This is a genomic window from Bacillus sp. SG20033 (assembly GCF_044570195.1).
Classification (GTDB): Bacteria; Bacillota; Bacilli; order Bacillales; family Bacillaceae; genus Bacillus; species Bacillus subtilis.
Genome location: NZ_CP172606.1, coordinates 2812234 through 2869904, shown reverse-complemented (window position 1 = coordinate 2869904; position 57671 = coordinate 2812234). Strand labels below are relative to the sequence as shown.

Here is a 57671-nt window from a genome sequence, read left to right as displayed (position 1 = left end):
CCTCGAATGACGTATGACGAAGCAATGAACAAGTACGGTTCTGATAAACCGGATACGCGTTTTGACATGCTTTTGACAGATGTGTCTGACATTGTGAAGGATACGGAATTTAAAGTATTCTCATCAGCTGTAGCAAACGGCGGTGTGGTCAAAGCCATCAACGTAAAAGGCGGTGCCGGCGATTACTCCAGAAAAGACATCGATGCTCTTGGCGCTTTTGCTGCAAACTATGGGGCGAAAGGACTTGCCTGGGTGAAAGTTGAACCAGACGGAGTGAAAGGACCGATCGCTAAATTCTTTGATGAAGAAAAGCAGTCTAAGCTGATTGAAGCACTTGATGCTGCTGAAGGTGATTTGTTGCTGTTCGGAGCGGATCAATTTGAAGTTGTGGCCGCATCACTCGGCGCGCTGCGTTTAAAGCTTGGGAAAGAGCGTGGGCTGATTGACGAAAACCTGTTCAATTTCTTATGGGTCATTGACTGGCCGCTATTAGAGCATGATCCTGAGGAAGGCCGTTTCTACGCAGCGCACCATCCGTTCACAATGCCTGTCCGGGAAGACCTTGAGCTGATTGAAACAGCGCCTGAAGACATGAAAGCACAAGCTTATGACCTCGTCTTAAACGGCTATGAGCTTGGCGGCGGTTCAATCCGTATTTTCGAAAAGGATATTCAGGAAAAAATGTTTGCGCTTCTCGGCTTCTCACCAGAAGAAGCGGCTGAACAGTTCGGATTCCTGCTGGAAGCATTTGAATACGGCGCTCCTCCGCACGGCGGAATCGCACTTGGCTTAGACCGTCTCGTTATGCTTCTCGCAGGACGTACGAACCTGAGAGATACGATTGCATTCCCGAAAACGGCAAGTGCAAGCTGCCTGATGACAGAGGCGCCGGGAGAAGTAAGCGACGCTCAGCTTGACGAGCTTCATCTTTCTATCAAGAAAAAAGTTAAGAACTGAATGTGCAGTTCGATTCTTGAAAATCAAAATCGTCTGTGATATGATTTTGACAAGTTAAATAAAGTCCTGATGTGTTAGTTGTACACCTAGTTTTGACCGAACATTTTTTTGATTTGGGAGCCCGCATTTTTAAATGGCGTACATGCCTCTTTTCATTCGGTAAAGAGGACTTACAAGATTTAAAAGAGGGCACCCACCTGCTGAGAGCGGGTTCAAAACAAAGGAAAGCTGCAACGGCACTATTGGGACTTTATTTTTTGTGCGCAGAAAAAACGGCTGCTCATGGATCAGCCATTTTCATTTTATAGATGAAACCAGAATACGAATGTGGAGTGAGGTTCTTGTTACACCAGTTTTCACGCAATGAATTAGCTATCGGAAAAGAAGGCCTTGAAACGCTGAAAAACAGCACAGTTGCTGTGCTTGGGGTCGGCGGAGTCGGATCGTTCGCGGCAGAAGCGCTCGCGCGGTCAGGCGTCGGCCGCATTCTGCTTGTCGACAAAGATGATGTGGACATTACAAATGTAAACCGTCAGCTTCACGCGCTGCTTTCAACTGTCGGACAGCCGAAAGTTGATTTAATGAAGGCGCGGATCGCAGACATTAATCCGGAGTGTGAAGTGATCGCGTTAAAAATGTTCTATACGGAGGAAACGTATGAGCAGTTTTTTGACTATGATCTTGACTATGTCATTGATGCGTCAGACACCATCTGTTATAAAATTCATTTAATGAAGGAATGTCTGAAACGGGATATTCCGCTCATCTCCAGCATGGGTGCTGCAAATAAAACGGATCCGACACGCTTCCAAATCGCTGATATCTCAAAAACGCACACTGATCCAATTGCGAAGGTCGTCCGTACGAAATTACGCAAGGAGGGTATCAAAAAAGGCGTTCAAGTGATTTTCTCTGATGAAAGCCCGATTGTCATTCGGGAAGATGTCAGAAAAGAAGTGGGGAATGACGAAGCGAAAATCCGTAAAGCAAAAATGCCGCCTTCCTCTAATGCTTTTGTGCCGTCAGTTGCAGGTTTGATTATGGGCGGACATGTTGTCATGGATCTTTTGAAAGACATTGAAATCAAACGTGTGAAGGATAAATAATGCATAAAAACAGCCTTGATGATCAAGGCTGTTTTTGTTTTATTTTCTTTTCATTAATTTATCGTACACCTGCTTTAAGGCGGATTCGAATTTTCCTGTCTGTTTCGGCTTATAGTATTGCTTATTTTTCAGAGGATCAGGGAGGTATTGTTGTTCGACCCAACCGTTGTCGTAATTGTGCGGGTATTTATAGTCGATTCCTCTTCCTAATTCCTGAGCTCCTTTATAATGCGCGTCTTTTAAATGCTTCGGGACATCCCCAATTTTTCCGGCTCTGATATCTGCCAGGGCCTCATCGATTGCCAGAATGGCAGAGTTTGATTTCGGTGAGAGGCAAAGCTCAATAACTGCGTTGGCCAGCGGGATTCGCGCTTCAGGAAACCCGACTCGCTCAGCGGTCTGAATAGCGTTCAGCACTCTAGGGCCGGCTTGCGGGCTTGCTAAACCGATATCTTCATAGGCGATAACAAGCAATCGTCTTGCGATGCTCTCCAGATCACCGGCTTCAATTAATCTAGCCAAATAGTGAAGAGCAGCGTTGGCATCAGAGCCGCGGATCGATTTTTGAAAAGCGGACAGTACATCATAATGCGCGTCACCATCTTTATCGTGAGAAAAGCTTTTTTTCTGCAAGCATTCTTCCGCGGTTTCTAATGTAATGTGAATTTCACCGTCTGCTGACTCCTTCGTTGACAACACGGCAAGCTCAAGCGCATTTAAAGCGGAGCGGACATCTCCTCCGCATCCGTGGGCAAAATGCTCCATCGCCTGATCATCAATGGATACAGAATAGGTGCCAAGGCCCCGATGCTCATCATGGAGCGCACGTTCCAGTGCCTGTTTAATCAGATCAGGTGTTAACGGTTCAAGCTCAAAAATCTGGGTCCGGCTTCTGATCGCCGGATTAATGGCATGATACGGGTTAGCCGTCGTTGCTCCGATCAAAATGATCATTCCGTTTTCTAAATAGGGTAATAGAAAATCCTGTTTTCCTTTATCCAGCCTGTGGACTTCATCCAGAATCAAAATCACTTGGCCGGACATCTTGGCTTCCTGAGCTACGATTTCCATATCTTTTTTATTGTTAATGACAGCATTCAGCTTTCGAAAAGCAATACTTGTTGAACCGGCGATTGCTGTTGCGATTGATGTTTTTCCAATTCCGGGCGGCCCGTACAAAATCATGGATGACAAATGTTTTGCCTGGACCATTCTGCCAATAATTTTATCTTCAGCCACCAGATGCTGCTGGCCGATAATATCCTCTATTTTTGTCGGACGCATCCGATATGCCAATGGCTTCATCTATCATCTCTCCTTACTTAATTACAGGGTAACGGAAAACCGTACATTAGAAAAGGGTAAAGGCCCCTTTCCTTCTGCCTCAATGAAAATTCGCTGAAGGTATGTTATAATAACAGTTGGTCTATAAGATAATAAACGGACGAAACATATAGAAATTACCATTATAAATGTGGAAAATCATGAAATAACAGAGGTGTTCATGTTGAAAATATCAACTAAGGGAAGATACGGGCTCACCATTATGATCGAGCTTGCAAAAAAGCACGGTGAAGGCCCGACTTCATTAAAAAGCATCGCACAGACGAATAATTTGTCCGAGCATTATTTGGAGCAGCTGGTATCGCCGCTCAGAAATGCCGGTTTAGTGAAAAGCATCAGAGGCGCATATGGCGGATATGTATTAGGCAGTGAGCCGGATGCCATTACCGCGGGAGATATTATCCGTGTGCTTGAGGGGCCGATCAGCCCTGTTGAAGTGCTGGAAGATGAGGAGCCTGCCAAGCGTGAGCTCTGGATTCGCATCCGGGATGCTGTAAAAGAGGTTTTGGACAGTACAACATTAGAGGATCTTGCCAGCTATACAGACGGAGAGCAAGAAGCTTATATGTTCTATATTTAGATCAGAGGTGTAAACATAATGGAACGGATTTATTTAGATCATGCCGCAACGTCTCCGATGGATGAGCGCGTGCTGGAAAAAATGATACCGCACTTCTCCGGCAGTTTCGGTAATCCCTCCAGTATTCATTCATTTGGCAGAGAATCTCGAAAATGGGTGGATGAAGCAAGAGCGCAGATCGCAGCAGAAATCGGAGCGGCAGAGCAGGAGATCATTTTTACAAGCGGGGGAACGGAAGCTGATAACTTGGCGATCATGGGAACCGCACTTGCAAGAAAAGATCTTGGCAGACATATCATCACAACAAAAATTGAGCATCACGCCGTGCTTCACACATGTGAAAAACTTGAGGAAGACGGATTTGACATAACGTATCTGGACGTTGACCAAAATGGAAGAGTCAGTGCAAAACAGGTGAAAGAAGCACTGCGTGATGATACAATCCTTGTGACAGTGATGTATGGAAATAATGAAGTTGGAACAGTGCAGCCGATCGAAGAAATCGGTGAGCTGTTAAAGGAACACAAAGCTTATTTTCATACCGATGCTGTTCAGGCATTCGGGTTGCTGCCAATTGACGTGAAAAACAGCCATATTGACCTTCTGTCTGTTTCCGGGCACAAGCTCAACGGGCCAAAAGGGACAGGCTTTTTATATGCTAGTAAAGATGTGAAGCTTTCACCGCTTTTATTCGGAGGAGAGCAAGAAAGAAAACGCCGTGCCGGAACGGAAAATGTTCCAGGCATTGTCGGGCTGAAAGAAGCGATCAAGCTGTCAAGTGAAGAACGTAACGAAAAAAACGAGAAGTATCAATCGTTTAAAGCAATCTTTGCCGACACGCTTAGAGATGCAGGTGTAGCATTCGAGATCAACGGGGACAAAGAGCATAGTCTGCCGCATGTTCTGAATCTTTATTTCCCCGGTGTGTCAGTGGAAGCGCTGCTGGTCAATCTTGATATGGCGGGTGTCGCTGTCTCCAGCGGTTCAGCGTGTACGGCCGGTTCAGTCCTGCCGTCACATGTTCTGACTGCTATGTTCGGAGAAGAGAGTGACCGGCTGACGTCCTCTATTCGAATCAGCTTCGGCCTCGGCAATACGGCTGAGCAAGTGAAAACTGCTGCCAAACATGTGGCCGACGTTGTCAAACGGCTGACATAATAAGGCGGCGTAGTAATTGGAGTGAATGAAATGGAAAAACGGCCGGAGGATACAAGAGTCGTCGTCGGCATGTCCGGCGGAGTAGACTCATCTGTGGCGGCCCTGCTGTTAAAAGAACAGGGCTATGATGTAATCGGAATCTTTATGAAAAACTGGGATGATACGGACGAAAACGGTTTTTGCACGGCGACAGAGGATTATGAAGATGTGATCCGCGTCTGCAACCAAATCGGAATTCCGTATTATGCCGTAAACTTTGAAAAGCAATATTATGAGAAGGTATTTCAATACTTCCTTGATGAATATAAAGCAGGCAGAACACCAAACCCGGATGTACTGTGCAACAAAGAAATTAAATTCAAGGCCTTTTTAGAGCATGCATTGTCACTTGGCGCCGACTATTTAGCGACTGGCCACTATGCAAGAGTAGACAGAAGCGGCGGAAAAGTCAGAATGCTGCGCGGCATTGATGAAAACAAGGATCAAACGTACTTCTTGAATCAGCTGACAGAAGATACGCTGAGCAAAGTCATGTTCCCGATCGGTGAACTTCAAAAAAGCCGTGTGCGTGAAATCGCCAAAGAAGCAGAACTTGCAACAGCGACGAAAAAAGACAGTACAGGCATCTGCTTTATCGGCGAACGCAACTTCAAAACGTTTCTCAGCCAATATCTCCCTGCACAGCCGGGCGATATGATGACGATGGACGGCGAAGTAAAAGGCCGCCACGACGGGTTGATGTACTATACGATCGGACAGCGTCACGGCCTTGGCATCGGCGGAAGCGGCGAGCCGTGGTTTGCGGTAGGGAAAGATCTTGAAAAGAACATCCTCTACGTAGATCAAGGGTTCCATAACCCTCTTTTATATTCCGACAAAATCACAGCAACAAATATCAGCTGGGTACGTTCGGATATCATGAAGGGCGAAGAGATTTCCTGCACGGCTAAATTCCGTTACCGCCAAGAGGATCATAAAGTAACGGTGCGCATGACTGGCGAGGGTGAAGCGGAAGTCATCTTTGATGAACAAGTCCGCGCTGTAACGCCTGGACAAGCCGTTGTCTTCTATGACGGCGAAGAATGCCTTGGCGGCGGGACAATTGATGATGTGTACAAAGACGGAACAAAATTGTGGTACGTATAAAGATGAAAAACCTCAACACTGAGTTGGGGTTTTTTAATGAAAGGAAGATGATCGGTGGATTATAATCAACTCGGTATAGAGGCGATGCAGGAAGGCGATTACGAGAAAGCGGCAGAGGCATTTACAAAAGCGATTGAAGAAAATAAAGAAGACGCGATTCCGTATATCAATTTTGCCAACCTGCTTTCATCCGTAAACGAGCTGGAACGTGCGCTTGCGTTTTATGATAAAGCGCTTGAATTAGACAGTAGCGCAGCCACTGCTTATTATGGAGCAGGAAATGTCTATGTTGTAAAAGAAATGTACAAAGAAGCGAAAGACATGTTTGAAAAAGCGTTACGTGCGGGGATGGAAAACGGCGACCTGTTTTACATGCTCGGAACGGTACTTGTCAAGCTCGAACAGCCTAAGCTTGCACTGCCATATTTACAAAGAGCGGTCGAACTGAATGAAAACGATACGGAAGCGCGTTTTCAATTCGGGATGTGCTTAGCCAACGAGGGCATGCTGGACGAAGCGCTCAGCCAATTCGCAGCTGTGACAGAGCAAGACGCGGGGCATGCAGATGCATTTTATAATGCCGGTGTCGCTTATGCTTATAAAGAAAACCGAGAAAAAGCGCTTGAAATGCTGGACAAGGCAATCGATATCCAGCCAGATCATATGCTTGCGCTTCATGCTAAAAAACTGATTGATCCATCATAACAGGCACAGGAGGAGGGACAGCTCGTGCAGCAGCATCCGGATCAGCTTAAACTGGAGGAAGAGCCCTATTTAAAAGGGACAGTCAACACAGTCATCTATCATAATGACACCAATTTATATACGGTTCTGAAAGTGAAAGTCACAGAGACCTCCGAAGCCATTGAAGATAAAGCCGTATCCGTGACGGGCTACTTCCCTGCGCTTCAAGAAGAAGAGACCTACACGTTTTACGGAAAGATCGTAACCCATCCAAAATTCGGGCTCCAATTTCAGGCGGAGCATTTCAAAAAGGAGATTCCGACGACTAAGGAAGGCATCATTCAATATTTATCGAGTGATTTATTCGAGGGGATCGGAAAAAAAACAGCTGAAGAAATTGTGAAAAAGCTGGGCGACAGCGCCATTAATAAAATATTGGCTGACGCTTCAGTGCTTTATGATGTTCCCAGACTCTCAAAAAAGAAAGCCGACACGCTGGCTGGCGCATTGCAGCGGCATCAGGGACTGGAGCAAATCATGATTTCCTTGAATCAGTTTGGCTTTGGCCCGCAGCTTTCTATGAAAATCTATCAAGCCTATGAATCCGAGACGCTTGAAAAGATTCAGGAAAACCCTTATCAGCTTGTGAAGGATGTAGAAGGCATCGGGTTTGGGAAAGCGGATGAGCTGGGCAGCAGAATGGGTCTTTCAGGTAACCATCCTGAGCGGGTAAAAGCTGCTATTTTGTACACGCTTGAAACGACTTGTCTGTCAGAGGGGCACACGTACATAGAAACGGAACAGCTGATCATTGACACCCAATCTCTGTTAAATCAGTCAGCAAGGGAAGGACAGCGCATCACAGAAATGGATGCCGCTAACGCGATTATTGCCCTTGGAGAAAATAAAGACATTGTCATTGAAGATGGCCGCTGTTATTTTCCATCGCTGTTTTACGCAGAACAAAACGTTGCAAAGCGTGTGAAACATATCGCTAGCCAAACCGAATATGAGAACCAGTTTCCCGAATCAGAGTTTTTGCTCGCGTTGGGAGAACTGGAAGAACGGATGAACGTTCAGTATGCCCCCAGCCAGAAGGAAGCGATTCAAAAAGCCCTTTCCTCGCCGATGCTTCTTTTAACAGGCGGCCCGGGAACAGGAAAAACGACGGTAATCAGAGGGATTGTCGAGCTCTACGGAGAGCTTCACGGTGTGTCACTAGACCCGTCAGCTTATAAAAAGGATGAAGCTTTTCCGATTGTTTTAGCCGCTCCGACAGGGAGAGCAGCAAAACGGATGAGTGAATCCACGGGACTTCCTGCAGTCACGATACACAGGCTGCTTGGCTGGAACGGCGCTGAAGGCTTTACTCATACAGAGGATCAGCCGATCGAAGGGAAGCTGTTAATTATCGATGAAGCCAGTATGCTTGATATATGGCTGGCGAACCATTTGTTCAAGGCGATCCCTGATCATATACAAATCATCATTGTCGGAGACGAAGACCAGCTGCCTTCCGTCGGTCCGGGACAAGTGCTCAGAGACCTGCTGGCATCCCAGGTGATTCCGACTGTGAGACTGACAGACATCTATCGCCAGGCGGAGGGGTCATCAATCGTCGAGCTTGCCCACCAGATGAAAAATGGATTGCTGCCGAATAATTTGACTGCCCCGACAAAGGACCGTTCCTTTATTCGCTGCGGAGGCTCGCAAATTAAAGAAGTTGTTGAGAAGGTTGTCGCCAATGCATTGAAAAAAGGCTATACAGCAAAGGACATTCAGGTCCTCGCTCCGATGTACAGAGGAAAAGCCGGCATTAATGAATTGAATGTGATGCTGCAGGACATTTTAAATCCTCCTAAAGAAAAACGAAGAGAATTGAAGTTCGGGGATGTTGTCTACAGAACCGGAGATAAAATTTTGCAGCTTGTCAATCAGCCGGAAAACAATGTATTCAACGGAGATATTGGAGAAATCACGTCGATATTTTATGCAAAGGAAAATACAGAAAAAGAAGATATGGCCGTCGTTTCTTTTGACGGCAATGAAATGACATTTACGAAAAAAGATTTTAATCAATTTACCCATGCGTATTGCTGTTCTATTCATAAATCGCAGGGAAGTGAATTTCCGATTGTGGTTTTGCCTGTTGTGAAAGGCTATTATAGAATGCTCAGAAGAAACCTTCTTTATACCGCGATTACAAGAGCGAAGAAATTTCTCATTTTATGTGGGGAAGAGGAGGCGCTGGAGTGGGGCGTGAAAAATAATGATGCAACTGTCAGACAGACCTCCTTGAAAAACAGGCTATCCGTACAGGTTGAGGAAATGGATGCCGAGCTTGAGGCTTTGCAAAAAGAGCTCCCGTTCAGCGTACACGACGCCAACATTGGCATGGAAGGCATTACACCATTCGATTTTATGAAAGAAGAACAGCAATAAAATGCTCCCGTGCAAGCGGGAGTTTTTTTCATTTGCAGTGGAATTGATTTCATCGTATGAGTCTAAGGCGCAAAGCAAAACCTAAGCCTGTTCAACAAAAGGTGGTTGATCACACTTTGAGAACATGCCATGAAGTAGAAGGATTCCCAGTATACTCAGAACGAACTTCTAGTTATCTTGGGACAATTTCCGATATTTGTTTTTCTCTGAAAGGAGATTGTCTTGGGTTTATTCTTGCACAAAAACGCTTTTTGCATCATCATCATGCGCTATTACGGGCGTGTGATATCTCTTCCATTCTTGATGACCGCATATTGGCTTCGGTCAGTTCAGAACAGCTTTTGCCTCTTCCGAAATCATGCTTCACATACGAGCAGATGAAGATGAAGCTTGTGAAATCGCAAGAGGGCGATATATTGGGGATGCTGGAAGATGTATACTTTTGTTTGGACAGGGGCATAATCGTAGCATATGAACTCTCGGACGGTTTCTTTTCTGACCTGGCGGGAAGCAAGCGCCAGATCCAAAGAGCGGATTCGCTTGTCGAGGTGCGGAAAGACGAGATCGTTCTGAACGGATAGAGGTGTGAGGTATGCTTATATGCCCGAATTGCAAAAGTAAGGATATCGGCAAAATCGGCGTGAACCAATATTATTGTTGGGGCTGTTTTATTGAACTGACAGTGGCGAAAGGGAAGATTGCAACTCATCAGGTGGAAGAAGACGGAACGTTAAGCAGCTTGGATGATTTGTTTTCTGAGGATGAACGCAGCATCAATTTTTAATCATGAAAGGAGATGCGCAGGATGAATCGGACGATGACTTCTCTTTTGGCAATGGGAGCCGGAGCTCTCGTGTACCGAATGGCGACTCAATCTGACATGCTGAATAATCGAAGCATGAAGCGGATGAGAAGAAGAATTACGAAAATGTTTTAATGCAAAAAGGATACTCTCCAAAGAGTATCCTTTTCTATGTTTGCCGGACCTCGAGGCGTCTTGCTGCGAGTGAAAGGCTGTAGTTGACTGCGAAATACATAAGGGCCGCAAGTAAAAAGATCGGGAAAAAATAACTGCCGTCTGCGCTTTGGCCGTTAATAATTTGCGCGTTGTGAATCAGTTCAGGCAGGGCGATCACAACAGCGAGCGATGTATCTTTTAATAAAGAAATAAACTGGCTTACGATGGGCGGAACCATGCGGCGAAGCGCTTGCGGCATAACGATAAAGAACAGGGTCTGTGTATAGCTCAGCCCGGAGGAGCGCGCCGCTTCAATTTGTCCTTTGTCAATTGATTTCAGTCCGCTTCGGATAATTTCAGATAGCATAGCGGATTCAAAAATCGTTAGTGCTGTAATTGCAGCAGCTGTTATTTCAAGCTTAATACCAATTTCCGGAAGGGCAAAAAACGTAAAGAAAATAATTAACAGCAAGGGGAGGTTTCTGATCGTTTCAACGAGAACCGCAATCAATTGAGAAAGAACGGGAACTTTCGCATAACGCAGGGTGCCTGCGATTAAACCGAAGAAAAAGCTCAGAATGATGGAGATGAAAGCAACGTACAAGGTGACGAGAAAGCCATCCCATAAAAACGCTAAATGCTCCTGTGAATAAGCACCGATGAAATCCAATGTAACTCACTCCTTATCAATAGCTTTTTTCCAGCCGTTTTTCCAGATAGTTAACACCGATGCTAAGCGGAATCGTCAGCACTAAGTAAAAAAGCGCCACAAAAATATAAACATCAAATACAACGAGTGTGCTCGACGAAACTAAATCGGCTTGGTACATAAGATCCAATCCGGCCACAACCCCAAGAATCGAAGAGTTTTTGACTAAGTTTAAAAATTGATTGCCTAAAGGCGGAATGACGATTTTGATTGCCTGCGGCAAAATGATATGGAGCATGGCTTGGCTGTAGGTAAAGCCTGACGAGCGTGACGCTTCCATCTGCCCTTTTGAAACAGACTGGATGCCTGCTCTGATGGCTTCAGCGATAAACGCAGAGGTATAAATGGTGAGAGCAACCGTTCCCGCTTGAAAACCGTCAAGCCTCAGGCCTGCGTTTGGAAGTCCGAAATAGAAAACAAAGGTAATTAAAAGAAGAGGGATGTTGCGGATGAATTCTACATATGCGGTCCCTAGCCATTGCAGCGGCTTAAAGACTGTTATTCTCATAACCGCTACAGCGACGCCGAGGACAAAACTGCCGGCCAGCGCGATAACACTTGCGAGCAAGGTATGGTAAAAACCGTCCATATACATGCCGAAGTTATCGAAAAGAATTGACACATTCATCTGCCTATTCACTCCTTATCAAATTGGGATGAGCATCGCCTGCTCATCCCGGGATGGTTGTTATTCAGCTGGGTCTTCTTTGATCCATTTTTTATAAATTTCATCGTATCTGCCATCCGACTTCATCTTTTTAAGTGAAGCGTTGATTTCTTTCGCGAGAGCAGATTGCCCTTTTTTCACGGCGATCCCGTAAGGCTCATCTGTAAAAGGCTTTCCTGTTAATTGATAATTTTTATTTTCATCGGCCATTCCATATAAAATCGCATTATCTGTGGTGAGGGCATCGCCTTGCCCCGATTTAAGGGCTGTAAAGGCTTCTGCGTAGTTTTCAAATTCTAAAACAGATGCTTCAGGCGCCTTTTCACGAATGTTTTGAGAGGAGGTGGAGCCTTTTACTGCAAGAACTTTTGAGCTTTTGTCAAGATCCTCGACACTCTTGATTTTGCTGCCTTTTTTCACGAGAAGCGATTGCCCGGCCTCGAAATAGACATCAGAAAAGTCAACTTCCTTTTTTCGTTCATCAGTGATCGTCATTGTGGCGACAATGGCGTCGATATCCCCGTTTTGCAGCATAGGAATCCTTGTTTTTGAGGTGACCTCTTTAAATTCAGCTTTTTTCTCATCACCTAAAATGTCTTTAGCGATTTGTTTGGCAATATCAATATCAAAACCCTCAATCTCACCTGAGCTTGGATTTTTAAGACCGAACAGTCGAGTGTCCGTTTTTACGCCGAAGACAATTTTGTCATTGTCTTTAATGGCGGCTAGCGTATCTTTTTTGCTCTCCTTTGAGGCTTCTCCGTTTGATCCCTTGCTGCCGCAAGCGGCAAGCAAGATGACAGCGAATAAAGAAATCAATGCTAAAGAAAAAATCTTTTTCATACAAGCTCCCCCATTCTGTTTTAATGATTTAAAATACGGCTTAAGAATAAGCGGGCCCGTTCTTCCTTTGGGTTCGCGTAAAACTCAGCCGGCATTGCTTCTTCTAAAATCTTTCCTTCGTCAATGAAGACAATCCGGTCGGCAACTTCTTTGGCAAACCCCATTTCGTGTGTCACGACAACCATTGTCATGCCTTCTTTGGCGAGTGTTTTCATGACATCTAGCACCTCACCGATCATTTCAGGATCAAGTGCTGATGTCGGCTCGTCAAACAGCATGACCTCCGGCTTCATCGCCAGTCCTCTTGCGATGGCAACACGCTGCTGCTGCCCGCCGGAAAGCTGGGAAGGATAGGCGTCAGCCTTGTCTGGGATGCCGACTTTTTCAAGATAGTACCGCGCCGTTTCCTTTGCTTGTTCAGGTGATTGTCTAAGCACTTTTACCGGAGCCAGCATGATGTTCTGCAGCACTGTTTTATGTGGATATAAATGAAAGTGCTGAAACACCATCCCGATATTTTGCCGCACTTGATTGATATCAGTTTTTCTGTCGTTAATGGCGGTGCCGTTTACTGTGAGCACTCCCTCATTGATCGTCTCAAGTCTGTTGATGCATCTGAGCAATGTGCTTTTACCGGAACCGGATGGGCCGATGATAACAACGACTTCACCTTTTTCGATTTGAAGATTAATTTGTTTTAACACGTGAAAATCTCCGTAATGCTTGTTTACATTTTGAAATGTGATCATCGCAATCCTCCTATCAGAAAATTTGACCAAAAAGTAAATGATCAAACTTTTCTGAAAATTAAATGTGAAAAAATGTCCATGACTTCTGACTGACTAAAGAAACATAAAGAATAATTCCGTGTAAACCTCAAAAGATATAGGTGAGGTGAAAGCAGATGCTCCAAAAACCGGTGCAGCTTTTGTTGTGGGTGGCTATTTGTTTGCTGGTTCTGTTAACAGTCTATGTCTTTTTTATGCTTGATATGTTATGGTCACCCTTTTGGCTCGTCATAAAAACGATCTTTATTCCCTTGATCATTTCTATTTTTATATCTTATTTATTGCTTCCGGTCACGGAATGGCTGCATGGCAAAGGATTGCCTAGGACTTTGAGCATCTTGGTCATTTATGTTCTTTTTTTTGGCGGGATTGGCTGGGCGTTGTATAAAGGGGTGCCTGTTTTAATCGTGCAGCTGACGGATTTGTTAGAAAATATACCCATGTTTGCCGAAACGTATAACGGGCTTCTTCTTCATGTGCATAACCATACGGATGACTGGCCTGATGGTATGCATCACCGTATAGATAAAATGATCCGCCAGACGGAGACGTTTTTTGCGGGAACGATCGAGGGGGCGATCAGCGGGATCCGCAATGTGCTTGATTACTTCTTAATTGCTGCAACAATCCCTTTTCTCGTGTTTTATATGGTGAAGGACATTGAGTTAATGAAAAAGACAGTATGGTACTTGACTCCGAAGTCGTGGAGAAAGCGGGGCAGCGCCTTTTTGCGGGATGTGGATGATTCGCTTGGCGATTATATCCGCGGCCAGCTTTTAGTCTGCTTGATTCTTGGCGTGATTGCAGGCATTTCGTTCTGGGTATTTGGGCTTCCGTATCCGCTGATACTTGGCCTGATCTCTGGAGTAACGAATGTCATCCCGTATTTTGGCCCTTTCATCGGAGCTGTTCCTGCGTTGTTAATTGCGATGACGATCTCAGTCAAAGCTGTTCTTGTTGTGGTGATTACGGTGTTTATTTTGCAGTTTATGGAAGGAAATATCCTCAGTCCGTTCATTGTCGGCAGAAGCCTTAAAATGCATCCGGTCGTTATCATGCTTGCGCTTCTTGCCGGAGGGGAGCTTGCGGGAATTGTCGGGATGATTCTGGCTGTTCCTGCGACGGCTGTTTTAAAAGTAATGATGATCCATTTTTTGCGGATGAGGACGGAGCATTGACATCGGCGTGCCGCTTGTCTATAATTTCTCGTAGAATACATACGAATCTCGAGTGACGGATCTGAGTACGCCGAAGCCCTGTTAAAGAGAGAAGCTCCATAAGCTGAAAGGAGCTTTATCAGAAGATCGGAGGAAGCTAATCCTGAGTGCAGTTAATCACTGCCGCTTATCCTGCGTTACAGGGTTAAAGGTGACGGGCGAATGAATGCCCGTAATCAGGGTGGTACCGCGAGACAGCTCTCGTCCCTGTGTAAACGTTGGTTTGCATAGGGGGAGGGCTTTTTTGCTGTCACTGAAGAGAATTTCGATTTTTATAGAGGAGGAAATACAATGAAACACTTAACTTCTGCGGAAGTGCGTCAAATGTTTTTGGATTTCTTTAAAGAAAAAGGACATGCGGTAGAGCCAAGCGCGTCATTAGTGCCTCATGAGGATCCTTCACTGCTTTGGATCAACAGCGGTGTTGCGACGCTGAAAAAATATTTTGACGGCCGTGTCGTACCGGAAAATCCAAGAATCGTAAACGCTCAAAAAGCGATCAGAACAAACGATATAGAAAATGTAGGTAAAACTGCGCGCCATCACACTTTCTTTGAAATGCTCGGAAACTTTTCCATCGGCGATTATTTCAAAGAAGAAGCCATTACATGGGCTTGGGAGTTTTTAACGAGCGACAAGTGGATTGGCTTCGACAAAGAGTTTCTCTCTGTTACGGTTCATCCTGAAGATGAAGAGGCATATGAGTTTTGGGCGAAAAAAATCGGTATTCCTGAAGAAAGAATTATCCGTCTGGAAGGGAACTTCTGGGATATCGGTGAAGGGCCGAGCGGACCGAATACGGAAATCTTTTACGACCGCGGTGAAGCATACGGTAATGATCCAGAAGATCCGGAGCTTTACCCAGGCGGGGAAAACGACCGTTACCTGGAAGTATGGAACCTTGTGTTCTCAGAGTTCAACCATAACCCTGACGGCACGTACACACCGCTTCCAAAGAAAAACATTGATACAGGCATGGGTCTTGAAAGAATGGTATCTGTCATCCAGAATGTTCCGACAAACTTTGACACCGATTTGTTTGTTCCGATTATTAAAGCAACAGAATCGATTTCTGGTGAAACATATGGCAAAGACAATGTGAAAGACACTGCGTTTAAAGTGATTGCTGACCATATCAGAACGGTTGCCTTTGCTGTCAGTGACGGTGCGCTGCCGTCAAATGAAGGCCGCGGCTATGTATTAAGACGCTTATTACGCCGCGCCGTGCGTTATGCCAAAACGATCAACATCCATCGTCCGTTCATGTTTGATTTAGTGCCGGTTGTCGCAGAAATCATGGCTGATTTCTATCCTGAAGTGAAAGAGAAAGCGGATTTCATCGCAAAAGTCATTAAAACCGAGGAAGAACGCTTCCATGAGACCCTTAATGAAGGGCTTGCGATCCTGTCAGAAATGATCAAAAAAGAAAAAGACAAGGGCAGCAGCGTTATCTCAGGTGCTGATGTGTTTAAACTGTATGATACGTATGGATTCCCGGTTGAATTGACTGAAGAATACGCAGAAGACGAGAACATGACGGTTGACCATGAGGGCTTTGAGGAGGAAATGAACCAGCAGCGTGAACGGGCAAGAAACGCCCGCCAGGATGTCGGCAGCATGCAGGTGCAGGGCGGCGCACTGCGTGACGTGACAGATGAAAGCACATTTGTCGGCTACTCTCAAACCAAAGCTGATGCCAATATCATTGTGCTTCTTCAGGACGGCCAATTAATTGAAGAGGCTCATGAAGGAGAAAGCGTTCAAATCATCCTTGATGAAACACCGTTCTATGCAGAAAGTGGCGGCCAAATCGGCGATAAAGGCTATCTCCGAAACGAGCAGGCCGTTGTAAGAATTAAAGATGTTCAAAAAGCGCCGAACGGCCAGCATGTGCATGAAGGTGTTGTAGAGAGCGGTACTGTTCAAAAAGGCCTGCATGTTACGGCTGAAGTTGAAGACCATATGAGAAGCGGCGTCATTAAAAACCACACGGCAACGCATTTATTGCATCAGGCTCTAAAAGATGTTCTTGGAACTCATGTCAATCAGGCGGGCTCTCTTGTAACGGAAAACCGTCTTCGTTTTGACTTCTCGCACTTTGGCCAAGTGACAAAAGAAGAGCTCGAACAAATTGAAAGAATCGTAAACGAAAAGATCTGGGCGAGCATCCCGGTCAGCATTGATTTGAAACCGATCGCTGAAGCAAAAGAAATGGGTGCGATGGCACTGTTTGGCGAGAAATATGGCGATATTGTCCGTGTCGTTCAAGTTGGAGATTACAGCTTAGAGCTGTGCGGCGGCTGCCATGTCAGAAATACAGCAGAAATCGGCTTGTTTAAAATCGTTTCTGAATCCGGAATCGGAGCAGGCACAAGACGGATTGAAGCTGTAACGGGACAAGGCGCTTACGTCGAAATGAACAGCCAGATTTCTGTATTGAAGCAGACCGCTGACGAGCTGAAAACAAATATCAAAGAAGTGCCGAAACGGGTCGCGGCTCTGCAGGCTGAACTGAAGGATGCACAAAGAGAAAATGAATCTCTTCTTGCAAAACTAGGCAACGTGGAAGCAGGAGCAATCCTGTCGAAAGTAAAAGAAGTTGACGGCATAAACGTGCTTGCGGCAAAAGTAAATGCAAAAGACATGAATCATCTCCGCACTATGGTCGATGAACTCAAAGCAAAGCTTGGCTCTGCGGTGATCGTGCTTGGTGCGGTACAAAACGATAAAGTTAATATCTCCGCCGGAGTCACAAAGGACCTCATTGAGAAAGGCCTTCACGCCGGCAAGCTGGTTAAACAAGCTGCGGAAGTTTGCGGCGGAGGCGGCGGAGGCCGTCCGGACATGGCGCAGGCAGGCGGTAAACAGCCGGAAAAATTAGAAGAAGCTTTGGCTTCTGTAGAAGATTGGGTGAAATCCGTTTTATAATTCGCCCATGTAGTGTAGAATGATGGTAAGATTAGGACCCCAGGCTGAACTTTGCCTGCGAATTTGGGAAAGAGGTGCAAAACGGTGAGCTCGTTTGATAAAACGATGAAATTTAATTTCTCCGATGATTCTGCTGAGACTAACGTAAATGAGGTGCTGATTACAGTGTATGACGCGCTTCAGGAAAAGGGCTACAATCCAATCAACCAGATTGTCGGATACTTGCTGTCAGGTGATCCCGCTTATATTCCTAGGCATCGTGACGCTCGCAATTTAATTCGCAAACTTGAAAGAGACGAATTAATCGAGGAATTGGTAAAGTCTTATTTAGAACAGCATAAAGAGGCGTAAATAAAGAATGAGAATATTAGGACTCGATTTAGGAACCAAAACACTCGGTGTAGCTCTGAGCGATGAAATGGGTTGGACTGCTCAAGGCATTGAGACCATAAAGATAAATGAAGCAGAAGGCGATTATGGTTTATCCCGTTTATCTGAACTGATAAAGGACTATACTATAGATAAAATCGTGCTCGGCTTTCCTAAGAACATGAACGGAACAGTCGGCCCGAGAGGCGAAGCCAGCCAAACATTTGCGAAAGTGCTTGAAACAACGTACAATGTTCCTGTTGTGCTGTGGGACGAGCGTCTTACCACAATGGCGGCTGAAAAAATGCTGATTGCAGCTGACGTCAGCAGGCAAAAACGAAAAAAAGTCATTGATAAAATGGCGGCTGTTATGATTTTACAAGGATATCTTGACAGCTTAAATTAAAGCCAGAGGTGAAGAAAATGGAACACGGCGAAAAAAATATTACAATTGTTGACGATCAAGGAAATGAACAGCTTTGTGAAGTGCTGTTTACATTTGAAAACGAAGAGTTTGGCAAGTCTTATGTCTTGTACTATCCAATCGAATCAAAAGATGACGAAGAAGTAGAAATTCTTGCTTCCAGCTTCACGCCAAACGAAGACGGTGAAAACGGTGAGCTATTCCCGATTGAAACTGACGAAGAATGGGATATGATCGAAGAAACATTAAACACATTCTTAGCGGACGAAGACGAAGAGTAAAACATCGCGCCAAACCAAAGCCGGAGCTATACTGCTCCGGCTTTTTTCTGCTTTATGCAGGCCTCTTTTTGTAATAAATTGCCGAAATACAATGAATCATGTAGTATAAGAGCTGATGGGAGGAGACCTAATGTATATCAATCAGCAAAAAAAATCGTTTTTTAATAAAAAAAGAATCATACTGTCTTCCATTGTTGTGCTGTTTCTCATCATTGGCGGGGCATTTTTATATGGGAAATCATTGCTTGAACCTGTTGAAAAAGACAGTAAAACGACAGTTAATATTAACATTCCGAGCGGTTCGTCTGTTTCAGCCATCGCATCGATATTAAAGAAAAATGATGTCATAAAAAGCGAGAAGGCGTTTCAGTACTATGTGAAATATAAAGGTGCTTCCGGGTTTCAGGCCGGATTCTACCATCTGAATAAAGGTATGGATTTAGATGCCATTATTCAGAAGCTGACAAGCGGGGCTACAGGTTACGCTTTTCAAATCACAGTGACTGAGGGAGCACAGCTGACCCAAATCGCGGCTGCTATTGCTGATGAAACAAAATACTCTAAAAAACAAGTCATAGCGAAGCTGGACGATGAAACATTTATCAATCAGCTGAAGAAAGAATTCCCGGACACTGTGACAAATGATGTTTTCAATAAAAACATTAAGCACCCGCTTGAAGGGTACCTATTCCCGGCTACATACCCTTTTAACGATCCGGACACATCACTTGAAGACATTATCAAGGCAATGATTAAGCAGACAAATTCTTATGTGGAAACATATAAATCAGAAATGAAGAAAAACAAAGTTTCTGTGCATAAGCTGCTGACAATGGCTTCTTTGATAGAAGAAGAAGCGACTGAAAAAGCCGACCGCCATAAAATTGCGAGCGTCTTTTATAACCGCCTGAAAAAGAAAATGCCGCTCCAAACAGATCCGACCGTGCTGTACGCGGCAGGCAAGCATAAAGATCGGGTTCTTTATAAGGACCTGGAAATCGATTCACCATACAATACGTATAAAAACACAGGGCTGACGCCAGGGCCGATTGCCAATGCCGGTATGTCGTCATGGGAAGCGGCGCTGCATCCGGATAAAACGGACTATCTGTATTTCTTGGCCAAATCAAATGGTGAGGTCGTATTTACAAAAACGCTAAAAGAGCATAATAAAGCAAAAGAAAAATACATTTCCTCAAAAAATGAGAAATAAAAGGAGAGCAAAAAGCTCTCCTTTTGTTCGCTTTCCGCAAGGTTTTATGATAAAATATATCGGGTTGTTTACCGATGTATCATGATGTATTCAGAGAGTGTCCTGCGCATAAGACTGGGGCACTCCTTTTTAGAACGGGAGGCTGTTTGTAGTGACTGACCGGTATGAACAAATAAATGACTATATAGAAGCATTATTAAAGCCTCGGCCGGATAACGTGAAGAAGCTTGAAGCATATGCAGAAGAACATCATGTCCCGATTATGGAAAAAGCGGGCATGGAGGTGCTGCTTCAAATTTTGTCTGTGAAACAGCCGAAAAAAATACTAGAAATCGGAACGGCCATTGGTTATTCAGCCATTCGAATGGCGCTGGAGCTGCCGTCTGCTGAAATATATACAATTGAACGCAATGAGAAACGGCATGAAGAAGCGGTAAACAATATCAAGGAATTTCAGCTTGATGACCGGATTCATGTTTTTTACGGAGATGCGCTTGAATTAGCCGACGCCGTTCATGTAACCGCGCCTTACGATGTCATTTTTATTGACGCTGCAAAAGGTCAGTATCAAAACTTTTTTCATTTATATGAACCGATGCTTTCACCGGACGGGGTGATTATAACAGACAACGTGCTGTTTAAAGGTCTGGTGGCAGAGGATTACAGCAAAATAGAACCGAAGAGAAGGCGCAGGCTTGTAGCAAAAATTGATGAATATAATCATTGGCTGATGAATCATCCGGATTATCAAACTGCGATTATTCCTGTCGGGGACGGACTTGCGATTAGTAAAAAGAAGAGGTGAACGTCATGAAAAAACCAGAGCTCTTAGTGACGCCGACGAGTACGGCTGACATTTTGCCGCTCATACAGGCTGGGGCAACTGCGTTTTTAGTTGGGGAACAGAGATACGGCTTGAGATTAGCCGGAGAATTTTCTCGTGAAGATGTAACAAAAGCCGTAGAGATTGCTCACAAAGAAGGGGCAAAAGTATACGTTGCTGTAAATGCAATTTTCCATAATGATAAAGTGGGTGAGCTTGGCGAATATCTGGCTTTCTTAGCAGAAGCCGGTGTCGATGCAGCGGTATTCGGCGATCCTGCCGTGCTGATGGCTGCCCGTGAATCTGCGCCTGATCTGAAGCTTCATTGGAGCACAGAAACGACAGGCACCAACTATTATACATGCAACTACTGGGGACGCAAGGGTGCGGCGCGTTCTGTGCTTGCCAGAGAATTAAACATGGACAGCATTGTTGAGATTAAAGAAAATGCTGAAGTCGAAATTGAAATTCAGGTGCATGGAATGACGTGCATGTTCCAATCGAAGCGTTCTTTGATTGGAAACTATTTTGAATATCAGGGCAAAGTCATGGACATTGAAAGAAAGAAAAAAGAATCAGGCATGTTTTTACACGATAAAGAACGCGATAATAAATATCCGATTTTCGAAGATGAAAACGGCACTCACATCATGAGCCCGAACGATGTGTGCATCATTGATGAGCTCGAGGAATTGATAGATGCCGGAATTGATTCTTTCAAAATCGACGGTGTTTTGAAAACGCCTGAATACCTAATAGAAGTCACCAAAATGTACAGAGAAGCAATTGATTTGTGCGTGGAAAACCGTGATGAATACGAAGCGAAAAAAGAAGACTGGATCGAACGCATTGAAAGCATCCAGCCAGTAAACAGAAAAATTGATACCGGATTCTTCTTCAAGGAAACGGTTTATTAATCAAAAGGAGGTTAAGCTATGACTGCCGTAAATGATAAAATATCCACAATCGTTAATGGAAAGCGTGTGATTACGAAAAAGCCGGAGCTTCTCGCACCTGCGGGTAATCTTGAAAAGCTGAAAATCGCTGTTCATTACGGAGCGGACGCGGTCTTTATCGGGGGACAGGAATACGGGCTGCGCTCGAATGCCGATAACTTTACGATCGAAGAAATTGCAGAAGGCGTTGAATTCGCAAAGAAATATGGCGCGAAGATCTACGTAACAACGAATATTTTCGCTCATAATGAAAACATGGACGGGCTTGAAGACTATTTAAAAGCGCTTGGAGACGCCAACGTTGCCGGTATTATTGTGGCAGATCCGCTTATTATTGAAACATGCCGCAGAGTGGCGCCGAATGTTGAGGTTCACTTGAGCACACAGCAGTCTCTTTCAAACTGGAAGGCTGTCCAGTTCTGGAAGGAAGAAGGTCTCGACCGCGTCGTGCTGGCACGTGAAACTAGCGCTCTTGAAATCAGAGAAATGAAAGAAAAGGTAGATATCGAAATCGAATCCTTCATTCATGGCGCAATGTGTATCGCATATTCCGGCCGCTGTGTGCTGAGCAATCACATGACAGCGCGGGATTCCAACCGCGGAGGCTGCTGCCAGTCATGCCGCTGGGACTATGATCTCTACCAAACAGACGGTGCCAACGCCGTTGCTTTGTATGGTGAAGAAGATGCACCATTTGCGATGAGCCCGAAAGATTTGAAGCTGATTGAATCCATTCCGAAAATGATCGAAATGGGAATAGACAGCTTAAAGATTGAAGGCCGCATGAAATCCATTCACTATGTAGCAACTGTTGTCAGCGTATACCGCAAAGTAATCGATGCTTATTGCGCTGATCCAGAGAACTTTGTGATTCAAAAAGAATGGCTTAAAGAGCTGGATAAGTGCGCCAACCGGGACACTGCGACAGCTTTCTTTGAAGGAACGCCAGGCTATGAAGAGCAAATGTTCGGCGAACACGCCAAGAAAACGACATATGATTTTGTCGGCTTAGTGCTGAATTATGATGAAGATACACAAATGGTCACGCTTCAGCAGCGCAATTTCTTCAAAAAAGGCGACGAAGTGGAATTTTTCGGTCCAGAAATCGAAAACTTTACACATACGATTGAAACCATTTGGGACGAAGACGGAAATGAGCTAGATGCTGCCCGCCATCCCCTGCAAATTGTCAAATTCAAACTAGACAAAAAGATTTATCCGAGCAACATGATGAGAAAGGGGAAGTAACAGCCCATGGGTAAGAATCCAGTAGTCATTGGAATCGCAGGAGGTTCCGGTTCAGGAAAAACGAGTGTCACACGGTCCATTTATGAACAGTTTAAAGGACACTCAATTTTAATGATCCAGCAGGACCTTTATTATAAAGACCAAAGCCATCTTCCGTTTGAAGAAAGGCTGAACACAAACTACGATCATCCGCTTGCGTTTGATAATGACTATTTAATCGAGCATATTCAGGATCTATTGAATTACCGCCCGATTGAAAAGCCGATTTATGACTATAAGCTTCACACACGTTCAGAAGAAACGGTTCACGTAGAGCCAAAGGATGTTATTATCCTTGAAGGCATTCTTGTTCTTGAAGACAAAAGGCTTCGTGATCTGATGGATATCAAGCTTTATGTTGATACGGACGCCGACTTGCGTATCATCAGACGGATTATGAGAGATATTAATGAGCGCGGACGCTCTATTGATTCTGTCATTGAACAATATGTGTCAGTGGTCCGTCCGATGCATAACCAATTCGTCGAGCCGACGAAACGATACGCTGATATTATTATCCCGGAAGGCGGTCAGAATCACGTCGCAATTGATCTGATGGTCACAAAAATTCAAACCATTCTTGAACAAAATGCGATTTTGTAATACCATAGCATAGACATAAATAACTCTGACCATATTATGTATAGGCAGGAAGGGAATGTGCGAATTCCCTTCTTTCCCTGTTTATAAACGCGAAATATTTGCAGAACGACACGATTCAGTTTAAGATAAACAGTACCTATATGGGAGAGAAGAACGAGGACTGCCCTGTGTTCTCATTCTTGTATTTTTTAGTTTATGCTCTCATACATAATCGAAGATGTTGAGGGACAACCAGAAGGAGTGAAGGGACATGGCACAAGAGAAAGTTTTTCCTATGACTGCAGAAGGAAAACAAAAACTTGAACAAGAATTAGAATATTTGAAAACGGTTAAACGAAAAGAAGTAGTAGAGCGAATCAAAATTGCGAGAAGCTTCGGAGACCTTTCCGAGAACTCTGAATACGATTCAGCGAAAGAAGAGCAGGCATTTGTAGAGGGCCGCGTGACGACTCTTGAAAATATGATTCGCAATGCGAAAATCATTGAAGATGACGGCGGCTCTAACGTTGTCGGTTTGGGTAAAACCGTCACTTTCGTCGAACTGCCTGACGGTGATGAAGAATCATATACGATCGTCGGAAGCGCGGAAGCTGACCCGTTTGAAGGGAAAATCTCAAACGATTCACCGATCGCAAAAAGCCTCTTGGGCAAAAAAGTAGATGAAGAAGTCACAGTACAAACACCGGGCGGAGAAATGCTCGTGAAAATTGTGAAAATTTCATAATATCTGTTTAGCAGCGAAACACCTCGTCCACAATGTGGGTGAGGTGTTTTTTTATGAAGATATCGAAACGAATGAAGCTGGCAGTCATCGCTTTTTTGATTGTATTTTTTCTGCTTCTGCTGAGGCTTGCGGAAATCCAGCTGTTTTTCACAGAATCATTTTCTAAAAAGAAAATTAATTTGATTCAAGAAAGTGTGAAACAGCGGACGGAGGAAGTGCTCATTTCAGATGGAAGAGGCTCTTTTTTAGATCGAAACGGGCGGGCGCTGACAGGACAAAGCGAGCCCGCGGTTGTTTTGTTCCCTTTTCTGCTGACGCAGGATTGGCCGATCAAAAAAGTTGCGGACATCCTCGGCATGTCTGAAGATAATTTGCGCCAGACACTAGGTCAGGCAAAAAAACCGGTCATTTTGCAGCAAAAGAAAATCAAAACACTTTCAAAACAATCTATCACAAAAATCAATTCTTTGAAATATCCCGGCATTTACGGCGTATATATGGAGAATGAAGACAAGCCCAGCCTTGCTTCACATACGATAGGGAGCACGAACCAAGATCCGGCGTTGCTTCGCAAGAAATATCCTGACAAGGAAAGCCTTCCGATTACAACAGAAATCGGAACAACCGGTTTAGAACGGACATTTGACGAGTTTTTGCTTCCGGAACAAGACACAAAGCTTTTATATCATGTGGACGGAAAAGGAAACCCTTTGTTTGGCATGGACGTCAAATATACAGCTGAAGCCAATACATTTTATCCGCTCCAGGTCAAAACAACGATCGATCAAAGCATTCAAAAAGCGATGGAGGAGGTATTGGATGAACAGGGGCTGAAAAAGGGAGGAGCTGTGCTGCTGGACATCGAAAATAGCAGTGTTCTGGGAATTGTAAGCAAACCAGATGCAGACGTGTCCCGGCAAAACACACTTCAAAATTATATGCTGACGCCAATCTATCCCGGATCAGTTTTTAAAACAGTCATTGCCGCAGCTGCAATCGAAAATAATATGGTGAAGCCTAGTCAAACCTTTAATTGCAATTTAAACCTGTACGGGGAACCGGGGGACGACAAAGGAACCTTGTCTTTTGATGAAAGTTTTGCCCAAAGCTGTAATTACACATTTACGAGTCTTGCAGAACAATTAATGAAAAAAGACAGCTCGGTTATTGAAGATATGTCCGAGAAGCTGGCTCTCACTGATCGGGCAGGCTGGGAGGGAAAACTGTACCACGAAACCGATTTCCGCCAGCTGTATAACGAAAAAAGCGGCGTGATTTGGGGGGATGAAAAAGACAAAACAGTCAAAAAAGCCATTGCGCAAACAGCAATCGGGCAGAAAAATGTAAAGGTAACGCCGCTGGAGGTAGCCAATATGATGGCGACAATCGCCCGCGGCGGAGAAAAACGGCAGGTGAAAATTGCCGAACAAATTGAGTATAAGAACGGCACAACGCTCGTTACGTTTAAAGATCAGAAGCTCAAAGGGGAAACGATAGACAAATATACGTCACAGCAGCTTCAAAAAATACTGCGGCGGGTGGTAGAATCTCCTTCCGGAACGGGCAGAAGGTTTCAAGATCTTCCGTATACTGTAGCAGGGAAGTCGGGCACAGCCCAAACAGGCAAGCTTTCAAAAGAGAAGGAAACGCTCTATGAAAAATGGTTTGCCGGATATTTTCCCGCGGATAAGCCGAAATACGCTCTGGTTGTTTTACACATGGATACACCGGGAGATAAGGCTCTGACAAATTCGGTGTTTTATGATATTGTTAAAAAAGTACACGAAATTGAAATCAATCAGAAATAGAACAACTTCTCAGCACATGTTAAAATATATGCTGAGCCAAGAGGGATAAAGGAGTGCAGAATTATTGAGCAATAATCAATCTCGTTATGAAAATCGTGATAAACGCAGAAAAGCCAATTTAGTGCTTAACATTTTAATCGCAATCGTATCCATACTAATTGTCGTAGTAGCAGCGAATCTCTTCATTAACAGTCCTTCTAGCAAAGATGTCAGCAAGGATTCTGAAACGGCGCAAAAACAGGAATCTCCGGCTTCAGGAAAGACGGAAAAGAAATCGGATGAGGATATAAAAGACAGCAAGAAAGATACATCTGACAGCGAAAAGGATTCTGAGAAGTCTTCTGACTCTGATTCCAAAAAAGATGATTCTTCTTCTAAAAAAGATGACTCTGATTCAGATTCAAGCTCAGATTCAGCCGATGACGGGCTTAAAGATGCAAAAGTAACAGAAGGCGGCTCATCGAGCGATGTGGAAAAAACGTATGAAAATCCTGACTGGAAAGCAGTCGGAACTGAGCAGACTGGCGAGCATGCCGCTACTTATGATTCAAGCTCACAAGACTGGGCTGAGATGCTGAAAGCCATTTCGTACGCAACTGGTGTCTCAACAGATAACATGACGGTGCTCTGGCTTGGAAATAACGGCAGCCCTCAGGATGCCAAAGGCAAGATTTTGGACAAGGCGACTGGGAATAAATATCAAGTCACGATTACATGGGTCGATGAAAAAGGCTGGAAGCCGACAAAAGTAGAAAAGCTAAAATAAACAAAAGCAGCCGGGTTACAACCGGCTGCTTTTGTTTTAGGCTTCAGCTGCGAAATGAACCACCGCGCTGTACAATATTCTTCCTTCTGCCACAGCAGTTTGGTGTGAAACAGATTTCACCCGGAGCATGATGGCTTTATTGTTTTCAATTTGTGTATTGATTTTCTTTTCAAGCTCCTGCAATGAAGCCGCTTCAAAAAATTCCACTTTGTCTTTAATCAGATCTAATTGAAAATTCATGTCTTGACCCTCCAGCTTTCACAAGTCATATGAAGTATAAGCTTTTTTGCGGTCAATGCGCAATATAAGATGGCATAAAATACACAAAGTGTTTTAGTACCTGCTTTTCAGAAGATGTGGTATTATAGGAACTGTTCCATCATTAATTCATAGTATGCTTATAGGAATTATTAAATATGGAGTGTGACAAATATGGGACGTGAATTTATCCCTCTCTTTGAAGATTGGGCAGCAACTTATGATCAAACAGTACAAGGTTTAGATATTCAGTATAAAGAAGCGTTCAGAGGCTACGATCATATCCTTGATGCCATCGTCAGCAAATCTGGAACGCATGTGTTAGAATTTGGCCCGGGGACAGGGAATTTGACGGCTAAGCTGCTCGATGCAGGCAAAACTGTATTTGGAATTGAACCTTCTCCAGCAATGCGTAAACTGGCTTCTGACAAGCTTTTAGGCAGGTCGGAAATCGTTGATGGAGACTTCCTGACATTCCCTGAGCCGCCATTTCAGGCTGATACAATTGTCAGTTCATATGCTTTTCATCATTTGACTGACGAAGAAAAGCGGGCTGCCATAAAGCAATATGGCAAATACCTTCACTTGCATGATAAAATAGTGTTTGCCGATACCGTCTTTGAAGATGCGCAAGCGTATCAACAGGCTATCGATAAAGCCCGTTCTCAAGGCTTTTATCAGCTTGCAAATGATTTAGAGACAGAGCATTATCCTACATTGGATGCGTTGAAAGAAATGTTTACAGCTGAAGGTTTTGCAGTCCGATTCACTCAGCAAAACGACTTCGTGTGGATAATGGAGGCGATCAAACGGTAAAGTGAAGGGAATGTGAATAGATGAGACTAGCAGTCATCGGAGCAATGGAAGAGGAAGTTACCATCTTAAGAGACAAACTTGAAAATGCAAAAACAGAAACGATCGCACACTGTGAATTTACAACAGGCGAATATGAAGGAACTGAAGTGATTCTTTTAAAATCAGGAATTGGAAAAGTAAATGCTGCTATCAGCACGACGCTTCTGCTTGACCGTTACAAGCCTGATTATGTCATTAACACAGGCTCAGCCGGCGGATTTCATCATACATTGAATGTAGGGGATGTCGTTATTTCCACTGACGTTCGCCACCATGATGTAGACGTAACGGCTTTTGACTATGAATATGGCCAAGTGCCGGGTCTTCCGGCTGCTTATGCGGCGGATGAAAAGCTGATCAGCATCACTGAAGAAGCGGTATCTGAACTCGACGGCATTCAGGTTGCAAAAGGAACAATTGCAACAGGCGATTCTTTCATGAACGATCCGAAGCGGGTTGAAGAGGTGCGTGCGAGATTTTCTGATCTGTACGCGGTTGAAATGGAGGCTGCGGCAGTTGCTCAAGTGTGCCATCAATTTAAAACGCCGTTTGTCGTCATCAGAGCGTTATCTGATATTGCAGGAAAAGAATCACATGTTTCATTTGACCAATTTTTAGAGCAGGCGGCTGTCCATTCAACAGAGCTTGTGTTAAAGGTGATCAAACGAATTCATTAAAACGGGGAGAATGTTCTCCTCCGTTTTTTCTAAAAACAACCTCTAATTAGGAGGAGGACATATATGACAGTGATTACGGACATTACCGAGCTGATTGGGAATACACCGCTTCTCCGCTTGAAGAACTTTGATGTTCCAGAAGGAGTCGCGGTGTATGCCAAGCTTGAAATGATGAATCCAGGGGGAAGCATCAAAGACAGACTGGGAGATATGCTGATTCGTGACGCGCTCGATTCAGGCAAAGTGAAACCCGGCGGAGTGATTATAGAAGCTACGGCAGGCAATACAGGGATCGGCCTTGCGCTGAGTGCCAGAAAATATGGGCTGAAAGCGATTTTCTGTGTCCCTGAACATTTCAGCAGAGAGAAACAGCAAATTATGCAAGCGCTTGGCGCATCAATCATTCATACACCGCGTCAAGACGGAATGCAGGGCGCCATTCAAAAAGCCATTCAGCTGGAGACTGAAATTGAAAATTCTTATTGCGTTTTGCAATTTAAAAACCGAGTAAATCCATCGACTTACTATAAGACGCTTGGGCCTGAAATGTGGGAAGCGCTTGACGGGAATATTCATACATTTGTCGCAGGGGCAGGATCAGGGGGCACGTTCGCAGGAACAGCTTCCTTCTTAAAAGAAAAAAATCCAGCAGTCAAAACGGTGATTGTTGAACCGGAGGGCTCGATTTTAAACGGAGGAGAGCCCCACGCTCATAAAACAGAGGGCATCGGCATGGAGTTTATCCCCGATTATATGGATAAGAGCCATTTTGACGAGATCTACACCGTAACAGATGAGAATGCGTTTAGACTTGTGAAAGAAGCGGCAGAAAAAGAAGGACTGCTGATCGGAAGCTCTTCAGGTGCAGCGCTTTATGCGGCATTGGAGGAAGCGAAAAAAGCATCCGCTGGAACTAACATTGTCACAGTATTTCCTGACAGCAGCGATCGATATATCAGCAAACAAATATACGAAGGAGGCATCTGATATGAAGAAAAAAACATTGATGATACATGGCGGAATCACAGGTGATGAGAAAACAGGCGCAGTTTCCGTGCCGATTTATCAAGTAAGCACGTACAAGCAGCCGAAAGCAGGGCAGCATACAGGCTACGAGTATTCAAGAACGGCCAATCCGACTCGAACCGCTCTCGAAGCACTTGTGACAGAACTGGAAAGCGGGGAAGCAGGCTATGCGTTCAGCTCAGGAATGGCTGCCATTACAGCAGTTATGATGCTGTTTAACAGCGGAGATCATGTCGTGTTGACTGATGATGTGTACGGCGGAACATACCGTGTGATGACAAAGGTGCTTAACCGTCTTGGCATTGAATCAACATTTGTTGATACGAGCAGCAGGGAAGAAGTTGAAAAAGCGATTCGCCCTAATACAAAAGCCATTTATATTGAAACACCGACAAACCCGTTGCTCAAAATCACCGACTTGACGCTCATGGCTGATATCGCAAAAAAAGCGGGTGTTCTGCTTATCGTAGACAACACCTTTAACACTCCTTATTTTCAACAGCCGCTTACTTTAGGCGCTGATATCGTACTTCACAGTGCGACAAAATATCTTGGCGGACACAGTGATGTCGTCGGAGGTTTAGTTGTGACAGCTTCGAAAGAGCTTGGAGAAGAGTTGCATTTTGTGCAAAACTCCACAGGCGGCGTGCTAGGCCCTCAAGATTCCTGGCTGTTAATGAGAGGAATCAAAACGTTGGGACTCAGAATGGAAGCGATCGATCAAAATGCGCGGAAAATCGCAAGCTTTCTTGAGAATCACCCTGCTGTCCAAACGTTATATTACCCTGGTTCTTCAAATCATCCCGGACATGAGCTTGCAAAAACGCAAGGATCGGGCTTTGGCGGCATGATCTCCTTTGATATTGGCAGTGAAGAACGGGTTGATGCGTTTTTAGGAAATCTGAAACTGTTTACCATTGCTGAAAGCCTGGGGGCGGTTGAAAGCTTAATTTCTGTTCCGGCAAGAATGACACATGCCTCTATTCCGAGAGAACGCCGGCTTGAGCTCGGCATTACGGACGGCTTGATCAGAATTTCTGTAGGAATTGAAGATGCGGAAGACTTGTTGGAAGATATCGGCCAAGCGCTTGAAAATATATAACAAATGGATAGAATTACTTTCTCTGTAAGCCGCCGGATTATATTATAATAGTCGTATACTATGAATCTGGCAGGTGATTCTTTTGCACAAAAATAGAATGAAATCTTTAAAAGAAGACTACAAGCATTTTGCTTTTACATTGCTTGCAGTCAGCACTTTTTTATATATAGGCGCAGTTCTCCCTGATCAAGGCTTAACATTAGGCCAGAAATCGACTATGTTTTTAGCGGATTGCGTATTTTTAGCCGGTGCCTTCTTTTGCGCTGACCGTTCACTTATTTACAAGAAGCGTTTGGAAGAAGCCGACGAATAAAAAACAGCCATCATCAAGAGATGGCTGTTTTTTGTTATTTTTCTCGAAGTTCTTTTCCCATGCCTTTTAAAAACTGAAGGCCGAAGCCGACGGCTCTGTTGATGTCAGGATCGTTCATTGCTTTTAACAGGTCGAGAATCCCGACTTTCTTGTCTTCTTTTAAAAAGCTTTGTGCTTGTTCAGTCCCAGCCATTACGCTTTCTAAAAGCTTTGCTGTAAACTCAGGATCGGCTTTTGTCAATGCGCCTCCGGCGGCCATCATCGTGTTGATGAGGTTGGTGACAGGCTCGCGGGAAACTTGGCCAAGCGCAATCTTGGCAATGTCTTCCTTCGCTCTGAGCATGCTTGTTGCCGCATCAAAAATTCCAAGATCATTGAGTTCATTCATTAACGTCATCGTTTTAGAGACGGCGTCCTCATTTTCCGCCAGCAGCTCTTTCAGTTCTTCTATTTTTTCAAGCTTAATTTGCTCAGCTGTTTTTGTTTCTTTTTTGATCGTCGTAATCGGAGTGGCCATTCGTTTTCCTCCTATCGTTTAATCAGTCAGATGGACATAGCCAGGGCGGTTCCATTTTCTTTCTGCTTCGACTCCGTTTTGCGGATGCCGTTTTTTGTTGCGCGGATTTGTTTTTGGAAGCGGCGCTGTTTCACAGCCGCCAAGCACTTCCATGCGGACCTTTGTCTGTTTATAAGCAGGCGTGTTCGTCCGTTTATCAGCTGCAGGGCCCGTCAAGAAGTTAATCGCTGACTCCTTGTCTGTCGAGTTCATTGGCAAATAGAGTTCATTTTTCCGTACCCGGTCTGTGATCAGCGCGTTCAATTTGACTGCTCCGAACGGAGAAACGAGCCGTACAAGCGAACCGTCACAAACACCTCGCTCTTGTGCAAGCTCAGGTGAGATCTCAACGAATACATTCGGCACTTTCGCTTGGATGCCTTTCGATTTATTTGTCATGTTTCCTTCGTGGAAATGCTCCAGCATCCGGCCGTTATTGATATGAAGGTCATATTCCTCCGGAAATGCCGCTGGCTCGGTCCAATCAGAAAGGGCAAAGCGGGCTTTTTTGTCAGGAAAATTAAATCCGTCTTCATACAGAAGCGGTGTGCTTTCACCTGTGAAGCTGCCCCATAGGAAGCTGTTCCAGCCTTCTAGCACCTCATAGCTTGCTTTGGCAAACAGAGGAGAAAGACTCGCCATTTCAGAGAAAATGTCACTTGGATGGCTGTAATTCCAATTCGCTCCTAAACGGTTTGCCACCTCTTGAATAATCCACCAGTCCGGTTTTGCGTCACCGAGCGTCGGAAGCGCCTGATACAATCGCTGCACACGGCGTTCTGTGTTGGTAAATGTTCCGTCTTTTTCAAGTGAAGGAGTGGCCGGCAAGACGACATCAGCATATCGAGCTGTTCTTGACAGGAAGATGTCCTGTACCACGAAGAAATCAAGGCTTGATAAAATATCATGCACATGGTTCGCGTTTGAATCGACCAGTGCCATATCCTCACCGACAAGATACATAGCTTTCATTTTTCCTTCTTCAATGGCATGAAGCATTTGAATATTATCTAAACCAGGCTTTCCATCAATCTCGACACCATATGCCTCTTCAAATTTAGCGCGGGCTTTGTCATCTGTAATATGCTGATATCCCGGCAGCCAGCCAGGCAATGTTCCCATATCACAAGCGCCTTGCACGTTATTGTGTCCGCGCAGAGGATAAGCGCCGGCACCTGGACGGCGATAGTTGCCCGTAGCGAGAAGCAGGTTTGAAATGGCTGCTGATGTATCAGAACCGCCTGTATTTTGTGTGACACCCATTCCCCAAAGGACACAAGTGCCGTCAGCATCACGAATCATTTCAGCAATTTGAATGATGTTTTCTTTTGAAAGGCCTGTGATGCGTTCTGCATAATCAAGCGTATACGTTTTAAGGGTTTCTTTATAATCTTCAAAGTAATTGACGTTCTCATCAATAAACGCCTGATCGTGCCAGCCTTGGTCGATCATATATTTCGTAACAGCCATCAGCCAAACTTGGTCTGTGCCTTGTTTAGGGCTGATGAACAGATCAGATCGCTCAGCCATCTCATTTTTACGCAGGTCAGCAACAATCAGTTTTTGACCGTGGAGCTTGTGTGCCCGTTTGACGCGTGTTGCGAGCACTGGGTGTCCTTCCGCCGGATTGGCACCGACAATGATGACCAGGCCTGCTTTGGCAATATCTTTAATCGTGCCGGCGTCACCGCCCATGCCGACAGTGCGGAACAATCCGTCTGTAGCAGGAGACTGGCAGTAGCGTGAGCAGTTATCGACGTTGTTTGTTTCAAATACCTGACGCGCTAGTTTTTGAATGACGTAGTTTTCTTCATTCGTAATTTTAGAAGAAGAAATAAACCCGACAGAGCCTTTACCGTACTGCTCTTTAATTAATCCTAATCTGCTTGCGACAAGATCGAGGGCTTCTTCCCAAGAAGATTCCACAAAGGCTCCGTTTTTACGGATTAAAGGTTTTGTGATCCGCTCTTTTGAATTGACAAAATCCCAGCCGAATTTCCCTTTGACACATGTGGAAATCGCGTTAACCGGAGCATCAGAAACAGGCTGGATCTTTAAAATATCCCGTCCTTTTGTCCATACTTCAAATGAACACCCGACACCGCAGAACGTACATACAGTTTTCGTTTTTTTCGTTCTTGTTTCACGCATTGCCGCTTCGACTTCAGAAATGGCAAAAATGCTGCCATACCCCGGTTCAACATTTTTCACGAGATCAATCATCGGTTCCATGACGTCCTCTTTAATGCCTGTCATAAAACCAGCCTGCCCGAGCATTGATTTTTCCATCAGTGCATTACATGGACATACTGTTACACACTGACCGCAGCTGACACAGGAAGATTCATTGATCGGAACTCCCTCATCCCAAATGACGCGAGGGCGTTCGCGTTCCCAGTCGATTGAGAGTGTTTCATTTACCTGAAGGTTTTGACAGACCTCAACACACTGGCCGCAGGCAATACATTGGTTTGGATCATAGCGGTAAAAAGGATGAGACATATCAACCGCGCAAGAAGGATCTTCTTTTGGCGTGTATGGGTATTTTTGATGCTCGATCCCCATCATTTCCGCTGTATTATGCAGCGTACAGTTTCCATTGTTGTTATCGCAAACTGTACAATACAGCAAATGATTCTCAAGAAGGCGGTCCATCGCTTCGGTTTGCGCTTCTTTCACTCGATTTCCTGAAAGATCAATAGACATCCCGTTTTCTGCAACCGTCGCGCATGAACGAACCAGCTTGCCGTTTGCCTCTACTATGCAAGTATCACAAGTTTGAATCGGGTCAACCTCTGGTACGTGGCAAATCTGCGGGTACTCAATTCCGTTTTCATTTAAAATATCTAAAATTGTGGCCCCTGCTCGTGCTTGAATTTCTGTTCCGTCTACACGGACACTGATCGACTTACCGTCCATCATATTCATATTCCCCTCCATCTTTCTTTCAAGAAGTCAAAAAAAGCCATGTATAGATACACCTGCCCTTAATTCTAAGAAGGTGTAAACACACATGGCGGAATAGTTCACTAGCAAGTCTTACTAACAGACCAATCCTTGATTTTTATAAAACGATAGACTCATAACAAGATCCTATTACAAATCCATCAACACTGCTTTTATTATAATGTGATATTTATTATAATACAATATGGCAGGAAAATTTTAACCAAGTGAAATGTCCTGAGGGGAACCGGGAAAAGCCTTTATAAGGCAATATCGGAAGGGGTAATCAGCATGTCTAAAAAAATTCATGAATTCAATGATATTATTCGAAAACTTCGTAAAGAATTGTTCGGAAAAGGGCCTGAGAGAATTCATACTGTATTTGTAGAAAACATGGCAGTTTCAACACTATACGGAAATCTGAGTGCAAGCGAGCAGTTTATCGCCCGCACGCCTGAAGGAAGAGAGATGGTACATGCGGCCCGGACAAGCCTAATTCAAGACCTTTATTCCAAACAAACACCGGAAGGAATGGAGGAACTCATGGGAGCTAAGCTAGTCCATTTGTTTTCTGATATTAAAATTGAGGAAAACATCGCTGTATCTGTATTTGTTTTTGACCGAAAAATAGATGAGCAAAAAGAAGTTCTGCAAAGCTAGTATATTTGTCATTGACACAAATTTGTCACATTTGTTATGATGTTGCTACAGTTATAGAAGGCTAAAGCAATGGAATGTATGCACGAACTGTATATATTCTCTTTCAATATCTTATATACTGCTTGATATTGTTGTATGGGTATGCATACAAGTTAGGCAGCATTCAAACGCCTGGTTTGACACAGGTTATTTGAGTGCTGCCTTTTTTATTGCCTTTCTTGCATAACTGTGAGAAAAGAAGAAGTAATGGAGGCGTTTAATTATGGCTTTTCGAAAACCGGATGAAATAGCGGAAGCAGCAATTGAAGCAGGGATGAAAAAAATAAAGCTCCCGCTGCCGTCACTGCTTGTGCTGGGGTTTTTAGGCGGTGCATTTATTGCGCTTGGGTATTTGCTTGATATCAGGGTAATCGGCGATCTTCCGAAAGAATGGGGGAGCCTGTCCAGTTTGATTGGTGCAGCAGTATTTCCAGTCGGCCTGATCCTTGTCGTTCTCGCTGGCGCTGAACTGATCACAGGCAATATGATGTCAGTTGCGATGGCGTTATTTTCGAGAAAAATATCAGTAAAAGAGTTAGCGATTAACTGGGGAATCGTCACAATTATGAACTTAATCGGCGCATTGTTTGTTGCTTACTTTTTCGGGCATTTGGTTGGATTGACTGAAACAGGTCCTTATTTAGAAAAAACGATTGCCGTTGCCCAAGGAAAGCTTGATATGAGCTTTGGCAAGGTTCTCATTTCCGCCATCGGCTGTAACTGGCTTGTATGTCTTGCAGTGTGGCTTTCTTTCGGCGCCCAAGACGCAGCAGGAAAAATCCTTGGCATCTGGTTCCCAATCATGGCTTTTGTGGCTATCGGATTTCAGCACGTTGTCGCCAACATGTTTGTGATTCCTGCTGCCATTTTTGCAGGTTCATTCACGTGGGGGCAGTTCATCGGAAACATCATTCCGGCTTTTATCGGTAATGTCATCGGCGGAGCTGTATTTGTCGGTCTCATTTATTTTATTGCATATCATAAGAAAGACCACTCCAGAAAAGAAATGAAGCAGGTGTCATGACCAACGGGCAAATCCATTCGATGATTTGCACAATTTCCGTCCATTTTTAGAAAAAGATGTTTACAAAATGGAATTTGGTGGATATACTTACAAAGTAAGAAAAAAGCAAAGGAGGCTGAACCAAAATGACAATGAGACAACGACGTCAACCTGTACGTGATACACATGTAAAAGTTCATAGTTTATTCAGCCTGTGGAAGAGTTCGTGTCCTTCCTTAACCGATGCTTATCGCACGCATTAAATTCGGAATAGTCGGACATACGCAACTCCCCGCAGGCAGTAGAGGCATTGGTGTCTTCTTTTGTCTGCGGTTTTTATTTGCCCGCGGCAGAAGGGGTGTGCCGCGGGTTATTTCGCTTGATGCGGACTTTGAAAGGGGGTGAGCGATATGACGATTAACCTATTCTTTTTAACGTTAACGATAAAAAAAAGGTTTAAAAGCCTGGAAGAATTCGAACGAGAACAGCAGATTGAGCAGATTTATGATGAAATGAAAGAGTCTCAGTTAAAGCATCTTTATTTAACAAACTGGCGCTAAAAGCAACGAAAAAAACTGAAGGGGGAATGGCATATGCTTAGAATGGAATTATTGATGCATTATACAATGGAGAAGGACCAAGTTTAGCGATACGACTGTCAAGAAAATGCCTGCCTGCATACAATAAATCAACGTTACTGTGAGGCAGGTGATGGCATGATGAACGACTATCAAAAAAGGCTGCCGTCGATTGGCCATGGTTATGCGTCCATGCCGCATTCCTTCAAACATGGTTATGGAAATCCATTCCGACAGCAGAGGCTGATGGCAATGCAGCAGCAAAGGCTGTTTGCATTCCCTTATCATTGGCATTAGAAAGAGGGCAGAAAACATTTTGTTTTCTGCTTTTTTTGCGGAAAAAAATGAAAAAGTTTAGTTCTATTGAAACATTTTTCAATACATTGCCGTCTAGTTGGTACCTTCCTTCACTTTTAGAATGAAGATGATGTTTATTTTTTGAATATAATAAATAAACATAGGAAACCAAAAGCAGGTGTTTAAAATGCTAGAAAATAGACTCTATAAACGATCGAATTTTCGGAAATTATTTTCTCGGAAATATAAGCTAACCAAAACAATTGAGCATATGATGATTGACTCTATAGATATACAAGAAAATGACAGAATTTTAGAAATTGGAATCGGAAATGGCACTGTCTTTAAAAGCATAACCAAGAAACTAGAAAAGGGAAGCCTAAAAAGCATTGATCCTTCAAAGCGAAAGGTAAGACAGATATCACGTGCGAATCGAAAGAATATGGGGAACGGGGAGGTTTTTCATGGCTATCCAGAGGACATTCCTTTTGATGACCGTACCTTTAATAAAGTCTTTTCTTTACATACAGTTCAGAGCTGCACCGATATTAGGCTTGCATTAAGAGAAATTTACAGGGTGCTTCAAATTGACGGCCGGTTTTATATCAGTATTGACACAAATACCGGTGAAAAAGAGAAAACGTATATTCAACTGCTGAAAGATCAGCATTTTAGGGATCTTTCTGTTATCAGGCGTGATTCCTGTCTATGTATTGTGGCTGTTAAATAAAAAATTTCTCGGGAAATATATCCAAGATTCTTACATCTGGATTTGGGTATATTTTCTTAATTTTTTATTTTTTGCATATACTTTATATTAAAAAAAGTTTTTTTCATTTAAACTTATAACAGAAGAAAGAACAAAGAGGTGATTTCAGACAGGGCAGACATTCTTTGTGAACAAAAGGAATGAATATTCATTCCGCAAACGAATCGGAGGTTGTCAGATTACATGTTATCCGCATCCAGCAGTAAATACGACATGATTATGAAAGCGTCAGTCTCACTTTTTACGGAAAGGGGTTTTGACGCTACCACCATTCCTATGATAGCTGAACGTGCTCATGTAGGGACAGGAACGATCTATCGTTATTTTGACAGCAAAGAAACACTCGTCAACGTACTGTTTCAAGAAAGCATCCAGCGATTTACGGAAAAACTGAAGCAAGACGTTTCAGAATTGCCTGTCAGAGAAGGCTTTCACCACGTATTTTGCTGTCTCGTTCAGTTTACGAAAGAGAGCGACTATGCGCTTTTTTTTCTTGAAACCAAAAAAGACGCTCATTACTTAAATCATACAAGCAAAAAAATGATAGAAAATCTGACTCAAATGCTTGATGACTATTTTAATAAGGGAAAAGCGGAAGGCGTGATTCGCAGCCTGCCCTCTAATGTGTTAATTGCGATTGTATTAGGGGCGTTTCTCAAGATATATCAGCTCGTTCAAACAGGTGATATAGAGATGGACACTGATTTAATTACTGAATTGGAACAATGCTGCTGGGACGCCATTAAGCTTCATTCATCACAAAAATAGGAAAGGGAGATGTTAATGAAACAGGCAAGCGCAATACCTCAGCCCAAAACATACGGACCTTTAAAAAATCTTCCGCATCTGGAAAAAGAACAGCTTTCTCAATCCTTATGGCGGATAGCTGATGAATTGGGGCCGATTTTCCGTTTTGATTTTCCGGGAGTATCCAGTGTTTTTGTCTCGGGCCACAATCTTGTGGCTGAAGTGTGTGATGAAAGCCGCTTCGACAAGAACCTTGGCAAAGGCTTGCAAAAGGTGCGCGAATTCGGGGGAGATGGCTTATTTACAAGCTGGACGCACGAACCGAACTGGCAAAAAGCCCACCGCATTTTGCTGCCGAGTTTTAGTCAAAAAGCGATGAAAGGCTATCATTCTATGATGCTGGATATCGCAACCCAGCTGATTCAAAAGTGGAGCCGGTTAAACCCTAATGAAGAAATTGATGTAGCAGACGATATGACACGTCTGACGCTTGATACGATTGGGTTGTGCGGGTTTAACTATCGATTCAACAGCTTTTACCGTGATTCACAGCATCCGTTTATCACCAGTATGCTCCGTGCCTTAAAAGAGGCGATGAATCAATCAAAAAGACTGGGCCTGCAAGATAAGATGATGGTGAAAACGAAGCTGCAGTTTCAAAAGGATATAGAAGTCATGAACTCCCTGGTTGATAGAATGATAGCGGAGCGAAAGGCGAATCCGGATGATAACATCAAGGATCTCTTGTCTCTCATGCTTTATGCCAAAGATCCAGTAACCGGTGAAACGCTGGATGATGAAAACATAAGGTATCAAATCATCACATTTTTAATTGCTGGACATGAGACAACAAGCGGTTTGCTTTCCTTTGCGATTTATTGTCTGCTTACACATCCGGAAAAACTGAAAAAAGCTCAGGAGGAAGCGGATCGCGTGTTAACGGATGACACGCCTGAATATAAACAAATCCAGCAGCTCAAATACATTCGGATGGTTTTAAATGAAACCCTCAGACTGTATCCAACAGCTCCGGCTTTTTCTCTATATGCGAAGGAGGATACTGTTCTAGGCGGGGAATATCCGATCAGCAAAGGGCAGCCAGTCACTGTTTTAATTCCAAAACTGCACCGGGATCAAAACGCTTGGGGACCGGATGCGGAAGATTTCCGTCCGGAACGGTTTGAGGATCCTTCAAGTATCCCTCACCATGCGTATAAGCCGTTTGGAAACGGACAGCGCGCTTGTATTGGCATGCAGTTTGCTCTTCAAGAAGCGACAATGGTTCTCGGTCTTGTATTAAAGCATTTTGAATTGATAAACCATACTGGCTACGAACTAAAAATCAAAGAAGCATTAACGATCAAGCCGGATGATTTTAAAATTACTGTGAAACCGCGAAAAACAGCGGCAATCAATGTACAGAGAAAAGAACAGGCAGACATCAAAGCAGAAACAAAGCCAAAAGAAACCAAACCTAAACACGGCACACCTTTACTTGTTCTTTTTGGTTCAAATCTTGGGACAGCTGAGGGAATAGCCGGTGAACTGGCTGCTCAAGGCCGCCAGATGGGCTTTACAGCTGAAACGGCTCCGCTTGATGATTATATCGGCAAGCTCCCTGAAGAAGGGGCAGTCGTCATTGTAACGGCTTCTTATAATGGGGCGCCGCCTGATAATGCTGCCGGATTTGTAGAGTGGCTGAAAGAGCTTGAGGAAGGCCAATTGAAAGGTGTTTCCTATGCGGTATTCGGCTGCGGAAACCGGAGCTGGGCCAGCACGTATCAGCGGATTCCCCGCCTGATTGATGACATGATGAAAGCAAAGGGGGCATCGCGTTTAACAGCGATTGGGGAAGGTGACGCCGCCGATGATTTTGAAAGCCACCGCGAGTCTTGGGAAAACCGCTTCTGGAAGGAAACGATGGACGCATTTGATATTAACGAAATAGCCCAGAAAGAAGACAGGCCTTCATTATCGATTACTTTTCTCAGTGAAGCGACGGAAACGCCGGTTGCTAAAGCATATGGCGCGTTTGAAGGGATTGTGTTAGAGAATCGAGAACTCCAGACAGCTGCCAGCACGCGTTCAACCCGCCATATTGAATTGGAAATTCCGGCTGGTAAAACATATAAAGAAGGCGATCATATCGGAATCCTGCCAAAGAACAGCAGGGAGCTTGTTCAGCGGGTTCTCAGCCGATTCGGTTTGCAGTCCAATCATGTGATAAAAGTAAGCGGAAGCGCTCATATGGCTCATCTGCCGATGGATCGGCCAATCAAAGTAGTGGATTTATTGTCGTCCTATGTAGAGCTGCAGGAACCGGCATCAAGGCTTCAGCTTCGGGAGCTGGCCTCTTATACAGTTTGTCCGCCGCATCAAAAAGAGCTGGAACAGCTCGTTTCAGATGATGGCATTTACAAAGAGCAGGTACTTGCAAAACGTCTTACCATGCTTGATTTTTTAGAGGATTATCCTGCCTGCGAAATGCCGTTTGAACGGTTTTTAGCACTTTTGCCATCACTAAAACCGAGATACTATTCCATTTCAAGCTCACCGAAAGTTCATGCAAATATCGTGAGCATGACGGTAGGAGTTGTGAAAGCCTCAGCATGGAGCGGCCGAGGTGAATACCGGGGTGTCGCCTCTAATTATTTAGCAGAGTTGAATACAGGTGATGCAGCAGCTTGCTTCATTCGTACGCCGCAGTCCGGATTCCAGATGCCGGATGAGCCTGAAACGCCTATGATTATGGTCGGGCCGGGCACAGGAATTGCGCCATTCAGGGGCTTTATTCAGGCTAGATCGGTTTTGAAGAAGGAAGGAAGCACCCTTGGTGAAGCACTTTTATACTTCGGCTGCCGCCGCCCGGACCATGACGACCTTTACAGAGAAGAGCTGGATCAAGCGGAACAGGACGGTTTGGTCACAATCCGCCGATGCTACTCGCGCGTCGAAAACGAACCAAAAGGATATGTCCAGCACTTGCTCAAGCAAGATACGCAGAAATTGATGACACTCATTGAAAAAGGGGCTCATATTTACGTATGCGGTGATGGATCGCAAATGGCTCCTGATGTAGAGAAAACTTTGCGATTGGCGTATGAAGCTGAAAAAGGAGCAAGCCAGGAAGAATCAGCTGAATGGCTGCAAAAGCTGCAAGATCAAAGACGTTATGTGAAAGACGTTTGGACAGGAATGTAAAATATAAAATCCCGCCAATCTGATTGGCGGGATTGCTTTGCATATGAGAAAACCGGCACGATAATGAAATCTACTGAAAAGGATGTTATAGGGAGTATCGCGCCGGCCTTATTATTCATATCGGCATGCAGAGGCAAAAGTTTAGTTCTTTTTACCTTATTTTTAAAAATGAATAGTCTAAAAGTCTTGTTTTTGGTTTTCAACTCAGGCTTTTGGCATTTTGTTCTTTCTTATTCCTTAAGATCAGTCATCTGTTGAAGATTGATGCTTGAATTGCTGTTCCACATGCTTACGGTAATGAAAGTCATGAATCAGCCGAATGGTCGGCCTGATTAACAGCAGCAAACTTCCGATCGCAAACAGCCATATCCCTGCCGACATTAACCGGTCATAGAAAAAGAAAAAACTTCCAACGAGAAACATAGCACCGATGATAAAATCGTTTACTGTATAAAGAACCTTATATCGTTTTTTGAAAAAAAGCTCATATCGTTTCAACTCTTTTTGGATGTCATGTTCTTCATTTCCTTTCATTATCATCCCTCCATTCAATTTTGGCTTACCCTTACGTAACCGGCATGTAAACATAAGGGCTGCCTTGCTGAAAGGAGACATAATCAACGATCAGAAACTAAAGTAAAAAAGTGATCCGCATAGGATCTCTTTTTTACGATTTCATCGCCTGAACAATAAGAGCAGTCAAAGCTTTTGCCCCTTTAGGAACCAAGTGAACACCATCAGGGGTAAAATATTCCGGATGCTGAAGAGCTTCTGTATGCCAGTCAACTAACGTAACATTTTGATGTGCGTGGGCCTGTTGCTGCAAAGATTCATTTACCTTGCTTTCCCATTGGCGGGGAACCCGTGTATTGACAAGATAAATATGAGCTTTTGAGAAAGATTGAAGCAGTTGTTCGATTTGGCTGTTTGTAAAGTAGCCATTGGTTCCAAGCTCAATGATGACAGCCTTGTTCGGCTGATTAAAAGACTTGTACTCCCTTGCGAGTTCCAAAGCTTGAGACATTTGTCTTCCTACCTTTCCATCAATCGTCACATTTGAAAATGACTGACGCAGGTGTGAAGAAATATCAAGCATGACGGAATCTCCTATAGCTAAAACTTCTTTCGCAGTGTCTGCTGGTTTTTTCTGCTGTTGGGATTGCGTGTCTTTCTTTTTATGAGTCTCTTGCCCACTATCTTTGTTTTCCTTTTGACGTTGATCCGATTCTGTTGTCTTTTGTTCAGGATTGTGTTTTTTATCTGCTGCAGCGTTCTTTTTATCCCCAGAAGCCTGGCTGGTGTCAGCATTTGTTTCTTGTGAGCTATAGGTCCATTTGGTAGGGTGCTTTTGCTCTCCGGCTAACCCAGACAGCCCGCCTGCAAAAATAAGTATAGCGAAAATGACGAAACCAATTGACAGTTTGCTGATGACAGATGTCGTTTTCCATTCCTTGATTCTATGTATAAAAACACGGCGGAAAAATGACCTAAATCCCTGTGTCCGTATCGGCTTCTCAATAAAATGATAGGAAAGCTCGGCAAGTATACATGTCACAATGACCTTTAGCACGATATGCCAAAGAACAGGGTTTCCGATTTCTTGAACTGGCGTGCTTAACACAATAACAGGGTAGTGCCAAAGATAAATTCCGTAAGACCTCGTTCCAAGCCACCGAAGCGGCCTCCATGAAAGCAGATTGCCTAAAAAGCTGCTCGGATGGCAAACACATGCAATAAGGATTGCGGCAGTCACGCTAATGAATAGCATTCCGCCTCTGTAAAGAAAAGGCTCGTATTCATCTGTGAAATAGACACACAACACTAAAATACAAAATGCCAAAAATTCAGTGGCGTGCAAAGTGTGCTTCAGTTTGCTTGGCAGCCTGTTGGAAGACAGCCTTTTCATCGGCCATACCAAAGCCAAGGCACATCCGATGAGAAGTTCAAACGAACGAGTGTCTGTGCCATAGTAAACGCGGCTCGGATCTCCGCCAGGTTCATACAGTACGCTCATCATCACGGCTGAACAAAGCGCAAGCAATGATATCACCGCAGCCAATCTGGCGCGGCTTTTCATTATGTACATTCCAACAACTAAGAACATCGGCCATATGATATAAAATTGTTCTTCAATCGCCAGCGACCAAAGGTTTTTTAGAGGTGATGGGGAACCGAAACTATCAAAATATGATAGCTTGTGAAAAATAAACCACCAATTGCTCATATAAAAGAGAGAAGAGATCGCATCTCCACGTACAGTGTGCAATAGTTCTCGATCAAACAATACGACCCACACAACAGTGGAAAAGATCATAAGGTACGCTGCCGGCAGAAGCCGCCGAATGCGGCGCACCCAAAAGTCCCGAAAATCAAGATTGATATCATTTCCATATGCCGGTAATAGAATGGATGTAATCAAATATCCGGATAAAACAAAAAAGATATCAACTCCGATAAAACCACCGTTAGCCCAATTGAAATTTAGGTGATAAGCGATAACTGACAGGACGGCAAAAGCGCGAAGGCCATCAAGTCCAGGGATGTATCGATGATGCTGTGTCTTGTGATACATGGGTATTCCTCCAATAGTAAGCAAATATTCTCGTTGTTTTTGATAGCGAGGTTACGACCTCGAATAGAGAAGAGAGAAAACATCCATAATCTTAGATGGATGTTTTTATTTTATCGAATATAACGTTCTCCCACGAGCAAGTTTGAAATGACGCTGGTTGGAATTGTAAACTCGGTAACGCCCATATAGCCGGGGGCGACTTCATATTCGTCAAATGAGATCACAAGTTTATGGTCTTCAGTAATGTAAAACGTCTGATCAGGAAGAATCGTTTTGAACGGTTCTGCATCTTCGTCAGTGAGCCAATATATTTTATTTGGATCTTCCTTCATTTGCTGTTTCATTTGCTCTCTAATATTTTGACTGATGACTTTAATATAGCGCTCATCTTTGAATAAGCTTTTTAATGTAAGTAAAATATCATTCTTTTTGTCAATTGTAATATAACGGCTTTGTGTGTAGGAAGATGCTTGTGTTTTTTCAATATTGCGCCGGATAGAGAGTAAATCTGGCGTGTCTGTGACCGTCTCGTAATCACTGTAGATGCTGAGATGCCCTTTTTTGTTTTTGGATGTGGACTGTATAAACTCTTTATACAGCTGCTGGCTTTCTTTCAAGTATTTTTGGTTAATGCTGTTTTCCAGCTCTTTATTAGAAAGCCCGGACAAAGCAGGTGTTTTGACATCAATGCTTGATTGGTCTTTTTCCTCTTTGATTTCAATAAAGGTGATCGCTTTGACGATTTTGCCGATGACAGGGATCCTTGACATAGCCTGAGCAGCGTCAGGGTTGATATTAACAAGCGCAGTGAATAAAATAGCTGCAGCGATTGCTGCTGATGTCGGCCACATGACGATTCTTTTCTTTTTTGGTTCTTGCTGAAGGGCTTTTTCAACAATGATATCCAATTCTTTAGGAATCGGAACATTTTTATATTCTTCTCTTAATTGCTGTAATCTCTTATCCATTAAGAAAGATCCTCCTTCGTCAGCTGAATGCGCATCAGCTTCAATGCTCTGTATAGGCGCGTTTTGACGGTATTCGTGTTTTCTCCTGTAATTTCCGCAATTTCTTCTAATTTGAGGTCTTCAAAAAAACGTAAAATAATAATGGTTTTATAGCGGTACGGCAATTCGTCAAGCGCTTCATAGAGATCAGTATCCTTGTAATGGTCTTCCTTTCCTTTGCTTAAAAATTCTATCGTTTCGTCGTCCATCACTCTTATCTTTTTTTGTTTGCGCAAAAAATCAATGGCTGTCCGCACTAAAATTTTATAAAACCAGCTTTTTATCGTCTCAGGGTTCCTGACCGTTTCAACTGAGCTCAGCGCTTTTTTTATCGATTCCTGAACAATATCTAATGCGTCATCTTGATTTTTCACATAACTGAAAGCCAACCTGTAGAAATCTTGCTTATGGTCAGTTATGCATGTGACAAGCAACGCTTTTGTTGTTTGTTTTTTCTTCATTGCAATAAAGGGCTCCTTTTTGAATATACGTATATCGTAGGCTGTTACCTAGGATAGACGCGGCAGGCTGAAAAATAGTTTGCGCAGAATCACATTTTTTTAAAAGAGAGAAGTAAATCAGCATGGGGGGTTTATGCATAAAAAAACAAGGCTTGTTTTGTACAAGCCTTGTTTTGGTTAAGCGATGCGAATATTATTCCAAATAATGTTTTTTGAAATCTGAATGGATAGAAAATTTACGGCGCAACTGGATGAGATTTTTCCCGAAGCTCTCTTCTAAAAGCTCTCTATGCTTTTTCAGAATTTCCATGAGGTACAGATCATGAATGATCACTTCAGTAATAGGCATGACTAAACCTACATGCATCGTCCATGCAGCACGGCTGTCGTTGCCAAGTGAGACAATGCCCGCTACGACTTCTGAATCATCTCCGCTATAGACAAGCCACCGTCCGTCATACTCTTCTGTAATTTCACTGCTCATATCATGAAGGTAAACATTGGCAAAATCAGATACGATGTCTCCGTACGCAATAATGGTGACAATAACGCCTTGTTCTGCCGCCTGTTTGAGCTCTGCTTCTATCTCCTCAAAATCCTCTTTCCATATTTCTAAGAGGATTCTTTTTTTGGCAGATAAAATACAAGCCTTCACCTTTTCAAGAATTTCACTGCGGCCGGTGATATTCCAGATGTTTTCCCGGTCATTAGCAGTCTGCTCGAACTTTTCAAAATATTTCTCAGCCTGATCAAAATGCTCTTCCGCTTTGAGCCGGCGGTTTTTAATCAGTTCTTTTGCGGGGACAGGAACATACTGAGGCGTATTTCCATGACTGACAAAAACATCTCCCCTTAACACAAGGCTTTCCAAGACTTCATAAATTTTAGAACGGGGAACTCCGGATTTTTTGGCAACGGCATAGCCTGTTAAAGGTGATTCTTGCAATAATGCCAAATACGCTTTCGATTCATATTCTGTAAAATTGAGGTTTTTTAAAATGTCTAACATATTTTCTTTCATATATCCTCCAATATAAAGAGCAATCGCTGCCTTAGTAATCGCTATTTTAACAAACCATATTGATTTATTCCAAACACATTGATACACTTTTTATAAGTAGTTACTTTTGTAGTCACTATATGATTAAGGGGATTTTTTAAAGGGGGAGAGAACAATGCACAGCTTACTCGCATACATACCGATCGCTGCCATGATGGTTATCATACCGGGGGCAGATACGATGCTTGTGATGAAAAATACGCTTAGGTATGGCCCGAAAGCCGGCCGTTATAACATTCTCGGATTGGCAACAGGACTTTCCTTTTGGACGGTGATTGCCATTTTAGGATTATCAGTGGTGATCGCAAAGTCAGTGATTCTTTTCACAACGATCAAATATTTGGGAGCGGCATACTTAATTTATTTAGGTGTAAAAAGTTTTTTTGCTAAAAGTATGTTTTCGTTAGATGACATGCAATCCCAAGCAAAAAATATGGCAAGTTCTCCGAAACGTTATTATAAAACTTCCTTTATGCAGGGATCACTCAGTAACATTCTCAATCCTAAAACTGTTTTGGTGTATGTTACAATCATGCCCCAATTTATCAATTTGAACGGAAATATAAACCAGCAGCTCATTATTTTAGCTTCAATCCTAACCTTATTAGCGGTGTTGTGGTTCCTGTTTCTTGTTTATATTATTGATTACGCAAAAAAATGGATGAAAAACTCGAAGTTCCAGAAAGTGTTTCAAAAAATTACCGGAATAATATTAGTAGGTTTCGGCATCAAAACTGGTTTGAGTTAACACTTAAATGAAGTGAATGAAATTTGAAACCAAAGTTTAATTTGTGTTTGACCCATAAAAAAGACAAGGGAGTGAGTATCCCTTGTCTTTTTTTTATTTCATCTTATGTCCTCTGCGGGTTTGCACCTTATACAAAATAATCAATAAAACAAACCAGACCGGGGTGACAAACAAAGCAATACGTGTATCATCCGCGAGTGCCAATATGACAAGAATGAACGCGAGAAATGCAAGTGTTAAATAGTTGGATAATGGGTAAAAAGGCATTTTAAATTTGTTTGCTTTCGCTTCATGCTGCCTTGTTTTTCGATATTTCAAATGGCAAATCACCGTGATGCCCCAAATAAAAATGAAGCATATTGTAGAAACACTTGTAATCAGTGTGAAGACTTGCTCGGGCATTAAATAATTCAGACTAACGCCAATCAGAATGGCGATGGATGAAAAGAACAGCGCATTGCTTGGCACGTTAGAAGAAGTTAATTTCTTTAATAGTCCAGGTGCGTGATGATCCTTTGCAAGCGAATAGACCATTCGGCTTGTGCTGAATAAAGCGCTATTTGCAGCTGATGCGGCTGATGTTAATACAACAAAATTGATCAAACTGGCAGCCACAACGATGCCTACTGCAGAGAAGACCTGAACAAATGGGCTTTCGTTTGGATTCAACACATTCCAAGGATAGATACACATAATCACGAAAAGTGCGCCAACATAAAAAAGTAAAATCCGGACAGGGATTTGATTGATGGCTTTAGGGATCACTTTTTGGGGATTTTCTGTTTCACCTGCTGTCAGTCCGACAAGTTCAATACCCACGAAAGCGAAGACGACCATTTGGAACGATAGGATAAACCCATGCCATCCATTTGGGAACATGCCGCCGTGGCTCCAAAGGTTGGTGAGGCTGGCAGGGCCGGAAGCTGCGGAAAAACCTTTCGCAATCAGGAAAATACCAGTTACGATCAGAGCCAGTATGGCAATGACTTTGATCAATGCAAACCAAAATTCTAATTCTCCGAAAAGTTTAACGGTGGCAAGGTTCATGATCAGCAGGATAATAAGCGCAAGAAGACCCGGCAGCCATTGAGGCGCATCGGGAAGCCAATATTGCGTATAAATGCCGACCGCCGTTAAATCAGCCATCGCGAGGGAGATCCAACAGAACCAGTAGGTCCACCCAGTGATAAATGCTGCCATGTTTCCTAAATAGTCCCTTACAAAATCAACAAAAGAGTGGTATCCCGCATTTGATAAGAGCAGTTCTCCGAGCGAACGCATAATGAAAAAGCAAAATACGCCGGTGATCAAGTAAGCAAATAAAATGGATGGTCCTGCAAAATGGATGGATTTACCTGAACCTAAAAATAAACCTGTACCGATTGCACCTCCAATCGCCATTAATTGTATATGCCTGTTTTTAAGGCCTCTAGACAATTTCTGTTGCTGGCCAAAATTGTCTTTGCTAGAATTGCCTATCAATTTTATTTTCCTCCAGTAATAAAAAGATGAGTAAAGTTTTATCGGATATTATAACATTTAAAAGAATAGATACTTTTATTTTTAAATTTTAAAACTATTTTAAGTGCTGTTACATGTCTTCTGGCTCTATTTTCACTCGTGATTCTACCTGAATAGCAGAGTAAAACAGGAAAGTCATTTGGACAATCTGACAGCCTAGTTTGAATAGGTAACGATTTGTATAATTGCATACCCACTATGATTGAGGCCGGCAGGGGGATCAAATCGATAGGATCGGAGATAAAGTTTTTAGGCTTACAGATTTCTTAACCTTCAAAGTGGATTGCAAAAATGACGAAGTTTTGCAAATTGTAATACTGTGGCGGTCACATAGAGTGTCCGTCTTTTTAGTTGTGAACGAACTTAAGGGGTTATATTTGGGTAATTTGTCATGATCTATAAGATTCATTTTTTGTCATTGATGATTTTGACATCATTACATTCCCCGAGAATGATAAACTGTTTACTGATTATTACTTTTGAAGGGGACTGGCCCTCCAGAACTGAGCATCTATCATACTAATATGAGATGCAAATTTATTCAAAATGTAAACATATACGCATAAAAGCCAGTTTTGTCAATCTGCTATAGAGACCTTTTTAAACGTGTATCAGCAGATAATCTCAACGCGGACTATAAAGTTTCGAAATATTCTTGTTAATGGCTTATCTAATAAGGACAAAGGATGATAGACGTGAGAAGAATAGATAAAATATACCATCAGCTCAAGCATAATTTTCATGATTCAACCTTAGATCATCTTTTAAAAATACAAGGGAATTCAGCAAAGGAGATTGCCGAGCAGCTGAAAATGGAGCGGTCCAATGTCAGCTTTGAATTGAACAATCTCGTCCGGTCCAAAAAGGTCATCAAAATTAAAACGTTTCCTGTAAGATACATCCCAGTCGAGATAGCAGAAAAATTATTCAACAAGAAATGGGATACAGAGATGATGGAAGTGAAAGACCTTCAGGCGTTTTCCGGAAATTCAAAGCAAAATCATCAACACATTTCCACGAATCCCCTAGAGCTTATGATAGGGGCAAAAGGGAGTTTGAAGAAAGCGATCTCCCAGGCAAAAGCAGCTGTCTTTTATCCGCCGACCGGTCTGCATATGCTCCTCCTAGGGCCGACTGGTTCCGGTAAATCCCTTTTTGCGAACCGAATTTACCAGTTTGCCATTTACTCTGACATATTGAAGGCCGGCGCACCATTTATTACATTTAACTGTGCAGACTACTACAACAACCCTCAATTATTGCTTTCTCAATTATTCGGACACAAAAAAGGTTCATTTACAGGTGCTGCCGAGGATAAGGCGGGTTTAGTCGAACAGGCCAATGGGGGCATTCTTTTTATGGATGAAATCCACCGTCTCCCTCCCGAGGGACAAGAAATGCTGTTTTATTTTATTGACAGCGGTTCTTATAACAGGCTTGGAGAATCTGAACATAAACGAACATCGAACGTATTGTTTATTTGTGCGACTACAGAAAATCCGAGTTCTGCACTATTGAAAACGTTTTTGCGAAGAATCCCAATGACCATACATATTCCTTCGCTTGAAGAACGATCACTTAAAGAAAGAGTGGATCTGACGACGTTTTTATTAGGGAAAGAAGCAGAGCGAATTAAGAAGAATCTGAGTGTGCATATCGATGTCTATAATGCGCTTATTCACTCTGCGAAATTTGGGAATGTCGGACAACTGAAATCAAATGTCCAGTTAGTTTGCGCACACGGATTTTTGCATAACCTTGACAGAAATGAAGTTATTGAACTGACTGTTCGCGATCTGCCTGATGAAATCAAGCAAGAATGGATGTCCAGCAGCAAAAACATGCAAAGAAGCAAAGCCATTTCTGAATATGTCAATATTACAACGATTATCTCTCCGATTGTAGAAGATGAAACAACAAAAATTGACGAAGACCTCTCATTTAACTTATATCATTTGATTGAGGAAAAAGTGAAAACGCTTATGAAAGAAGGTTTATCCAAAAAGGATATTAACCAGTACATCTTGACTGATGTCCATTTGCATGTCAGAAGTTTTTTTCATCATCAAGCTTTTCAAAAAGACAACCTGCTGACATTCGTTGAAGATGATGTGATTCAAATGACAAAACAGTTAAAAGAAATAGCTGAACATGAGCTGGATTGCACATTTGACCGTAAGTTTATTTATTTCTTGAGTATGCATATTGACGCATTTTTAAAGCGAGGAAAGCAAATTGATGTTTTGAATACACAGGAGACAGATGAAATTCGTGATACTCATGTGAAAGAATATCGGGTGGCGATGATTTTTAAAGATAAAATTCAGGAATATTTTAAAGTGGCTATTCCTGAAATAGAAGTCATCTACTTAACGATGTTAATTCATTCCATCAAATCGTTAAAGGAGAACAAAAGAGTCGGTATTATCGTGGCTGCTCATGGAAACAGCACGGCGAGTTCAATGGTTGAAGTCGCGACAGAACTGCTGGGGAGTACGCCGATTGCAGCAGTTGACATGCCGCTTACTGTTTCACCTTCGGACATTTTTGAATGCGTAGCAGAAAAAATGAAACAGGTTGATGAAGGCGAAGGTGTTTTAATGCTGGTAGATATGGGGTCGCTTGCAATGCTGGAAAGCAGGCTGGAGGAAAAGACAGGCATTTCTATTAAAACGATCAGCAATGTTACGACTTCAATGGTGCTGGATGCTGTCAGAAAGGTCAACTATTTGAATTTAAATTTGCATGCGATCTATCAATCGGTCACGAAGGATTTTATCGAGTTGTGGGAGCGTCAGCCAGCGGCACCCGGCAAAAAGAAGGCATTGGTATCCATCTGCACCACGGGCAGCGGGACGGCCAAAAAGCTGGAAGACATTCTAACCACGATCGTAAACAAGGCCTCCGATACACCGATTCACATATTGACCGTATCATCGATTAAGCTGGCCAACAGCATAAAAGAAATCGAAAAAGAGTATGAAATCCTTGCGACAGTCGGAACGAAAGACCCTAAAATCAATGCTCCGCATGTATCTTTAGAAGTGTTAATTGAAGGGGAGGGAGAGAAGCTGATTCAACAGGCGATTACAAAAGGAAGCATCCCCTTGAGCAATGGATTGAACGAAGCAAATATGATTGTTAGGGAGCTTTGCGAGGATAGCCTGAAAAAATACCTTGTCTTCTTGAATCCCCATCATGTGATCGAAATGTTATTGGAGTGGCTGCAAACCGTTCAAGATGAGCTGGGGGTCATTTTCAATAATGCGGTTTTGATCAAAGTCATTATGCACACGGCTTTCGCCTTTGAAAGGGTAATTAAGCAAAATCCGATCGCTTTCTCAGAGGAAGAAGAGATCAATGATCAGCTGAAGGAAATGGTGTACGTGACAGAGCGAACATTAGCCCCTTATGAAGAAAAGCTCGGACTTCGCATAAGTGATGATGAAAAATTATTTATAGCCGCCATATTTGCTGAAGAAGTGCATGGCCAGCTGTTTTAAAAACAGTTTTTTCATATGAACCTGTATTAAATGGAACACCATTTTAATACAGGTTTATTTTTTTCGTTTTAAGTGTTTCAACAACAAATTGCGATTGGCTGAAATAACAATGAAAACGCTTAACACAACTGTGTTGGCACGATCCTTGCATTATATATGGATGTACAAAACAGGAAAGGAGCAATAGATATGATTTCAGTTATTATCAGCGGTCATGGAGATTTTCCCATAGCATTAAAAGAGTCTTCAGGGATGATATTCGGTGAAGAAAATAACCTGATTGCAGTGCCGTTTTTTAAAGGGGAAGGAATACAAACGCTGCAAGAAAAATATCATCAGGCGCTCAAGGATATCCCGGAAGAACATGAAGTGCTTTTTTTAGTCGATATTTTTGGAGGGACGCCATATAACGCGGCAGCTTCCTTTATTGCTGAGGATCAAAGAATGGATATGGCAGCCGGCGTAAACCTGCCGATTCTGCTGGAGGTATTAAGCCTGAGAGAACATCTGGCTCTCAAAGATTTGCTGAACAACTTAAAAGCAATGAGTCAGCAAAGCTTTCAAGTGTGCAGTGAACATTTAGAAAAAGTAAAAACAGCCAATCAAGATACAAGAGAGGATGAATTATGATGAACATTGTGTTAGCAAGAATTGATGACCGCTTTATTCACGGCCAAATCCTGACAAGGTGGATAAAAGTCCATGCAGCCGACCGAATCATCGTTGTCTCCGACGATATTGCTCAGGACGAAATGAGAAAAACGCTGATCCTTTCTGTTGCGCCTTCAAATGTAAAGGCGAGTGCCGTCTCAGTTTCTAAAATGGCAAAAGCATTTCATAGTCCGCGCTACGAAGGGGTAACGGCAATGCTCTTGTTTGAAAATCCGTCCGATATTGTATCTCTTATAGAAGCAGGTGTACCGATCAAAACCGTAAACGTCGGGGGAATGCGTTTTGAAAATCACCGCAGGCAAATCACAAAATCAGTCAGTGTCACAGAACAAGATATAAAGGCATTTGAAACATTAAGTGACAAGGGCGTGAAACTGGAATTGAGGCAGCTGCCTTCAGATGCCAGTGAGGATTTTGTACAGATTTTACGGAACGTAACAAAATAATCAAGGGGATGAGAATATGTCTTCATTACAAATTATTTTGTTGTTAATCATTGCAGCAATCACTGGAATCGCAAGTGTATTGGATGAAGGGCAGACACACCGGCCGCTTGTGGCCTGTACGTTGGTTGGCTTGGTGCTCGGGGACTTAAAAACGGGAATTATTCTTGGAGGCACACTGGAGCTGATGGCGCTCGGCTGGATGAACGTCGGGCTTGCCATGGCACCTGATACAGCGATCGCCTCTGTCATCTCAACCATTTTAGTTATTACCGCTGATCAAGGAATTGGCGAAGGGATTGCTGTCGCTGTTGCTTTAGCAGCTGCGGGTCAGGCGCTGACGATTTTTGTTCGGACGATCACTGTCTTTTTCATCCACCGCGCTGATCAATATGCGAAAGCGGGAAATATAAAAGGAATTGAAATTATGCATATTACCGCGATGGTGTTTCAAGCTTTGCGCGTCATGATTCCTACATTGATTGTTGCTTTAATTAGTGTCAGCGCTGTTCAGGCGTTCCTGGGAAATATTCCTGATGTCATTACAAAAGGACTGCAAATAGGCGGAGGCATTATTGTGGTTGTCGGGTATGCCATGGTGATCAATATGATGAATATTCCTTATTTAAAGCCATTTTTCTATATTGGTTTCTTATTAGCGGCGTTTACCGATTTTAACTTAGTGGGATTTGGAGCCCTTGGTCTCTGTCTGGCGCTTTTATACCAGCAGGTGATGCAAAAACAAAGCGCTCACGGAGCAGTCGCGGCCGCATCAGACAGTGGCAGTGTTGCTGTTTATGATGACGATGATGATGATCTTGATGCCTAAACGATGAGGGGGGAAGAAAAAATGGAGAAAGAAAAACGATTAACGAAGAAAGAAATTTTCAGCATGTTTATTCGTTCAAATTTTTTACTCGGTTCCTTTAACTTCGAACGTGTGCAGGCAATGGGATATTGTTATGTCATGATACCGGCGATCAAAAAATTGTACGGTCCCGGAGCGAAAAGAAACGAAGCCTTGCAGCGGCATTTGGAATGGTTTAATACACATCCGTGGCTGACAGCGCCTATATTTGGCGTGACGGCAGCCATGGAAGAAGAAATGGCGAACAATAAAGGAATTGACGGAAAAGCGATAAGCGGAATGAAAATTGGTTTGATGGGACCAATAGCGGGCGTAGGCGATCCAATTTTCTGGGGAACGATTCGTCCTGTCTTAGCTGCGCTAGGAGCCTCCCTTGCTTTAGGGGGAAACATTGCCGGCCCTTTGCTATTCTTTTTCTTGCTGAATGCCATAAGATTAATCACAAAATATTATGGATTAAAGTATGGCTATGTGAAAGGAATGGAGATTCTTCAGGATTTAGCGGGGAATCGCATTCAAAAGCTTACAGAGGGCGCTTCGATTCTCGGGTTATTTGTTATGGGGGCTCTCGTGTCCAAATGGACCACCATCAACATTCCAATCGTTGTATCCAGGATTAAGGATGAAAGCGGAAAAGTAGATGTTCAAACGGTACAAAACGTGTTAGACAGCATTATGCCGGGTGCGCTGCCTCTCGGATTAACGTTATTGGTGGCATGGATGCTTCGCAAAGGGGTGAATCCTCTTCTCATTATTTGCGGCATCTTTGTCATCGGGATTCTCGGGTATTGGGCTGGATTCTTAGCATAAGGTGTGTGAAGGAAAAAGAGAGAAACTGCAGCAGTCTTTTCATATATAAATCATTCGGATAACAGCGAAACAGAGGAGAATTGCCAGAAACGGACCAGCTTGCTTAGCAGTCTCTCTTGAAAGTGTTCAAACATGAAGAGAGGAGCGAAGGAACAAATGAAAAAGAGACTTATTCAAGTCATGATCATGTTCACCCTGCTGTTGACTATGGCATTTTCGGCAAATGCAGCCGATTCAAGCTACTATGATGAGGATTACCGTCCTCAATATCACTTCACACCGGAGGCAAACTGGATGAATGACCCAAACGGAATGGTATATTATGCCGGGGAATATCACTTGTTCTATCAATACCATCCATATGGGCTTCAGTGGGGCCCCATGCATTGGGGGCATGCCGTCAGCAAAGATTTGGTTACGTGGGAACACCTTCCTGTTGCGCTGTATCCGGATGAAAAAGGCACGATCTTTTCTGGAAGCGCAGTTGTAGATAAAAATAACACAAGCGGTTTTCAAACAGGCAAAGAGAAGCCGCTTGTGGCCATTTATACACAGGATCGGGAAGGCCATCAAGTGCAAAGTATTGCCTATAGCAACGACAAAGGAAGAACATGGACGAAGTACGCTGGCAACCCTGTCATTTCAAACCCAGGTAAAAAAGATTTTCGCGATCCAAAAGTCTTTTGGTATGAGAAAGAAAAAAAGTGGGTGATGGTGCTTGCGGCCGGTGACCGAATCCTCATTTATACATCAAAAAATCTGAAGCAGTGGACGTATGCAAGTGAATTTGGACAGGATCAAGGAAGCCACGGGGGAGTATGGGAATGCCCGGATTTATTTGAGCTTCCGGTAGACGGCAATCCGAATCGAAAAAAATGGGTCATGCAGGTCAGTGTCGGAAACGGAGCGGTCTCGGGAGGATCAGGCATGCAATATTTTGTAGGGGACTTTGATGGAACTCATTTTAAAAATGAAAACCCGTCAGACAAAGTTCTCTGGACGGATTACGGCAGAGACTTTTATGCGGCTGTATCCTGGTCTGATATTCCATCCACAGACAGCCGGAGACTATGGTTAGGGTGGATGAGCAATTGGCAATATGCGAATGATGTTCCGACATCCCCATGGAGAAGTGCAACGTCCATTCCAAGAGAGTTAAAATTGAAAGCGTTTACCGAAGGGGTTAGAGTGGTCCAAACACCAGTGAAAGAGCTGGAAACCATTCGCGGGACCTCTAAGAAGTGGAAGAATCTGACCATATCGCCTGCAAGTCATAATGTGTTAGCAGGGCAATCTGGAGATGCCTATGAAATAAATGCAGAATTTAAAGTAAGCCCTGGTTCAGCTGCTGAATTTGGTTTTAAGGTCCGAACAGGTGAAAATCAATTTACGAAGGTCGGCTATGACCGAAGGAACGCCAAATTGTTCGTTGACCGGAGCGAGTCGGGCAACAACACCTTTAATCCGGCCTTTAACACCGGAAAAGAAACAGCCCCATTGAAGCCGGTAAATGGGAAGGTTAAGATGCGCATTTTTGTTGACCGCTCCTCGGTTGAAGTGTTTGGGAATGACGGAAAGCAGGTCATAACGGATATTATTCTCCCGGACCGATCAAGCAAAGGGCTTGAATTATATGCTGCAAATGGCGGTGTAAAGGTAAAATCTTTAACGATACACCCTTTGAAAAAGGTATGGGGAACGTCACCTTTTATGTCCAATTTGACTGGCTGGACGACTGTAAATGGCACGTGGGCAGACACAATTGAGGGGAAACAAGGGAGGTCGGACGGAGATTCCTTTATCTTGTCTTCAGCATCCGGGTCAGACTTCACTTATGAATCTGATATCACCATTAAGGATGGAAACGGAAGAGGGGCAGGAGCACTAATGTTTCGCTCTGACAAAGATGCCAAAAACGGTTACCTTGCCAATGTGGATGCGAAGCATGATCTAGTGAAATTCTTTAAATTTGAGAACGGTGCTGCTTCTGTCATTGCTGAATACAAAACACCGATAGACGTTAATAAAAAGTATCATCTGAAAACAGAGGCCGAGGGCGATCGCTTTAAAATCTATTTAGATGATCGTCTTGTGATTGATGCAAATGATTCCGCATTTTCAGAAGGCCAATTTGGCTTGAATGTGTGGGACGCGACTGCTGTCTTTCAGAATGTAAAGAAGGAGTCTTAATTTTAAAA

57 protein-coding genes, 1 other RNA gene and 1 pseudogene (1 of these 59 running past the window's edge) are annotated in these 57671 nt (G+C 43.4%); 44 read left to right on the top strand and 15 right to left on the bottom strand.

Annotated features, from left to right (window positions below; genetic code table 11):
- The 3 genes from aspS to ACFVP7_RS15240 all read left to right on the top strand — a co-directional run.
- Nucleotides 1–957 carry the 3' portion of an aspartate--tRNA ligase gene (aspS, locus tag ACFVP7_RS15250; protein ID WP_396582424.1) on the top strand. The gene continues 822 nt to the left of window position 1, outside the view, so only the last 957 of its 1779 coding nucleotides appear in the window; the start codon falls outside the window, past its left edge; its stop codon occupies nt 955–957.
- Between the two features lie 60 nt (nt 958–1017).
- Nucleotides 1018–1210: non-coding RNA, 6S RNA (gene ssrS, locus ACFVP7_RS15245), on the top strand.
- 88 nt (nt 1211–1298) lie between these two features.
- Nucleotides 1299–2063 (top strand): ThiF family adenylyltransferase, encoded by a 765-nt coding sequence (locus tag ACFVP7_RS15240; protein ID WP_003229763.1) that lies wholly within the window; start codon nt 1299–1301, stop codon nt 2061–2063.
- A gap of 39 nt (nt 2064–2102) precedes the next feature.
- Here the strand turns inward: ACFVP7_RS15240 and ACFVP7_RS15235 are convergent, their stop codons facing one another.
- Complete coding sequence (locus tag ACFVP7_RS15235; RefSeq protein WP_015714437.1) at nt 2103–3368, bottom strand: replication-associated recombination protein A; 1266 nt, start codon at nt 3366–3368, stop codon at nt 2103–2105.
- Between the two features lie 202 nt (nt 3369–3570).
- Between ACFVP7_RS15235 and cymR the strand changes: the two genes are divergently transcribed.
- From cymR to ACFVP7_RS15195, 8 genes are all read left to right on the top strand, one after another.
- The gene (cymR, locus tag ACFVP7_RS15230) at nt 3571–3987 is read left to right on the top strand and encodes a cysteine metabolism transcriptional regulator CymR (protein WP_003225879.1); all 417 of its coding nucleotides are present in this window, start codon (nt 3571–3573) and stop codon (nt 3985–3987) included.
- 18 nt (nt 3988–4005) lie between these two features.
- Nucleotides 4006–5145 carry a cysteine desulfurase family protein gene (locus tag ACFVP7_RS15225; RefSeq protein ID WP_124048050.1) on the top strand — a complete coding sequence of 380 codons (1140 nt, stop codon included), beginning with the start codon at nt 4006–4008 and terminating at the stop codon, nt 5143–5145.
- 30 nt (nt 5146–5175) lie between these two features.
- Nucleotides 5176–6291 carry a tRNA 2-thiouridine(34) synthase MnmA gene (gene mnmA / locus ACFVP7_RS15220; protein WP_004398509.1) on the top strand — a complete coding sequence of 372 codons (1116 nt, stop codon included), beginning with the start codon at nt 5176–5178 and terminating at the stop codon, nt 6289–6291.
- An 84-nt stretch (nt 6292–6375) separates the two neighbouring features.
- Nucleotides 6376–6996, top strand: a complete 621-nt coding sequence (locus tag ACFVP7_RS15215; RefSeq protein WP_205764506.1) for a tetratricopeptide repeat protein — start codon at nt 6376–6378, stop codon at nt 6994–6996.
- Between the two features lie 24 nt (nt 6997–7020).
- Nucleotides 7021–9417 carry an ATP-dependent RecD-like DNA helicase gene (locus ACFVP7_RS15210; RefSeq protein WP_014477509.1) on the top strand — a complete coding sequence of 799 codons (2397 nt, stop codon included), beginning with the start codon at nt 7021–7023 and terminating at the stop codon, nt 9415–9417.
- A gap of 56 nt (nt 9418–9473) precedes the next feature.
- Entirely contained in the window at nt 9474–9998 is a 525-nt protein-coding gene (locus ACFVP7_RS15205; protein WP_072173323.1) for a PRC-barrel domain-containing protein, read from the top strand.
- A gap of 11 nt (nt 9999–10009) precedes the next feature.
- Nucleotides 10010–10201 (top strand): hypothetical protein, encoded by a 192-nt coding sequence (locus ACFVP7_RS15200; RefSeq protein ID WP_003225893.1) that lies wholly within the window; start codon nt 10010–10012, stop codon nt 10199–10201.
- Nucleotides 10202–10222: 21 nt separating this feature from the next.
- Complete coding sequence (locus ACFVP7_RS15195; RefSeq protein WP_003229780.1) at nt 10223–10354, top strand: YrzQ family protein; 132 nt, start codon at nt 10223–10225, stop codon at nt 10352–10354.
- A gap of 34 nt (nt 10355–10388) precedes the next feature.
- Here ACFVP7_RS15195 and ACFVP7_RS15190 read toward each other — a convergent pair whose 3' ends face one another.
- From ACFVP7_RS15190 to ACFVP7_RS15175, 4 genes are read right to left on the bottom strand one after another with little or no spacing between them, the layout of a single operon-like run.
- A complete protein-coding gene (locus ACFVP7_RS15190) occupies nt 10389–11045 on the bottom strand; it encodes an amino acid ABC transporter permease (protein ID WP_003229784.1) in 657 nt (218 codons plus the stop codon).
- A gap of 16 nt (nt 11046–11061) precedes the next feature.
- Entirely contained in the window at nt 11062–11712 is a 651-nt protein-coding gene (locus ACFVP7_RS15185; protein WP_041850168.1) for an amino acid ABC transporter permease, read from the bottom strand.
- A 60-nt stretch (nt 11713–11772) separates the two neighbouring features.
- On the bottom strand, nt 11773–12594 hold the full coding sequence (gene glnH / locus ACFVP7_RS15180) for a glutamine ABC transporter substrate-binding protein GlnH (protein WP_396582420.1): 822 nt from the start codon (nt 12592–12594) through the stop codon (nt 11773–11775).
- A 20-nt stretch (nt 12595–12614) separates the two neighbouring features.
- A complete protein-coding gene (locus tag ACFVP7_RS15175; protein WP_064670983.1) occupies nt 12615–13343 on the bottom strand; it encodes an amino acid ABC transporter ATP-binding protein in 729 nt (242 codons plus the stop codon).
- Between the two features lie 155 nt (nt 13344–13498).
- Here ACFVP7_RS15175 and ACFVP7_RS15170 point away from each other — a divergent pair, with 155 nt between their 5' ends.
- The 13 genes from ACFVP7_RS15170 to ACFVP7_RS15110 all read left to right on the top strand — a co-directional run bounded on the left by ACFVP7_RS15170 (nt 13499) and on the right by ACFVP7_RS15110 (nt 26781).
- Nucleotides 13499–14560: an AI-2E family transporter gene (locus tag ACFVP7_RS15170; protein WP_396582418.1), complete on the top strand. Its 1062-nt coding sequence runs from the start codon at nt 13499–13501 to the stop codon at nt 14558–14560.
- A gap of 330 nt (nt 14561–14890) precedes the next feature.
- Nucleotides 14891–17527, top strand: coding sequence for an alanine--tRNA ligase (alaS, locus tag ACFVP7_RS15165; RefSeq protein WP_396582416.1), 2637 nt, complete (start codon nt 14891–14893; stop codon nt 17525–17527).
- Between the two features lie 84 nt (nt 17528–17611).
- On the top strand, nt 17612–17878 hold the full coding sequence (locus ACFVP7_RS15160; RefSeq protein ID WP_003225903.1) for an IreB family regulatory phosphoprotein: 267 nt from the start codon (nt 17612–17614) through the stop codon (nt 17876–17878).
- Nucleotides 17879–17885: 7 nt separating this feature from the next.
- Nucleotides 17886–18302 (top strand): Holliday junction resolvase RuvX, encoded by a 417-nt coding sequence (ruvX, locus tag ACFVP7_RS15155; RefSeq protein ID WP_003229795.1) that lies wholly within the window; start codon nt 17886–17888, stop codon nt 18300–18302.
- Between the two features lie 17 nt (nt 18303–18319).
- On the top strand, nt 18320–18601 hold the full coding sequence (locus ACFVP7_RS15150) for a DUF1292 domain-containing protein (RefSeq protein ID WP_003246199.1): 282 nt from the start codon (nt 18320–18322) through the stop codon (nt 18599–18601).
- A 130-nt stretch (nt 18602–18731) separates the two neighbouring features.
- Nucleotides 18732–19814, top strand: a complete 1083-nt coding sequence (mltG, locus tag ACFVP7_RS15145; RefSeq protein WP_003229799.1) for an endolytic transglycosylase MltG — start codon at nt 18732–18734, stop codon at nt 19812–19814.
- 151 nt (nt 19815–19965) lie between these two features.
- Nucleotides 19966–20619 (top strand): O-methyltransferase, encoded by a 654-nt coding sequence (locus tag ACFVP7_RS15140; RefSeq protein WP_014480416.1) that lies wholly within the window; start codon nt 19966–19968, stop codon nt 20617–20619.
- A 5-nt stretch (nt 20620–20624) separates the two neighbouring features.
- Entirely contained in the window at nt 20625–21554 is a 930-nt protein-coding gene (locus ACFVP7_RS15135; protein ID WP_015714428.1) for a peptidase U32 family protein, read from the top strand.
- Between the two features lie 18 nt (nt 21555–21572).
- Nucleotides 21573–22841 carry a U32 family peptidase gene (locus tag ACFVP7_RS15130; RefSeq protein WP_396582414.1) on the top strand — a complete coding sequence of 423 codons (1269 nt, stop codon included), beginning with the start codon at nt 21573–21575 and terminating at the stop codon, nt 22839–22841.
- 6 nt (nt 22842–22847) lie between these two features.
- Entirely contained in the window at nt 22848–23483 is a 636-nt protein-coding gene (gene udk, locus ACFVP7_RS15125; RefSeq protein WP_003225916.1) for a uridine kinase, read from the top strand.
- A 250-nt stretch (nt 23484–23733) separates the two neighbouring features.
- Nucleotides 23734–24207, top strand: coding sequence for a transcription elongation factor GreA (gene greA, locus ACFVP7_RS15120; RefSeq protein WP_004399078.1), 474 nt, complete (start codon nt 23734–23736; stop codon nt 24205–24207).
- A 53-nt stretch (nt 24208–24260) separates the two neighbouring features.
- Entirely contained in the window at nt 24261–26015 is a 1755-nt protein-coding gene (locus ACFVP7_RS15115) for a peptidoglycan D,D-transpeptidase FtsI family protein (protein WP_396582412.1), read from the top strand.
- A 64-nt stretch (nt 26016–26079) separates the two neighbouring features.
- Entirely contained in the window at nt 26080–26781 is a 702-nt protein-coding gene (locus tag ACFVP7_RS15110) for a YrrS family protein (RefSeq protein WP_015714426.1), read from the top strand.
- A gap of 36 nt (nt 26782–26817) precedes the next feature.
- Here the strand turns inward: ACFVP7_RS15110 and ACFVP7_RS15105 are convergent, their stop codons facing one another.
- Nucleotides 26818–27021, bottom strand: a complete 204-nt coding sequence (locus ACFVP7_RS15105) for a YrzA family protein (RefSeq protein ID WP_014477495.1) — start codon at nt 27019–27021, stop codon at nt 26818–26820.
- A gap of 192 nt (nt 27022–27213) precedes the next feature.
- Between ACFVP7_RS15105 and ACFVP7_RS15100 the strand changes: the two genes are divergently transcribed.
- The 5 genes from ACFVP7_RS15100 to ACFVP7_RS15080 all read left to right on the top strand — a co-directional run bounded on the left by ACFVP7_RS15100 (nt 27214) and on the right by ACFVP7_RS15080 (nt 31012).
- Nucleotides 27214–27855 (top strand): methyltransferase domain-containing protein, encoded by a 642-nt coding sequence (locus tag ACFVP7_RS15100; protein WP_326353582.1) that lies wholly within the window; start codon nt 27214–27216, stop codon nt 27853–27855.
- A gap of 20 nt (nt 27856–27875) precedes the next feature.
- On the top strand, nt 27876–28571 hold the full coding sequence (gene mtnN / locus ACFVP7_RS15095) for a 5'-methylthioadenosine/S-adenosylhomocysteine nucleosidase (RefSeq protein ID WP_031600735.1): 696 nt from the start codon (nt 27876–27878) through the stop codon (nt 28569–28571).
- A 63-nt stretch (nt 28572–28634) separates the two neighbouring features.
- Nucleotides 28635–29558, top strand: a complete 924-nt coding sequence (locus ACFVP7_RS15090) for an O-acetylserine dependent cystathionine beta-synthase (RefSeq protein WP_014477492.1) — start codon at nt 28635–28637, stop codon at nt 29556–29558.
- A gap of 1 nt (nt 29559) precedes the next feature.
- The gene (locus ACFVP7_RS15085; RefSeq protein WP_017696065.1) at nt 29560–30699 is read left to right on the top strand and encodes a bifunctional cystathionine gamma-lyase/homocysteine desulfhydrase; all 1140 of its coding nucleotides are present in this window, start codon (nt 29560–29562) and stop codon (nt 30697–30699) included.
- 82 nt (nt 30700–30781) lie between these two features.
- Nucleotides 30782–31012: a YrhC family protein gene (locus tag ACFVP7_RS15080; RefSeq protein WP_014480408.1), complete on the top strand. Its 231-nt coding sequence runs from the start codon at nt 30782–30784 to the stop codon at nt 31010–31012.
- Between the two features lie 34 nt (nt 31013–31046).
- On the opposite strand, the gene ACFVP7_RS15075 is transcribed toward ACFVP7_RS15080, so the two are convergent.
- Together ACFVP7_RS15075 and fdhF are read right to left on the bottom strand one after the other, a co-directional pair.
- Nucleotides 31047–31529: a DUF1641 domain-containing protein gene (locus tag ACFVP7_RS15075; RefSeq protein WP_014477490.1), complete on the bottom strand. Its 483-nt coding sequence runs from the start codon at nt 31527–31529 to the stop codon at nt 31047–31049.
- 18 nt (nt 31530–31547) lie between these two features.
- The gene (fdhF, locus tag ACFVP7_RS15070) at nt 31548–34490 is read right to left on the bottom strand and encodes a formate dehydrogenase subunit alpha (protein ID WP_396582408.1); all 2943 of its coding nucleotides are present in this window, start codon (nt 34488–34490) and stop codon (nt 31548–31550) included.
- Nucleotides 34491–34805: 315 nt separating this feature from the next.
- Here fdhF and ACFVP7_RS15065 point away from each other — a divergent pair, with 315 nt between their 5' ends.
- The 7 genes from ACFVP7_RS15065 to cypB all read left to right on the top strand — a co-directional run bounded on the left by ACFVP7_RS15065 (nt 34806) and on the right by cypB (nt 41808).
- Nucleotides 34806–35174, top strand: a complete 369-nt coding sequence (locus ACFVP7_RS15065; protein ID WP_003229814.1) for a DUF2294 domain-containing protein — start codon at nt 34806–34808, stop codon at nt 35172–35174.
- 262 nt (nt 35175–35436) lie between these two features.
- Nucleotides 35437–36237 (top strand): formate/nitrite transporter family protein, encoded by an 801-nt coding sequence (locus ACFVP7_RS15060; protein ID WP_046160640.1) that lies wholly within the window; start codon nt 35437–35439, stop codon nt 36235–36237.
- Nucleotides 36238–36626: 389 nt separating this feature from the next.
- Nucleotides 36627–36776 carry a YrzI family small protein gene (locus tag ACFVP7_RS15055; RefSeq protein ID WP_004399102.1) on the top strand — a complete coding sequence of 50 codons (150 nt, stop codon included), beginning with the start codon at nt 36627–36629 and terminating at the stop codon, nt 36774–36776.
- A gap of 156 nt (nt 36777–36932) precedes the next feature.
- A complete protein-coding gene (locus ACFVP7_RS15050; RefSeq protein ID WP_014477487.1) occupies nt 36933–37091 on the top strand; it encodes a hypothetical protein in 159 nt (52 codons plus the stop codon).
- Nucleotides 37092–37278: 187 nt separating this feature from the next.
- Nucleotides 37279–37821, top strand: a complete 543-nt coding sequence (locus tag ACFVP7_RS15045) for a class I SAM-dependent methyltransferase (protein WP_046160639.1) — start codon at nt 37279–37281, stop codon at nt 37819–37821.
- Between the two features lie 222 nt (nt 37822–38043).
- Nucleotides 38044–38628 carry a transcriptional regulator FatR gene (gene fatR / locus ACFVP7_RS15040; RefSeq protein ID WP_021480200.1) on the top strand — a complete coding sequence of 195 codons (585 nt, stop codon included), beginning with the start codon at nt 38044–38046 and terminating at the stop codon, nt 38626–38628.
- A 15-nt stretch (nt 38629–38643) separates the two neighbouring features.
- Entirely contained in the window at nt 38644–41808 is a 3165-nt protein-coding gene (gene cypB / locus ACFVP7_RS15035) for a bifunctional cytochrome P450/NADPH--P450 reductase CypB (RefSeq protein ID WP_396582404.1), read from the top strand.
- A gap of 243 nt (nt 41809–42051) precedes the next feature.
- Here cypB and ACFVP7_RS15030 read toward each other — a convergent pair whose 3' ends face one another.
- The 5 genes from ACFVP7_RS15030 to ACFVP7_RS15010 form a co-directional block, all read right to left on the bottom strand.
- Nucleotides 42052–42342 carry a YrhK family protein gene (locus ACFVP7_RS15030; protein WP_004398584.1) on the bottom strand — a complete coding sequence of 97 codons (291 nt, stop codon included), beginning with the start codon at nt 42340–42342 and terminating at the stop codon, nt 42052–42054.
- Nucleotides 42343–42475: 133 nt separating this feature from the next.
- Complete coding sequence (gene oatA, locus ACFVP7_RS15025; RefSeq protein WP_396582402.1) at nt 42476–44380, bottom strand: peptidoglycan O-acetyltransferase OatA; 1905 nt, start codon at nt 44378–44380, stop codon at nt 42476–42478.
- A 110-nt stretch (nt 44381–44490) separates the two neighbouring features.
- Nucleotides 44491–45348, bottom strand: a complete 858-nt coding sequence (gene rsiV / locus ACFVP7_RS15020; RefSeq protein ID WP_014480396.1) for an anti-sigma-V factor RsiV — start codon at nt 45346–45348, stop codon at nt 44491–44493.
- Nucleotides 45348–45848 carry an RNA polymerase sigma factor SigV gene (gene sigV, locus ACFVP7_RS15015; protein ID WP_014480395.1) on the bottom strand — a complete coding sequence of 167 codons (501 nt, stop codon included), beginning with the start codon at nt 45846–45848 and terminating at the stop codon, nt 45348–45350. Before sigV ends, rsiV begins: the two co-directional genes overlap by 1 nt.
- A 193-nt stretch (nt 45849–46041) precedes the next feature.
- The gene (locus ACFVP7_RS15010; RefSeq protein WP_014480394.1) at nt 46042–46869 is read right to left on the bottom strand and encodes a TrmB family transcriptional regulator; all 828 of its coding nucleotides are present in this window, start codon (nt 46867–46869) and stop codon (nt 46042–46044) included.
- Between the two features lie 154 nt (nt 46870–47023).
- On the opposite strand from ACFVP7_RS15010, the gene ACFVP7_RS15005 reads away from it, so the two are divergent.
- Entirely contained in the window at nt 47024–47656 is a 633-nt protein-coding gene (locus tag ACFVP7_RS15005) for a LysE family transporter (protein ID WP_003229828.1), read from the top strand.
- A gap of 93 nt (nt 47657–47749) precedes the next feature.
- On the opposite strand, the gene ACFVP7_RS15000 is transcribed toward ACFVP7_RS15005, so the two are convergent.
- Together ACFVP7_RS15000 and ACFVP7_RS14995 are read right to left on the bottom strand one after the other, a co-directional pair.
- Nucleotides 47750–49138, bottom strand: coding sequence for an amino acid permease (locus ACFVP7_RS15000; protein WP_015714401.1), 1389 nt, complete (start codon nt 49136–49138; stop codon nt 47750–47752).
- 38 nt (nt 49139–49176) lie between these two features.
- A pseudogene (locus ACFVP7_RS14995) lies at nt 49177–49316 on the bottom strand (hypothetical protein).
- Between the two features lie 556 nt (nt 49317–49872).
- Between ACFVP7_RS14995 and levR the strand changes: the two are divergent.
- The 7 genes from levR (at nt 49873) to sacC (ending at nt 57663) form a co-directional block, all read left to right on the top strand.
- On the top strand, nt 49873–52680 hold the full coding sequence (levR, locus tag ACFVP7_RS14990; RefSeq protein ID WP_396582398.1) for a transcriptional regulator LevR: 2808 nt from the start codon (nt 49873–49875) through the stop codon (nt 52678–52680).
- Nucleotides 52681–52869: 189 nt separating this feature from the next.
- The gene (gene levD / locus ACFVP7_RS14985) at nt 52870–53310 is read left to right on the top strand and encodes a PTS fructose transporter subunit IIA (protein ID WP_003246144.1); all 441 of its coding nucleotides are present in this window, start codon (nt 52870–52872) and stop codon (nt 53308–53310) included.
- Nucleotides 53310–53798, top strand: coding sequence for a PTS fructose transporter subunit IIB (gene levE / locus ACFVP7_RS14980; RefSeq protein WP_004399158.1), 489 nt, complete (start codon nt 53310–53312; stop codon nt 53796–53798). Before levD ends, levE begins: the two co-directional genes overlap by 1 nt.
- Nucleotides 53799–53814: 16 nt before the next feature.
- A complete protein-coding gene (gene levF, locus ACFVP7_RS14975) occupies nt 53815–54624 on the top strand; it encodes a PTS fructose transporter subunit IIC (RefSeq protein ID WP_003229833.1) in 810 nt (269 codons plus the stop codon).
- 21 nt (nt 54625–54645) lie between these two features.
- On the top strand, nt 54646–55473 hold the full coding sequence (levG, locus tag ACFVP7_RS14970; RefSeq protein ID WP_283933599.1) for a PTS fructose transporter subunit IID: 828 nt from the start codon (nt 54646–54648) through the stop codon (nt 55471–55473).
- Nucleotides 55474–55589: 116 nt separating this feature from the next.
- The gene (locus tag ACFVP7_RS14965; protein ID WP_231833928.1) at nt 55590–55721 is read left to right on the top strand and encodes a hypothetical protein; all 132 of its coding nucleotides are present in this window, start codon (nt 55590–55592) and stop codon (nt 55719–55721) included.
- Nucleotides 55660–57663 (top strand): levanase, encoded by a 2004-nt coding sequence (sacC, locus tag ACFVP7_RS14960; protein ID WP_396583267.1) that lies wholly within the window; start codon nt 55660–55662, stop codon nt 57661–57663. Before ACFVP7_RS14965 ends, sacC begins: the two co-directional genes overlap by 62 nt.
- Nucleotides 57664–57671: the final 8 nt, after the last annotated feature.

Excerpts from the sequence above, each read along its gene's own strand:
- ACFVP7_RS15235 (WP_015714437.1), bottom strand. The coding sequence starts at position 3,368 with ATGAAGCCATTGGCATATCGGATGCGTCCGACAAAAATAGAGGATATT.
- ACFVP7_RS15225 (WP_124048050.1), top strand. The coding sequence starts at position 4,006 with ATGGAACGGATTTATTTAGATCATGCCGCAACGTCTCCGATGGATGAG.
- mnmA (WP_004398509.1), top strand. The coding sequence starts at position 5,176 with ATGGAAAAACGGCCGGAGGATACAAGAGTCGTCGTCGGCATGTCCGGC.
- ACFVP7_RS15215 (WP_205764506.1), top strand. The coding sequence starts at position 6,376 with ATGCAGGAAGGCGATTACGAGAAAGCGGCAGAGGCATTTACAAAAGCG.
- ACFVP7_RS15205 (WP_072173323.1), top strand. The coding sequence starts at position 9,474 with ATGAGTCTAAGGCGCAAAGCAAAACCTAAGCCTGTTCAACAAAAGGTG.
- ACFVP7_RS15200 (WP_003225893.1), top strand. The coding sequence starts at position 10,010 with ATGCTTATATGCCCGAATTGCAAAAGTAAGGATATCGGCAAAATCGGC.
- ACFVP7_RS15195 (WP_003229780.1), top strand. The coding sequence starts at position 10,223 with ATGAATCGGACGATGACTTCTCTTTTGGCAATGGGAGCCGGAGCTCTC.
- ACFVP7_RS15185 (WP_041850168.1), bottom strand. The coding sequence starts at position 11,712 with ATGAATGTGTCAATTCTTTTCGATAACTTCGGCATGTATATGGACGGT.
- glnH (WP_396582420.1), bottom strand. The coding sequence starts at position 12,594 with ATGAAAAAGATTTTTTCTTTAGCATTGATTTCTTTATTCGCTGTCATC.
- ACFVP7_RS15175 (WP_064670983.1), bottom strand. The coding sequence starts at position 13,343 with ATGATCACATTTCAAAATGTAAACAAGCATTACGGAGATTTTCACGTG.
- ACFVP7_RS15170 (WP_396582418.1), top strand. The coding sequence starts at position 13,499 with ATGCTCCAAAAACCGGTGCAGCTTTTGTTGTGGGTGGCTATTTGTTTG.
- alaS (WP_396582416.1), top strand. The coding sequence starts at position 14,891 with ATGAAACACTTAACTTCTGCGGAAGTGCGTCAAATGTTTTTGGATTTC.
- ruvX (WP_003229795.1), top strand. The coding sequence starts at position 17,886 with ATGAGAATATTAGGACTCGATTTAGGAACCAAAACACTCGGTGTAGCT.
- ACFVP7_RS15150 (WP_003246199.1), top strand. The coding sequence starts at position 18,320 with ATGGAACACGGCGAAAAAAATATTACAATTGTTGACGATCAAGGAAAT.
- mltG (WP_003229799.1), top strand. The coding sequence starts at position 18,732 with ATGTATATCAATCAGCAAAAAAAATCGTTTTTTAATAAAAAAAGAATC.
- ACFVP7_RS15135 (WP_015714428.1), top strand. The coding sequence starts at position 20,625 with ATGAAAAAACCAGAGCTCTTAGTGACGCCGACGAGTACGGCTGACATT.
- ACFVP7_RS15130 (WP_396582414.1), top strand. The coding sequence starts at position 21,573 with ATGACTGCCGTAAATGATAAAATATCCACAATCGTTAATGGAAAGCGT.
- udk (WP_003225916.1), top strand. The coding sequence starts at position 22,848 with ATGGGTAAGAATCCAGTAGTCATTGGAATCGCAGGAGGTTCCGGTTCA.
- greA (WP_004399078.1), top strand. The coding sequence starts at position 23,734 with ATGGCACAAGAGAAAGTTTTTCCTATGACTGCAGAAGGAAAACAAAAA.
- ACFVP7_RS15115 (WP_396582412.1), top strand. The coding sequence starts at position 24,261 with ATGAAGATATCGAAACGAATGAAGCTGGCAGTCATCGCTTTTTTGATT.
- ACFVP7_RS15105 (WP_014477495.1), bottom strand. The coding sequence starts at position 27,021 with ATGAATTTTCAATTAGATCTGATTAAAGACAAAGTGGAATTTTTTGAA.
- ACFVP7_RS15100 (WP_326353582.1), top strand. The coding sequence starts at position 27,214 with ATGGGACGTGAATTTATCCCTCTCTTTGAAGATTGGGCAGCAACTTAT.
- mtnN (WP_031600735.1), top strand. The coding sequence starts at position 27,876 with ATGAGACTAGCAGTCATCGGAGCAATGGAAGAGGAAGTTACCATCTTA.
- ACFVP7_RS15090 (WP_014477492.1), top strand. The coding sequence starts at position 28,635 with ATGACAGTGATTACGGACATTACCGAGCTGATTGGGAATACACCGCTT.
- ACFVP7_RS15085 (WP_017696065.1), top strand. The coding sequence starts at position 29,560 with ATGAAGAAAAAAACATTGATGATACATGGCGGAATCACAGGTGATGAG.
- ACFVP7_RS15075 (WP_014477490.1), bottom strand. The coding sequence starts at position 31,529 with ATGGCCACTCCGATTACGACGATCAAAAAAGAAACAAAAACAGCTGAG.
- fdhF (WP_396582408.1), bottom strand. The coding sequence starts at position 34,490 with ATGATGGACGGTAAGTCGATCAGTGTCCGTGTAGACGGAACAGAAATT.
- ACFVP7_RS15065 (WP_003229814.1), top strand. The coding sequence starts at position 34,806 with ATGTCTAAAAAAATTCATGAATTCAATGATATTATTCGAAAACTTCGT.
- ACFVP7_RS15060 (WP_046160640.1), top strand. The coding sequence starts at position 35,437 with ATGGCTTTTCGAAAACCGGATGAAATAGCGGAAGCAGCAATTGAAGCA.
- ACFVP7_RS15055 (WP_004399102.1), top strand. The coding sequence starts at position 36,627 with ATGACGATTAACCTATTCTTTTTAACGTTAACGATAAAAAAAAGGTTT.
- ACFVP7_RS15050 (WP_014477487.1), top strand. The coding sequence starts at position 36,933 with ATGATGAACGACTATCAAAAAAGGCTGCCGTCGATTGGCCATGGTTAT.
- ACFVP7_RS15045 (WP_046160639.1), top strand. The coding sequence starts at position 37,279 with ATGCTAGAAAATAGACTCTATAAACGATCGAATTTTCGGAAATTATTT.
- fatR (WP_021480200.1), top strand. The coding sequence starts at position 38,044 with ATGTTATCCGCATCCAGCAGTAAATACGACATGATTATGAAAGCGTCA.
- cypB (WP_396582404.1), top strand. The coding sequence starts at position 38,644 with ATGAAACAGGCAAGCGCAATACCTCAGCCCAAAACATACGGACCTTTA.
- ACFVP7_RS15030 (WP_004398584.1), bottom strand. The coding sequence starts at position 42,342 with ATGAAAGGAAATGAAGAACATGACATCCAAAAAGAGTTGAAACGATAT.
- oatA (WP_396582402.1), bottom strand. The coding sequence starts at position 44,380 with ATGTATCACAAGACACAGCATCATCGATACATCCCTGGACTTGATGGC.
- rsiV (WP_014480396.1), bottom strand. The coding sequence starts at position 45,348 with ATGGATAAGAGATTACAGCAATTAAGAGAAGAATATAAAAATGTTCCG.
- sigV (WP_014480395.1), bottom strand. The coding sequence starts at position 45,848 with ATGAAGAAAAAACAAACAACAAAAGCGTTGCTTGTCACATGCATAACT.
- ACFVP7_RS15010 (WP_014480394.1), bottom strand. The coding sequence starts at position 46,869 with ATGAAAGAAAATATGTTAGACATTTTAAAAAACCTCAATTTTACAGAA.
- ACFVP7_RS15005 (WP_003229828.1), top strand. The coding sequence starts at position 47,024 with ATGCACAGCTTACTCGCATACATACCGATCGCTGCCATGATGGTTATC.
- levD (WP_003246144.1), top strand. The coding sequence starts at position 52,870 with ATGATTTCAGTTATTATCAGCGGTCATGGAGATTTTCCCATAGCATTA.
- levE (WP_004399158.1), top strand. The coding sequence starts at position 53,310 with ATGAACATTGTGTTAGCAAGAATTGATGACCGCTTTATTCACGGCCAA.
- levF (WP_003229833.1), top strand. The coding sequence starts at position 53,815 with ATGTCTTCATTACAAATTATTTTGTTGTTAATCATTGCAGCAATCACT.
- levG (WP_283933599.1), top strand. The coding sequence starts at position 54,646 with ATGGAGAAAGAAAAACGATTAACGAAGAAAGAAATTTTCAGCATGTTT.
- sacC (WP_396583267.1), top strand. The coding sequence starts at position 55,660 with ATGTTCACCCTGCTGTTGACTATGGCATTTTCGGCAAATGCAGCCGAT.